The 57671-nt window shown below is 67.9% G+C and carries 53 protein-coding genes (2 of these 53 cut by a window edge); 42 read left to right on the top strand and 11 right to left on the bottom strand.

Features of this window, described 5'->3' with window-relative positions; translation table 11 throughout:
- A protein-coding gene (locus IEW87_RS12340; protein WP_188712483.1) for a YihY/virulence factor BrkB family protein crosses the window boundary here: on the top strand, positions 1-282 show its end. It extends 807 nt beyond the left edge of the window; the window shows 282 of its 1089 coding nt (coding positions 808-1089); its start codon lies beyond the left edge, outside the window; it ends in the stop codon at positions 280-282.
- A gap of 37 nt (positions 283-319) precedes the next feature.
- Positions 320-919: a CYTH domain-containing protein gene (locus IEW87_RS12335; RefSeq protein ID WP_188712482.1), complete on the top strand. Its 600-nt coding sequence runs from the start codon at positions 320-322 to the stop codon at positions 917-919.
- Between the two features lie 64 nt (positions 920-983).
- On the opposite strand, the gene lpdA is transcribed toward IEW87_RS12335, so the two are convergent.
- Complete coding sequence (gene lpdA, locus IEW87_RS12330; protein ID WP_188712481.1) at positions 984-2381, bottom strand: dihydrolipoyl dehydrogenase; 1398 nt, start codon at positions 2379-2381, stop codon at positions 984-986.
- 42 nt (positions 2382-2423) lie between these two features.
- On the bottom strand, positions 2424-3179 hold the full coding sequence (locus tag IEW87_RS12325; protein ID WP_188712480.1) for a copper resistance CopC family protein: 756 nt from the start codon (positions 3177-3179) through the stop codon (positions 2424-2426).
- Between the two features lie 142 nt (positions 3180-3321).
- Here IEW87_RS12325 and IEW87_RS12320 point away from each other — a divergent pair, with 142 nt between their 5' ends.
- The 3 genes from IEW87_RS12320 (at position 3322) to IEW87_RS12310 (ending at position 5149) form a co-directional block, all read left to right on the top strand.
- A complete protein-coding gene (locus IEW87_RS12320; protein ID WP_188712794.1) occupies positions 3322-3795 on the top strand; it encodes an FHA domain-containing protein in 474 nt (157 codons plus the stop codon).
- Positions 3795-4493 (top strand): transcriptional regulator FtsR, encoded by a 699-nt coding sequence (gene ftsR / locus IEW87_RS12315; protein WP_188712479.1) that lies wholly within the window; start codon positions 3795-3797, stop codon positions 4491-4493. The genes IEW87_RS12320 and ftsR overlap by 1 nt, the downstream gene beginning before the upstream one ends.
- A 113-nt stretch (positions 4494-4606) precedes the next feature.
- Positions 4607-5149, top strand: coding sequence for a MerR family transcriptional regulator (locus IEW87_RS12310; RefSeq protein ID WP_188712478.1), 543 nt, complete (start codon positions 4607-4609; stop codon positions 5147-5149).
- A 6-nt stretch (positions 5150-5155) separates the two neighbouring features.
- Here IEW87_RS12310 and IEW87_RS12305 read toward each other — a convergent pair whose 3' ends face one another.
- Positions 5156-5785, bottom strand: coding sequence for a TetR/AcrR family transcriptional regulator (locus tag IEW87_RS12305; RefSeq protein ID WP_188712477.1), 630 nt, complete (start codon positions 5783-5785; stop codon positions 5156-5158).
- Positions 5786-5877: 92 nt separating this feature from the next.
- Here IEW87_RS12305 and IEW87_RS12300 point away from each other — a divergent pair, with 92 nt between their 5' ends.
- Positions 5878-6861 carry an ABC transporter ATP-binding protein gene (locus IEW87_RS12300; protein WP_188712476.1) on the top strand — a complete coding sequence of 328 codons (984 nt, stop codon included), beginning with the start codon at positions 5878-5880 and terminating at the stop codon, positions 6859-6861.
- Positions 6854-7639 carry an ABC transporter permease gene (locus IEW87_RS12295; protein ID WP_188712475.1) on the top strand — a complete coding sequence of 262 codons (786 nt, stop codon included), beginning with the start codon at positions 6854-6856 and terminating at the stop codon, positions 7637-7639. Before IEW87_RS12300 ends, IEW87_RS12295 begins: the two co-directional genes overlap by 8 nt.
- 7 nt (positions 7640-7646) lie before the next feature.
- Here the strand turns inward: IEW87_RS12295 and IEW87_RS12290 are convergent, their stop codons facing one another.
- Positions 7647-8462, bottom strand: coding sequence for a ParA family protein (locus tag IEW87_RS12290; protein ID WP_188712474.1), 816 nt, complete (start codon positions 8460-8462; stop codon positions 7647-7649).
- Between the two features lie 82 nt (positions 8463-8544).
- Here IEW87_RS12290 and IEW87_RS12285 point away from each other — a divergent pair, with 82 nt between their 5' ends.
- From IEW87_RS12285 to def, 3 genes are read left to right on the top strand one after another with little or no spacing between them, the layout of a single operon-like run.
- Positions 8545-11952, top strand: coding sequence for a pyruvate carboxylase (locus tag IEW87_RS12285; protein ID WP_188712473.1), 3408 nt, complete (start codon positions 8545-8547; stop codon positions 11950-11952).
- Between the two features lie 44 nt (positions 11953-11996).
- Positions 11997-14045, top strand: coding sequence for a MinD/ParA family ATP-binding protein (locus tag IEW87_RS12280; RefSeq protein WP_229731138.1), 2049 nt, complete (start codon positions 11997-11999; stop codon positions 14043-14045).
- The gene (def, locus tag IEW87_RS12275) at positions 14042-14533 is read left to right on the top strand and encodes a peptide deformylase (protein ID WP_188712472.1); all 492 of its coding nucleotides are present in this window, start codon (positions 14042-14044) and stop codon (positions 14531-14533) included. The genes IEW87_RS12280 and def overlap by 4 nt, the downstream gene beginning before the upstream one ends.
- 18 nt (positions 14534-14551) lie before the next feature.
- Here def and IEW87_RS12270 read toward each other — a convergent pair whose 3' ends face one another.
- A complete protein-coding gene (locus IEW87_RS12270) occupies positions 14552-16381 on the bottom strand; it encodes an AMP-dependent synthetase/ligase (RefSeq protein WP_188712471.1) in 1830 nt (609 codons plus the stop codon).
- Between the two features lie 173 nt (positions 16382-16554).
- On the opposite strand from IEW87_RS12270, the gene IEW87_RS12265 reads away from it, so the two are divergent.
- Together IEW87_RS12265 and IEW87_RS12260 are read left to right on the top strand one after the other, a co-directional pair.
- Positions 16555-17265, top strand: a complete 711-nt coding sequence (locus IEW87_RS12265; protein WP_188712470.1) for a lysophospholipid acyltransferase family protein — start codon at positions 16555-16557, stop codon at positions 17263-17265.
- Between the two features lie 42 nt (positions 17266-17307).
- Entirely contained in the window at positions 17308-18645 is a 1338-nt protein-coding gene (locus IEW87_RS12260) for a class II 3-deoxy-7-phosphoheptulonate synthase (RefSeq protein ID WP_188712469.1), read from the top strand.
- A gap of 299 nt (positions 18646-18944) precedes the next feature.
- Here IEW87_RS12260 and pknB read toward each other — a convergent pair whose 3' ends face one another.
- Positions 18945-20930: a Stk1 family PASTA domain-containing Ser/Thr kinase gene (pknB, locus tag IEW87_RS12255; protein ID WP_188712468.1), complete on the bottom strand. Its 1986-nt coding sequence runs from the start codon at positions 20928-20930 to the stop codon at positions 18945-18947.
- A gap of 42 nt (positions 20931-20972) precedes the next feature.
- Positions 20973-21986: a LysM peptidoglycan-binding domain-containing protein gene (locus IEW87_RS12250; RefSeq protein WP_188712467.1), complete on the bottom strand. Its 1014-nt coding sequence runs from the start codon at positions 21984-21986 to the stop codon at positions 20973-20975.
- Between the two features lie 148 nt (positions 21987-22134).
- On the opposite strand from IEW87_RS12250, the gene IEW87_RS12245 reads away from it, so the two are divergent.
- Positions 22135-22482: an Rv2175c family DNA-binding protein gene (locus IEW87_RS12245; protein ID WP_229731137.1), complete on the top strand. Its 348-nt coding sequence runs from the start codon at positions 22135-22137 to the stop codon at positions 22480-22482.
- A gap of 8 nt (positions 22483-22490) precedes the next feature.
- On the opposite strand, the gene IEW87_RS12240 is transcribed toward IEW87_RS12245, so the two are convergent.
- Positions 22491-23594 (bottom strand): polyprenyl synthetase family protein, encoded by a 1104-nt coding sequence (locus tag IEW87_RS12240; RefSeq protein ID WP_229731136.1) that lies wholly within the window; start codon positions 23592-23594, stop codon positions 22491-22493.
- A 68-nt stretch (positions 23595-23662) separates the two neighbouring features.
- Here IEW87_RS12240 and IEW87_RS12235 point away from each other — a divergent pair, with 68 nt between their 5' ends.
- The 19 genes from IEW87_RS12235 to IEW87_RS12145 all read left to right on the top strand — a co-directional run bounded on the left by IEW87_RS12235 (position 23663) and on the right by IEW87_RS12145 (position 41760).
- Positions 23663-24043, top strand: a complete 381-nt coding sequence (locus IEW87_RS12235) for a DUF3040 domain-containing protein (RefSeq protein WP_188712466.1) — start codon at positions 23663-23665, stop codon at positions 24041-24043.
- 241 nt (positions 24044-24284) lie between these two features.
- Positions 24285-24716 carry a division/cell wall cluster transcriptional repressor MraZ gene (mraZ, locus tag IEW87_RS12230; protein WP_188712465.1) on the top strand — a complete coding sequence of 144 codons (432 nt, stop codon included), beginning with the start codon at positions 24285-24287 and terminating at the stop codon, positions 24714-24716.
- Between the two features lie 103 nt (positions 24717-24819).
- Entirely contained in the window at positions 24820-25761 is a 942-nt protein-coding gene (gene rsmH, locus IEW87_RS12225) for a 16S rRNA (cytosine(1402)-N(4))-methyltransferase RsmH (RefSeq protein ID WP_188712790.1), read from the top strand.
- The gene (ftsL, locus tag IEW87_RS12220) at positions 25761-26339 is read left to right on the top strand and encodes a cell division protein FtsL (RefSeq protein WP_188712464.1); all 579 of its coding nucleotides are present in this window, start codon (positions 25761-25763) and stop codon (positions 26337-26339) included. The genes rsmH and ftsL overlap by 1 nt, the downstream gene beginning before the upstream one ends.
- 25 nt (positions 26340-26364) lie before the next feature.
- A complete protein-coding gene (locus tag IEW87_RS12215; protein ID WP_188712463.1) occupies positions 26365-28158 on the top strand; it encodes a peptidoglycan D,D-transpeptidase FtsI family protein in 1794 nt (597 codons plus the stop codon).
- Between the two features lie 31 nt (positions 28159-28189).
- On the top strand, positions 28190-29599 hold the full coding sequence (locus IEW87_RS12210; RefSeq protein ID WP_188712462.1) for a UDP-N-acetylmuramoyl-tripeptide--D-alanyl-D-alanine ligase: 1410 nt from the start codon (positions 28190-28192) through the stop codon (positions 29597-29599).
- A complete protein-coding gene (mraY, locus tag IEW87_RS12205) occupies positions 29596-30708 on the top strand; it encodes a phospho-N-acetylmuramoyl-pentapeptide-transferase (RefSeq protein WP_188712461.1) in 1113 nt (370 codons plus the stop codon). Before IEW87_RS12210 ends, mraY begins: the two co-directional genes overlap by 4 nt.
- On the top strand, positions 30690-31697 hold the full coding sequence (locus IEW87_RS12200) for a Mur ligase family protein (RefSeq protein ID WP_188712460.1): 1008 nt from the start codon (positions 30690-30692) through the stop codon (positions 31695-31697). The genes mraY and IEW87_RS12200 overlap by 19 nt, the downstream gene beginning before the upstream one ends.
- A gap of 112 nt (positions 31698-31809) precedes the next feature.
- Positions 31810-33018: a putative lipid II flippase FtsW gene (gene ftsW, locus IEW87_RS12195; RefSeq protein WP_188712459.1), complete on the top strand. Its 1209-nt coding sequence runs from the start codon at positions 31810-31812 to the stop codon at positions 33016-33018.
- Between the two features lie 9 nt (positions 33019-33027).
- Positions 33028-34110 carry a UDP-N-acetylglucosamine--N-acetylmuramyl-(pentapeptide) pyrophosphoryl-undecaprenol N-acetylglucosamine transferase gene (locus IEW87_RS12190; RefSeq protein WP_188712458.1) on the top strand — a complete coding sequence of 361 codons (1083 nt, stop codon included), beginning with the start codon at positions 33028-33030 and terminating at the stop codon, positions 34108-34110.
- On the top strand, positions 34107-35492 hold the full coding sequence (gene murC, locus IEW87_RS12185; RefSeq protein ID WP_188712457.1) for a UDP-N-acetylmuramate--L-alanine ligase: 1386 nt from the start codon (positions 34107-34109) through the stop codon (positions 35490-35492). Before IEW87_RS12190 ends, murC begins: the two co-directional genes overlap by 4 nt.
- 1 nt (position 35493) lies before the next feature.
- The gene (locus IEW87_RS12180) at positions 35494-36477 is read left to right on the top strand and encodes a cell division protein FtsQ/DivIB (RefSeq protein WP_188712456.1); all 984 of its coding nucleotides are present in this window, start codon (positions 35494-35496) and stop codon (positions 36475-36477) included.
- Positions 36478-36636: 159 nt separating this feature from the next.
- The gene (ftsZ, locus tag IEW87_RS12175; protein ID WP_188712455.1) at positions 36637-37821 is read left to right on the top strand and encodes a cell division protein FtsZ; all 1185 of its coding nucleotides are present in this window, start codon (positions 36637-36639) and stop codon (positions 37819-37821) included.
- A complete protein-coding gene (locus tag IEW87_RS12170; RefSeq protein ID WP_188712454.1) occupies positions 37818-38495 on the top strand; it encodes a YggS family pyridoxal phosphate-dependent enzyme in 678 nt (225 codons plus the stop codon). Before ftsZ ends, IEW87_RS12170 begins: the two co-directional genes overlap by 4 nt.
- A 36-nt stretch (positions 38496-38531) precedes the next feature.
- Complete coding sequence (locus tag IEW87_RS12165) at positions 38532-38996, top strand: cell division protein SepF (protein WP_188712453.1); 465 nt, start codon at positions 38532-38534, stop codon at positions 38994-38996.
- A gap of 81 nt (positions 38997-39077) precedes the next feature.
- On the top strand, positions 39078-39383 hold the full coding sequence (locus IEW87_RS12160) for a YggT family protein (protein ID WP_188712452.1): 306 nt from the start codon (positions 39078-39080) through the stop codon (positions 39381-39383).
- Between the two features lie 38 nt (positions 39384-39421).
- Positions 39422-40042 (top strand): DivIVA domain-containing protein, encoded by a 621-nt coding sequence (locus IEW87_RS12155; RefSeq protein WP_188712451.1) that lies wholly within the window; start codon positions 39422-39424, stop codon positions 40040-40042.
- A gap of 10 nt (positions 40043-40052) precedes the next feature.
- Positions 40053-40838 (top strand): signal peptidase II, encoded by a 786-nt coding sequence (lspA, locus tag IEW87_RS12150; RefSeq protein WP_188712450.1) that lies wholly within the window; start codon positions 40053-40055, stop codon positions 40836-40838.
- Entirely contained in the window at positions 40831-41760 is a 930-nt protein-coding gene (locus IEW87_RS12145) for an RluA family pseudouridine synthase (RefSeq protein WP_229731135.1), read from the top strand. The genes lspA and IEW87_RS12145 overlap by 8 nt, the downstream gene beginning before the upstream one ends.
- Here the strand turns inward: IEW87_RS12145 and IEW87_RS12140 are convergent.
- Together IEW87_RS12140 and IEW87_RS12135 are read right to left on the bottom strand one after the other, a co-directional pair.
- Entirely contained in the window at positions 41730-42221 is a 492-nt protein-coding gene (locus IEW87_RS12140; protein WP_188712449.1) for an SRPBCC family protein, read from the bottom strand. The genes IEW87_RS12145 and IEW87_RS12140 overlap by 31 nt on opposite strands.
- A gap of 223 nt (positions 42222-42444) precedes the next feature.
- On the bottom strand, positions 42445-43953 hold the full coding sequence (locus IEW87_RS12135) for an HNH endonuclease signature motif containing protein (RefSeq protein ID WP_188712448.1): 1509 nt from the start codon (positions 43951-43953) through the stop codon (positions 42445-42447).
- 173 nt (positions 43954-44126) lie between these two features.
- On the opposite strand from IEW87_RS12135, the gene dnaE reads away from it, so the two are divergent.
- The 5 genes from dnaE (at position 44127) to IEW87_RS12110 (ending at position 52330) form a co-directional block, all read left to right on the top strand.
- Positions 44127-47639, top strand: coding sequence for a DNA polymerase III subunit alpha (gene dnaE / locus IEW87_RS12130; protein ID WP_188712447.1), 3513 nt, complete (start codon positions 44127-44129; stop codon positions 47637-47639).
- Between the two features lie 88 nt (positions 47640-47727).
- Positions 47728-49452, top strand: coding sequence for a hypothetical protein (locus IEW87_RS15075; protein WP_229731134.1), 1725 nt, complete (start codon positions 47728-47730; stop codon positions 49450-49452).
- 33 nt (positions 49453-49485) lie between these two features.
- Entirely contained in the window at positions 49486-50790 is a 1305-nt protein-coding gene (gene hisD, locus IEW87_RS12120) for a histidinol dehydrogenase (RefSeq protein WP_373285132.1), read from the top strand.
- A 41-nt stretch (positions 50791-50831) separates the two neighbouring features.
- A complete protein-coding gene (nrdR, locus tag IEW87_RS12115) occupies positions 50832-51302 on the top strand; it encodes a transcriptional regulator NrdR (protein ID WP_188712445.1) in 471 nt (156 codons plus the stop codon).
- Positions 51299-52330, top strand: a complete 1032-nt coding sequence (locus IEW87_RS12110) for a quinone-dependent dihydroorotate dehydrogenase (RefSeq protein WP_188712444.1) — start codon at positions 51299-51301, stop codon at positions 52328-52330. The genes nrdR and IEW87_RS12110 overlap by 4 nt, the downstream gene beginning before the upstream one ends.
- Before the next feature lie 12 nt (positions 52331-52342).
- On the opposite strand, the gene IEW87_RS12105 is transcribed toward IEW87_RS12110, so the two are convergent.
- Positions 52343-52909, bottom strand: coding sequence for a DUF3043 domain-containing protein (locus IEW87_RS12105; RefSeq protein ID WP_188712443.1), 567 nt, complete (start codon positions 52907-52909; stop codon positions 52343-52345).
- A 45-nt stretch (positions 52910-52954) separates the two neighbouring features.
- Between IEW87_RS12105 and IEW87_RS12100 the strand changes: the two genes are divergently transcribed.
- The 5 genes from IEW87_RS12100 to ctaF all read left to right on the top strand — a co-directional run.
- Positions 52955-54382: a dipeptidase gene (locus tag IEW87_RS12100; RefSeq protein WP_188712442.1), complete on the top strand. Its 1428-nt coding sequence runs from the start codon at positions 52955-52957 to the stop codon at positions 54380-54382.
- A 69-nt stretch (positions 54383-54451) separates the two neighbouring features.
- Positions 54452-54817, top strand: coding sequence for an iron-sulfur cluster insertion protein ErpA (erpA, locus tag IEW87_RS12095; RefSeq protein ID WP_188712441.1), 366 nt, complete (start codon positions 54452-54454; stop codon positions 54815-54817).
- A gap of 161 nt (positions 54818-54978) precedes the next feature.
- A complete protein-coding gene (ctaC, locus tag IEW87_RS12090; protein ID WP_188712440.1) occupies positions 54979-55884 on the top strand; it encodes an aa3-type cytochrome oxidase subunit II in 906 nt (301 codons plus the stop codon).
- 50 nt (positions 55885-55934) lie between these two features.
- Positions 55935-57602 carry an aa3-type cytochrome oxidase subunit I gene (gene ctaD / locus IEW87_RS12085; RefSeq protein ID WP_229731133.1) on the top strand — a complete coding sequence of 556 codons (1668 nt, stop codon included), beginning with the start codon at positions 55935-55937 and terminating at the stop codon, positions 57600-57602.
- Positions 57603-57671 carry the 5' end (the start) of an aa3-type cytochrome oxidase subunit IV gene (ctaF, locus tag IEW87_RS12080; protein WP_188712438.1) on the top strand. It continues 357 nt past the right edge of the window, so only the first 69 of its 426 coding nucleotides appear in the window; it begins with the start codon at positions 57603-57605; its stop codon lies beyond the right edge, outside the window.

The following is a 57671-nucleotide window of genomic DNA, read 5'->3' as shown; positions in this document are numbered from 1 at the left end:
GCGTCACTCATCGCTCTGCTGCTGTGGTTCAACTTCTCGGCACAGGTGGTGCTCATCGCCTGTGCGTACATCGTCGTCTCTGTCGAGGAAGAGAACGATCGCGTCGGCGAGAGGTTCGGGGCCGAGACCTTCAAACAGCGCATGGTGCGCACCGCTGAGCGTGACATTCGCGTCGCCAGCGATGCGCTGCGCGCCGCACGCGAGGACGAGCGTCGCGAACGTGAGAAGGTCGCGCGTCGCCGGGACAAGCGCGCGCAGAACGAGCGAGCCGCCGGCCGTTGACCGCACTCATGCCCGGGTGGGGGCGTACCCTCAGGGTATGAGTCCCGAACGCTCCGTGGAGATCGAGAAGAAGTTCGACGTGCACGAGGGGACCCCCGTGCCCGACTGGACGCAGCTCAGTGCCGTCGCGCGCGTCTCGGCGGGGGAGGACCGGCATCTCGATGCGGCCTATCTCGACACCGCCGATCTGGCGCTTGCGCACGCGGGAGTTGCCGTGCGGCGCCGCACGGGCGGGCCGGACGAAGGGTGGCACATCAAGGGCCCGCTCATTCACGGCGGCCGCGTCGAGCTCGTCTGGCCCCTCGCCGAAGACGTGCCAGACGGCCTGCGCGAAGAGATCGCGGAGTGGACGACGGATCCGCTCGAACCGCTCGCGCGCATCGTCAACGACCGCACGGTGTACGAACTGCTCGACGCGGACGGACGTACGGTCGCTGAGTTCGTCGATGATCGCGTGCGGGCGAGCGACCTGCGCGAGGGAATCGACCGAGAATGGTGCGAATGGGAGATCGAGCTCGGCCCGGCCGTGCCCGACGACATCGAGGGCTTCTTCGCCGAGGTCGAACGCGTTGCGCTCGCCAGCGGGGCGCGTCCCGCGTCGTCGGCCTCGAAGCTCGCTCGCGCGCTCGGTCAGTAGCGTCCACGGAAACGACAGGGCCCGGACCGAAAGGTCCGGGCCCTGTCGTTTCGAGGCGAGTGGATCACATGTTGATCATGTGGCCGGCAAGGCCGTGGAAGCCCTCCTGCAGCGCCTCGGAGAGCGTCGGGTGCGTGTGGACGTTGCGCGCGGCCTCGACCGCGGTGAGGTCCCACTTCTGCGCGAGCGTGAGCTCGGGCAGCAGCTCCGACACGTCGGGTCCGATCATGTGACCGCCGAGCAGCTCGAGGTGCTCCGTGTCGGCGATGAGCTTGACGAAACCGACGGCGTCGCCGAGACCGTTCGCCTTGCCGTTGGCGCTGAACGGGAACTTCACGACCTTGATGTCGTGACCGGCCTCCTTGGCCTGCTCCTCGGTGAGACCGAAGCTCGCGACCTGCGGCGAGCAGAACGTCGCGCGCGGCATCATGCGGTAGTCACCGAGCGTCTGCGTCTCGGCACCGCCCATGGTCTCGGCCGCGACGACGGCCTGGGCCTCCGCCACGTGCGCGAGCTGCAGCTTCGCGGTCACGTCGCCGATCGCGTAGACGCCGTCGACGTTCGTGCGCATGTGATCGTCGATGTCGATGGCACCGCGTTCGGTGAGCTTCACACCGGTGTTCTCGAGGCCGTAGCCCTCGGTGCGCGGGGCGAACCCGACCGACATGAGCACCTTGTCCACGTCGATCTCGCCCTCGGTGCCGTCGTTCTTCTTGTAGGTGACGTGCACGCTGGATCCGTTGTCCTCGGCGCCCGTGACGGACGTCGAGGTGAGGATGTCGATGCCGTACTTCTTGTACTGCTTCGCGATCTCCTTCGACACGTCCGGATCCTCGTTCGGCAGGGCGCGATCGAGGAACTCGATGATCGTGACCTTCACGCCGTAGTTCGACAGGATGTACGCGAACTCCATGCCGATCGCGCCGGCGCCGACGATGACGATCGAGTTCGGCAGCTCGCGTGAGAGGATCTGCTCCTCGTACGACACGATGTTGTCGGTGAGGGAGATGCCGGGCAGCGAGCGCACGGTCGACCCCGTCGCGATGATGACGTTGTCGGCGGTCACCTGCTCGGTCGATCCGTCCGAGAGTGCGACGTCGATCGTCTTCGCGTCGACGAAGGTGCCGCGACCTTCGTATTCGGTGACCTTGTTCTTCTTCATGAGGAAGTGGATCCCCTTGACGTGCGTCTGCGCGACCTTGCGGCTGCGATCGTGCGCCGCGCCGAAGTCGAAGGACACATCGCCGGAGATGCCGAAGAAGTCAGCCTTGTGGGTGAACGTATGCGCGAGCTCCGCGTTCTTGAGGAGCGATTTCGAGGGGATGCACCCCACGTTGAGGCACACACCTCCCCAGTACTTCTCCTCGATGATCGCGGCGTTCAGGCCGAGCTGGGAGGCGCGTACGGCCGCGACGTAACCGCCGGGGCCAGCGCCGAGGATGACGACGTCGTGGTGAGCCATGTTCTCAGCCTAATCGCTTCGCGGGTGCCAGTGTCGCGGCCGTCACGACCGCCGCGACCGAGCGATCATGACGACGATGAATGCGATCAGTGCGAGGACGATCGCGCCGCCGACGATCGCCACGATGATTGGCGCGGCGGGCGTGCCCTGATCATCGGCATCCGCTGCGGCGTCGGCGCCTGTCGTCGTCTCGGTCGACGGTGTGTCGTTCGCGTTAGCCGTCGGTGCGGGGGAGTCCTCCGCGGTGGGTTCGGCGGGCGCTGGTGTCTCTTCCGCGGACGCGGCGCTCTCGGCGACGAAGGTGAACGCCCCGCTGCCCGGATGTCCGTCCCCGTAGACCGCCTGCCAGACGACCGTGAAGGTGCCGGCCGGCGCGCCGGCCACGTCGAGGCCCTGCGAGAGCGTGGGGCCCTCGACGACCGCGTCGCCCGTGGCGTAGTTGCGGCAGTCGACCGCACCCTCGGCGAGTCCGGCGAGCTCATCGGCGCCGAGATCGGCGACCGCGGCGCACGTCTCGTCGAACACGCGGATCTGGGTGTTCGACTCTGCGCCCTGCTGCTGGTCCGCCGGCAGCGGCTCGGTCAGGTCGTCAGAGAATGTGACGGACACGTTCTCGGGAAGAACCTCGACGATTCCGGGCTCTCCTGTCGCGCCCTCCGGGGACGAGCCGACGACAGAGGAGTGGCCGAACGCCGCGGTCGGCGTGAGGAACGACGTCAGGAGCACGGCTGCGCCGAGCGCGACCAGGGCACGCAGGCGCGAAGAGCCGCGCCGGGCGGGAACGGGGGAACTCATCATGTCCGTCACCATAGGAGGCGGACCGGAACGGTCGCCGAGAATATCGGTTCGGTCGAGAAATCTCCCCGGCGTGTGCGCGGTCGGATCCGATAGGCTTCTGGCAACGGAAGGAGCCCGCGTGTCAGATCAGCAGCACGAGCCGATGTCACCGGCGACGAGGCACATTCATAACGTGGGCGGACACGACGGCTCCGGCGACCATACGCAGACGTTCGGCCACGACTCAGATCTCTCCTTCATTCCGTTCCGCGGCGACCTGTCGCAGGCCGAGCTGGACGCGATCGCCGCCCTCCCTTCGGGTGCTGCGCTCCTCCTGGTGCGCTCCGGTCCCGCTGCGGGCGCGCGCTACCTGCTCGACCGCGACGCGACGACGGTGGGGCGTCACCCGAACGCCGACATCTTCCTCGACGACGTGACCGTGTCGCGCCGCCACGCCGAGATCACGCGCTCGCGCGCCTCCTTCGATCTCGTCGACCAGCGCTCGCTCAATGGCACCTACGTCGATGGCGAGCGTGTCGACAGGGCGCAGCTGCACAACGGTGACGAGGTGCGCGTCGGAAAGTTCCGACTGAACTTCTTCAGTTCGCCTCGCGATCTCCCGGCGGCGGGGTCCTGATGGCCGCGGCGGCCGCACGACGCGGGTCCGCTGCACAGAAGTCGGCCTCACTGCTCTCGATCGGGCAGGTGCTGTCGAAGCTGTCGGCGGAGTTTCCCGCGCTGACCTCGAGCAAGCTGCGGTTCCTCGAAGTGCAGGGAATCGTCACCCCCGAGCGCACGGCGTCGGGCTACCGCAAGTTCGCGTCGACCGACGTCGGGCGACTGCGCCTTGCGCTGACCCTGCAGCGCGACCACTACCTGCCGCTGAGCGTCATTCGCGAGTATCTCGATGACGTCGATGCCGGCCGCGAGCCCGAGCTGCCGCAGGCCCCGCAGTCGATTCACCCGACGGGTCGTGCCTATTCGCGCGCTGACCTGCTCGCCGCGGCCGAGGCCCCCGCTCAGCTGTTGAACGACGCTTTCAGCCTCGGGCTCATCGCGCCCGCGGAGACGTACGACAGTCAGCACGTGGCGCTGCTGCGCGCACTCGTTGCGCTCGAGCGCCACGGCATCGACCCGCGTCACATCCGATCCCTCAAGCAGGGTGCGGAACGCGAGGTCACGCTCATCGAGACGTCGCTGACGCACGTGCTGCGGCGCGGTGACGCGCGATCGCGGGCGCGTGCGCACGAGATCGCACCGCGTCTCGCGGACCGTCTCGAAGAGGTGCGCGGCATCTTCGTGCAACAGGCACTGACGAAAATGCTGCCCGACTGATCACGATTCATAACGTCTTGATCGACACGCCGCCACCCGGAAGGCGAATGTCGTTGAAGGCGCGGGGTCGCACCCGTACTGTAGGGGCAACCCATTGGACCGAGAGGACGAAGATGAGCGCGGGACATCCCCACGACAGTGGCTTCGCCGTCGACCTTCTCTTCACAGACGGTCTGCCGCAGCTGGATCCGGATGCGGGCTATCGCGGTGCGGTCGCCGCGAAGGCGGCCGGCATCACCTACCGTCAGCTTGACTACTGGGCGCGCACTGACCTCGTCGTGCCGACGATCCGCAACGCGCAGGGATCCGGGACGCAGCGCCTGTACGGCTTCCGCGACATCCTCGTGCTCAAGCTCGTCAAGCGACTCCTCGACACGGGGATCTCGCTTCAGCAGATCCGTGTGGCCGTCGAGCAGCTCCGCGCATCGGGGATCCGTGATCTCGCGAGCACGACCCTGATGAGTGACGGCGCGTCGGTGTACCTGTGCACGTCGAACGACGAGGTGATTGACCTCGTCAGCCGCGGGCAGGGCGTCTTCGGCATCGCCGTCGGCAAGGTGCTGCGTGAGGTCGAGACGACGCTCGTCGAGTTCGACCCGGCCGAGCCGGATCCTGTCGACGAGCTCGCTGCTCGCCGCGCCAAGAAGTCCGCCTGACGCGTCTCAGGCGCCGGACGCCCGGTCCGCGGAGGTCCGCGCGGGGTCGATGAGCCGCCGCATCCCCGCGTTGAAGAGCGTGGTGTCGAGCGGAACGTCTCCCGAGAGCAGGATCAGGCCCAGACCCTGGTCCAGCGCGGCCAGGAGCTTCCCGACGTCCGCGGCCGGAAGCGTTTCATCGTCGGGGCCCACGCGCTTTGCGATCTCGGTGTAGCGGTCGAGGACATCCGCGAGGCGCCGATGCAGCTGCGGCGCGAGCGTGTCGTCGCGGGCCGCGGCGCTGATGAACTCGAGTGTGGCGAGGGCGAACCCCTGCGTCGCCGCCGCGGAGTACCCCTCGCGCTCGGCGAGGTCACGGCCGGTCGATGTCGGTGCCTTCGTCTCATCGAACGGGTCGCGGATATCGCCGTCCGCGAGCTGCAGATTCTGATCCATGACCGCGAGGAACAGCGCCGGCTTGCCGTCGAAGTTCGAATAGATCGCGCCCTTTGTGAAACCCGCTTCGCGCGCGATCCGCTCGAGGCTCGCCGCGTGGTAGCCGTCCTCGGAGAACACGCGCCGCGCCGCGAAGACCAGCGCTTCGCGCGTCTGCTGCTGGCGGTCGCGACGGGAGAGGGGGTGGGGAAGCTGAGCCACCCCTCGATCATATGTGCGCCGCTCGGTTGACGTACCCAGGGTATTCGAATACTGTCGGTATTCACATACTGATGGTATTCGAAAGGAGAGGTATGAGCAGCGACGTCCTTCGCATCACGGGCCTCACACGCCGATACGGGCGCGTTGTCGCCAACGACGACGTCTCACTCCGCGTCGGCCGAGGGGAGGTGGTGGGATTGCTCGGGCACAACGGCGCCGGGAAGACCACTCTCGTTTCCCAGGTCGTCGGACTGTTGAAGCCGGGAGCGGGGGAGATCCGCGTGGGTGGTGCCGACGCGGTACGGAACCCGTCCGCCGCGCGCCGACACGTGGCGCTCCAGCCGCAGGCGCAGGCGCCGATCGACGGCCTCACGCCCCGAGTGGCCATCGAGATCGCCGCACGCCTCCGTGGACTGTCGGCGCGCGACGCGCGCGCCGCTGCGTCCGAGCTCGCCGACGAGCTCGACATCGGGCCTTGGCTCGATCGTCGCGCGTTGCCCGAAGGTGGCGGACTCTCCGGCGGGATCCGGCGGTTGACGGGGTTCGCCATGGCCGTCGCGGCCCCGACGCCGCTTCTCATTCTGGACGAGCCGACGAACGACATCGATGCCTCCCGGCGTCGGCTGCTCTGGGATGCCGTGAGGCGCCGCGGTGACATCGGATGCGGCGTGCTGCTCGTCACCCACAACGTCGCCGAGGCGGAGCGGATCGTCGATGAGCTCGCGATCCTCGATCGCGGGCGTCTTCTCGCTTCCGGATCCCCAGCGCGCCTGCGCGGGACGCAGGACAGCGATCTGCGACTCGAGCTGCAACTGCCGATCGCGGGGGCGGATCCGTCGGAAGGCGACGAGCGCCTGCCCGTGCGGCGCCGCGTGCGCACCGGACGGAGAACGCTCCTGACGGTCGCGGCCCACGACGCGGCGACCGCCGTGAGATGGGCGACCGCGCAACGCGACGCCGATCGTATTGAGGGGTTCTCGCTCGCTCCGGCGACGCTCGAAGACGCGTATCTGGCGCTCACCTCGCATACCGACGGCGATGCCGCTCGGGTGGCAGGGGAGGCCGCTCATGTCTGAGTCGGCTCTGGCCCCGACGACATCGATCGCGCCCGCGCGCGTGACGATCTGGACAAGCATCGTCGCGATGATGCGATGGTCACTGGCGTCCATCGGCGCGATGCTGCCGCTCATCGTCGTGATCCAAGCGGTGCTCGCGGCAGGGCTCGTCATCGGCTTCGGTTTCCTGATTCCGGACATCACCTCGGAGACCGCACTGTTTCTCTCGTCCGGCGTGCCCACCGTCCTGTTGCTCGTCATCGGCCTGGTGATCGTTCCCCAGGGCGTGTCCCGCGCGCGAATGAGCGGCGCACTCGACTATCAGCGGGCGCTGCCGGTCGCGCGGCCCGTGCTGCTCATCGTCGACCTCGCGGTCTGGGCGCTCATCGCGCTGCCTGGCGTCGCCGTCGGGCTGTTCGTCGCGTGGCTGCGGTACGACCTGACGTTCGCGTTCGACGTGATCCTGCTCGTCGTGGCCTCGTTGCTCGTCACGACCATGGCGACGGCTGTGGGATACGCGATCGCGGTGAGCCTCCCGCCGACGCTGGCACAGCTCGTCACCCAGGTCCTGGTCTTCTTCGTGATGCTGTTCTCGCCGATCACGTTCCCCGCACGTCAGCTGCCTGCCTGGTTCCAGTCGCTGCACGATGTGCTCCCGATCCAAGCGGCGGGCGACCTCATGCGCGCGGGAATCGCGTCCGACGACTACGCCTTCAGCGGGTGGGATCTCGTCACGCTCACGCTATGGACGGCCGTCGGCCTCCTGATCACCGTGCGCGCGCTCATGCGGCGGCGGTGAGACGCGTTCAGTGCGCCTGGGGTCCCTCGTCCGGAACCGGGATGTGCCCGGCCTCGACGATCCGGTCGAGCAGCTGGTCGAAGTCGGCGGCGAGCTCCTGTGCCGACTCGCCGGGCCAGACGTGCAACGGCTTCGCCGCGCCCTGCGCCTGCTGCAGCGAGGTCCGCTCGGGCAGCTGCGGCTCGAGTACGAGCGGCCCGAACATGTCGCGCAGTTCCTTGATGCGGAACTGGTGCTCGACGGACTGCGGGCGCACGCGGTTCACGATGATGCCGAGCGGCTGCAGGCGTGAGGAGAGCCCGCGACGGATCTCCTCGATCGCGCGGAGCGCGCGGTCGGCGGCGGCCACCGAGAACAGGCCGGGCTCGGTCACGACGCTGACGCGGTCGCTTGCCGCCCAGGCCGTTCGGGTGAGGGCATTCAGCGAGGGCGCACAGTCGATGAGCACGAGGTCGTACTCGTCCTCGATGATCGCGAGCGCCTCCTCCATCTTCCACACGTCGCGCACGGAGGGGTGCGGTCCGTCGTAGTTGATCGCCGACGGGCTGCCGAGCATGATGTCGATCTTGCCGGGGTGGACCTTCGTCCAGCCGCTCGACGCGATCGCCTGGCGAACCGTCTTCTCCTTCGGATTCTCCAAGACGTCCGCGACGTTCAGCCGTCCGGCCGTCTGCACATCGAGCCCTGTCGACACATCGGACTGCGGATCGAGGTCGACGACGAGGGTGCGGATGCCTCGCGCGAAAGCGGCAGAGGCGAGGCCCAGGGTCACCGTCGTCTTGCCGACGCCGCCCTTGAGGGAACTGACGCTGAGTACGTGCACACGCCTACGCTACCGTTATCTAAGCTGTGAGCTGGCCCACCCGGCCGATCTGTCGGTGGAAAATCTGCCCCAAGGGAGGCACATGTTCTCGAAGGTCCTCGTCGCCAATCGCGGAGAGATCGCGATCCGAGCGTTTCGCGCCGCGTACGAGCTGGGAGCCCGCACCGTCGCCGTCTTCCCCCTGGAAGACCGCAACTCCCTGCACCGTTTGAAGGCGGACGAGGCCTACCAGATCGGCACCGAGGGGCACCCCGTGCGTGCGTATCTCGATGTCGACGAGATCGTGCGTGTCGCGGTTCAGTCCGGCGCCGACGCGATCTACCCGGGCTACGGGTTCCTCTCGGAGAACCCGGATCTCGCAGCGAAGGCGGCGGAGAACGGGATCACGTTCATCGGACCGCCCGCGCACGTGCTCGAGATGGCGGGCAACAAGGTCACGGCGAAGGAGCACGCCATCGCTGCAGGCGTGCCCGTCCTGCGTTCGACCGAGGCCACCGACGACGTCGACGCCCTCGTCGCGCAGTCGGACGACATCGGATTCCCGCTGTTCGCGAAGGCCGTCGCGGGCGGCGGCGGGCGCGGCATGCGTCGGGTCGAGTCGAAGGACGAGCTCGCTCCGGCACTGGAGGAGGCGATGCGCGAGGCAGGCAGCGCCTTCGGCGACGCGCGGATGTTCCTGGAGCAGGCCGTGCTGCGGCCTCGCCACATCGAGGTGCAGGTGCTCGCCGATGGCTCCGGCAATACCGTCCACCTCTTCGAGCGCGACTGCTCGGTGCAGCGCCGTCACCAGAAGGTCGTGGAACTCGCCCCCGCGCCGAATCTCGACCCTGAGATCGCCGCCGACCTCCATCGGCACGCCGTCGCGTTCGCGGAATCGATCGGATACGTCAATGCCGGAACGGTCGAGTTCCTCCTCGAGACGGATGGACCGCGTGCCGGCGAGATCGTCTTCATCGAGATGAACCCGCGTATCCAGGTCGAGCACACGGTGACCGAAGAGATCACCGACGTCGACCTCGTGCAGGCGCAGATGCGCGTCGCGTCGGGGGAGACCCTCGTCGAGCTCGGACTCACGCAGGACGAGATCGCGATGCACGGCGCCGCGATGCAGACGCGCATCACCACGGAGGATCCCGCCAGCGGTTTCCGTCCCGATACCGGCAAGATCACGACCTACCGCTCTCCAGGCGGAGCGGGGATCCGTATCGACGGCGGTACGACCGCCGCTGGATCGCAGGTGTCTCCGCACTTCGACTCGATGCTCGCGAAGCTCACGGTGCGCGGGCGCGACTTCCCGTCCGCCGTGGCGCGGTCGCGTCGTGCACTCGCCGAATTCCGGATCCGCGGCGTCGCCACGAACATCCCGTTCCTGCGCGCTGTCCTCGACGACCCGGCGTTCGTCGCGGGCGACCTGTCGACGTCGTTCATCGACGAGCGGCCAGAGCTGCTCAAGGGGCGCACGTCGAAGGACCGCGGAACGAAGCTGCTGCGCTGGATGGTCGACACGGCGGTGAACAGGCCGCACGGCGAACGACCGAAGCTCGTGGATCCGCGCACGAAGCTACCGACGATCGACACCGCCGCGGCCGCGCCGGACGGCTCCCGGCAGCGGCTCCTCGCGCTCGGACCCGACGGGTTCGCCGCGGCCCTGCGGGAGCAGAAGCCGCTCGCGGTGACGGAGACGACCTTCCGCGACGCGCATCAGTCACTCCTCGCGACCCGCGTACGCACGCGGGACCTCCTCGGCGTCGCGCCGCACGTGGCGCGCCTCGAGTCGCAGCTGTTGAGCGTCGAGGCGTGGGGTGGCGCGACCTATGACGTCGCTCTCCGGTTCCTCGGCGAGGATCCGTGGGCCAGACTCGAGCAGCTCCGCGAGGCGCTGCCGAACATCGCGATCCAGATGCTGCTGCGCGGTCGCAACACGGTCGGCTACACGCCGTACCCGACCGAGGTCACCGATGCCTTCGTGCAGGAGGCCGCCGACACCGGCATCGACATCTTCCGCATCTTCGACGCGTTGAACGATGTCGACCAGATGCGTCCGGCGATCGACGCCGTCCGGGCGACGGGAACCGCTGTCGCCGAGACCGCCCTCTGCTATACGGGCAATCTGCTGGATCCGGCAGAGAAGCTGTACACGCTCGACTACTACCTGCGACTCGCGGAGCGCATGGTCGACGCTGGCGCGCATATCCTCGCGATCAAGGACATGGCCGGTCTGCTGCGGCCCGCCGCGGCGGCGAAGCTCGTCACGGCGCTGCGCCGTGAATTCCCGCTTCCCGTGCACGTCCACACGCACGACACGGCCGGCGGTCAGCTCGGCACGCTGCTCGCCGCCAGCGCGGCGGGCGCAGACGCCGTTGACGCCGCTGCCGCGACGATGGCCGGCACGACCAGTCAGCCCTCGCTTTCGGCCCTCGTCGCGTCGCTCGCGCACACGGCGCGCGATACGGGCCTCGAGGTGCAGAATGTTGCGGATCTCGAGCCGTACTGGGAGGCCGTGCGACAGGTGTACTCGCCGTTCGAATCGGGGCTCCAGGGGCCGACCGGACGCGTCTACACGCACGAGATCCCGGGCGGGCAACTGTCGAACCTGCGCCAGCAGGCGATTGCGCTCGGTCTCGCGGACGACTTCGAGCTCATCGAAGACATGTACGCGGCGGCCGACCGCATGCTCGGGCGGATCCCCAAGGTGACGCCATCGTCGAAGGTCGTGGGCGACCTCGCCCTGCACCTCGCCGCGGTCAAGGCGGATCCGCGTGACTTCGAGCAGAATCCCGAGAAGTATGACGTGCCGGACTCGGTCGTCGCATTCATGGCCGGCGAACTCGGCGAGCTCCCCGGCGGGTGGCCCGAGCCGTTCCGGTCGAAGGTGCTCGCCGGTCGCGATGTGAAGACCGGCGTCACGCCGATCACCGAGGACGACGAGGAGGCGCTCGCGGCTGATTCGCCGACGCGACGCGCTCGTCTCAACCACCTGTTGTTTCCGCAGCCGACTGCCGCGTATGAGGAGATCCAGCACGAGTTCGGCGACATCTCCGTGCTCGATACGGCCGACTACCTCTACGGTCTGGAGCCCGGGCGTGAGCACGTCGTCGAGCTCGAGAAGGGCGTGGACCTCTACCTGCGCCTCGAATCGATCGGCGACGCCGACGACAAGGGGATGCGGTCGGTGATGACGACGCTCAACGGCCAGCTACGTCCGGTCGAGGCGCGGGACCGCTCGATCGAAGTCGACGTGCACGAGGCCGAGAAGGCCGACCGTGCGAACTCGCGACATGCCGCGGCGCCGTTCTCGGGCGTCGTCACGCTCAAGGTCGCGCCGGGTGACGTCGTCGAAGCCGGTGAGGCCATCGCGTCGATCGAGGCGATGAAGATGGAGGCAGCCGTGGGCGCGCCCATCGCGGGTACGATCGAGCGCGTTGCGATCGGCGCGACGCAGCAGGTCGATGCCGGCGACCTTTTGGCCGTGATCACACCGGCCGAGTAACCTTGCGACGGCGGGAGTCCCGCCTCGGCACTCAGGAGTTTCCCTTGGCAGAAGACCGCAAGCCGTCTCCCGACGACAGTCAGGACCACGGCGTGCTCGACGATGTCGGCACCTCGACAACCTCGATCGACCTCGGCGCGACAGCGCAGGTGAGCGTGACACTCCCCGTCGGCTATCGCGACGACGACTCGGACGACGACGTGATCGCCGACGAGCTCACGGGCGAAGAAGCCGCGCGCGCCAGCGCGATCGGGGACGACGATCCTGAAGGCGACGAGCCCGCGGAGGACGTGTCGGAGGACGATTCCGACGAGCCCGCGCGCGCCGCGGACGACTCGGAGGACGACACCGAGGAGGCCGACACGGATATCAACGCTGACTCGGCGGACGACCAGGACGAGCCCGTCGACGACGAGGACGACGCACTCGCGGACGATGACGATGACGATGTCGACTCCGACTCCGACTCCGACGCTCTTGACGCTTCCGACGCCGACGACATGGACGACGAAGCGGACGACACCGCCGACGAAGCCGAAGCGGACGTCGATGATCCGGACTCGGAGATCACGGCGCTGATTGCCGGGTCCGCCACGGATGACGCCGACGCCGAGACGGATGCCACAGCACCCGATGACGTGGGCGACGTCGACGGCGCGGACGACACCGACGACGTGGACGGTGCAGAAGACGCAGCGGCTGCAGACCACTCCGGCATGGACGACACTGACGTTGCAGACGACGAGGCGGACCGCTCCAACGCCGCGTTCGCGGCCGACAGCGACGATGCCGGCGACGGCTCATCCTCCGACAACGGCGCGGCCGCCGCCGATGACGCCTCCGCGAGCGACAACGACAACGACAACGACCACGACAACGCCGCCGACGACGGCGACCAGGACGTCGAGCCGTTCGAGATCGCGGACGCCGCCGCTGACGAGCCGGACATTCCCGCGCCCCTCACGAAGGCTCCGGCAGGCGGTCTCCGCCCCGCCGCCGACACGGACGACAATGACCGCGAGGGCGCGCCCGATTCGGCTCCGCCCGAGACGACCCCGCGCAAGGAGACACCTGTGTCACAGCCCGACCGACCCGAGCGCGTCTCGTTCCTGCGACCTCCCGCGCGCCGCGTGGACGAGGTCGAGGACGCGGCGAACCGCGAATCGAGCGACGTGCTGACTGATGAGCGGCTCCTCGACACCGGTGCGATTCGCCGTCCGGAGCCCGAGGATCCGTGGCGTCGCATCATCTACTCGGCGACCGGCGGTCTGATCAATCTCGGCGACAGCAAGAAGACGCGCGCACGCAAAGCGCTCATGGCGCGCATCGCCGCACCGCTGCCGGGCGCCGCGCGGTTCGTCCCCGTCATGAGCCGCAAGGGCGGCGTGGGCAAGACCACCGTGACCGCACTGCTCGGCATGGCACTCGCCGACGCCAGGAACGACCGCGTCGTCGCGATCGACGCGAACCCCGACCGCGGCACACTCGCCGAGCGCATCGCACGGGTGTCGGGCAAGACCGTCCGTGACCTTGTGCGCGACCGGGACGAGATCTCCGGCTACGGAGACCTGTCGGCGCACGTCGTGCGCGACGAGACGCGTCTCGACGTCCTCGCGAGTGACGCGGATCCGCACGTCGCCGACGCGTTCAGCGACGCGGACTACCGCAACGTGTCCGAGTTGGCTCAGCACTTCTACTCGCTCGTGCTCACCGACACGGGAACGGGCATCGTCCACTCCGTGATGAACGCGACGCTCGACCTCGCGGATCAGATCGTCATCGTGTCCGGCACGAGTGTCGATGAAGCGCGCCTCGCGTCTGAGACCCTCACGTGGCTCGAGACGAACGGACGCGGCGAGCTCGCGCGGAACGCCGTCGTCGTGATCAACCAGGAAGCGTCCGGCACCGAGCTCGTCCGGCTCGACGAACTTGAGTCGCACTTCCGAAGTCGTGCCCGCGATGTTGTGCGGATCCCGTACGACGCGCGGATCGCGACCGGCAGCACGATCACGTTCCACGATCTCGCCCCCGCCACGCGCCAGGCGGCCCGGTCTCTCGCTTCGCTCGTCGTCGAGGGAATCCGCTCGGCATGACGGTACGAGAGATCCGCCTCTACGGCGACCCGGTGCTCCGCACGGCCTGCGCGCCGATCGAGACGATCGACGACGGCGTGCGAGCACTCATCGCTGACCTCATCGACACGGTGAAGGTTCCAGGGCGCGCGGGCGTCGCGGCGCCACAGATCGGTGTCGGACTGCGGGCGTTCAGCTACAACGTCGACGACCGCGTCGGCGCGATCATCAATCCGCGCGTCGTCGAGGTGCGCGGAGAGCCCGTCCCGACAGGGGAGGGGTGCCTGTCGGTGCCGAACCTCTGGCACGACGCGATGCGCCATCCGTACGCGCGCGTCGAAGGGCTCGACGTCGACGGGTCCGTCATCACGCTCGAGGGCGAGGGGCTGTTCGCACAGATGCTGCAGCACGAGACCGACCACCTCGACGGGATGGTCTACCTCCAGCGACTGCCGTCGGAGACCCGCCGCATCGCGATGCGCGAAGTGCGCGAGAGCGACTGGTTCTGACTCCGCGACCGCCCGGCATCAGCCGAGCGGGACGTTGGTCGTGACGTCTCTTGGCGCCGCGTAGATGTCGTCGATCTCCGCGGAGAAGTCCTTCATGATCACGCTGCGCTTAATCGACAGCTTCGGCGTTAGGTGGCCGGTCGCCTCCGTCCACTCGGTCGGGAGGATTCGGAACTCGCGAATGGACTCCGCTCGCGACACCCGGGCATTCGCCTCGTCGATCGCACGCTGAACCTCGGCCTTCACGGCCGGCGACACCGCCGCCTGTTCGAGCGTCATGTCCGACGACTCGCCGTGCGTCTTCAGCCACGCGGGCAGCATCTCGGGGTCGAGCGTCACGAGCGCGGAGATGAACGGCTTCTGGTCGCCCACGACGACCACCTGACCGACGATGGAGTTCGAGCGGATCGGATCCTCGAGCGTATTCGGCGCGACATTCTTTCCGCCTGCCGTGACGATGAGCTCCTTCTTCCGACCCGTGATCGACAGGTTGCCCTTCTCGTCGAGCTCTCCGATGTCGCCCGTGCGGTACCAGCTGCCATCGAAGGATTCCTCGGTCGCCTCCGGGTTGCGCCAGTACTCGCGGAAGACGTTCACGCCCTTCACCTGCACTTCGCCGTCGTCAGCGATGCGCACGCTCACGCCGGGCAGAACCGGACCGACGGAACCGACCTTGATGCTGTCGGGACGGTTCACCGTCGCGGGCGCCGTGGTCTCCGTGAGGCCGTAGCCCTCGAGGATCTTGATGCCGAGCCCACGGAAGAAATAGCCGAGTCGCGGTCCGAGCGGCGCCGAACCCGACACCGCGTACGTGACACGACCGCCCATCAGATCGCGCAGCTTGCCGTAGACGAGCTTGCTGAACAGCTTGTACTGCAGTGCCAGGACGGGACCGATGCGCTCGCCCTCCTGCTCGCGGCGGGCGTGCTCGATCGCGACCTTCACCGCGCGGCGGAAGATCGCTCCCTTGCCCTCGGCCTCGGTCTTCTGCTCGGCCGAGTTGTACACCTTCTCGAACACGCGCGGAACGGCGAGCAGCAGCGTGGGCTTGAACGAGCCGAGTGCCGCGACGAGGTTCTTCGTGTTGGGCTCGTGAGCCGTCTTGATGCCCGCGTGCACATAGAGCACCGACATGAAACGCGCGAAGACGTGCGCCGTGGTGATGAACAGCACGGTGGACGCCCCCGGCTGCTCGAGCACCTCGCTGAGCGCCAGCGCCGCGTTCTTCGAGGTGTCGACGAAATTGCTGTGCGTCAGAACGCAGCCCTTCGGGCGCCCCATCGATCCGGACGTGTAGATGATCGTCGCGACGTCGTCACCGCGCGCCAGCGAACGGCGGCGCTCGATCTCGGCGTCCTCCACCTCGGCGCCCTGCGAGACGAGCTCATCGAGCGCACCCTCGTCCATCCGCCAGTACGAGCCGATCAACGGCAGATCATCGCGCACGGCGCTGAAGCGCTCGTGGTGCTCGGCGTTCTCGACGATGAGAGCGATGGCACCCGAGTCCGACAGGATCCAGTGGATCTGGTCAGCCGAGCTGGTCTCGTAGACCGGCACCATGATGACGCCCGCGTAGTGCAGGGCGAAGTCGACAAGGGTCCACTCGTAGGTGGTCTTCGCGAGGAAGCCGACCTTGTCTCCCACGCGGACCCCGGCCGCGACGAACCCCTTCGCGAGTGCGACGACCTCCTGTTCGAACTCGCTGGTCGTCTTGTCACGCCAGCCGTCCCCGTCGGGAACGCTGAACAGCGGATGGTGCGGCGCCTGCCTCACACGATCGACGAGCAAGTCGCTGATGTTCTGCGACGGGTCGGCGGGGGCGAGGGGCTCGGCGGAGGTCTCGTTCACGGCAGCTCCTTTGGTACCGGTCGGGTGCGCGCACAGGGTCCGCGCGTTCGGTGCAAGTAGTGGGAGAGTCTAGAGGTGTCGCGAGCGCACCCGCCAGTGGGTTGTCCGCTATCCACAATCGCCGGTCGACACCACTAGAATCGGGCCGTTGACGTCGTCTGGAGTGTCGCCCGGTGTTCTATTGGATCCTCAAGTACCTGGTCGTGGGACCTGTCCTCAAGGGCATCTTCCGGCCGTGGATCGCGGGCGCGCAGAACGTTCCGAAGCAGGGCGCGGCGATCCTCGCGTCGAACCACCTCTCGGTGATGGATTCCGTCTTCCTTCCCCTCGTGCTCGAGCGCCCGATGTCGTTCCTCGCCAAATCCGAGTACTTCACCGGCAAAGGTCTCAAAGGCTGGGCGACGAAGTGGTTCATGAAGGGCACCGGCCAGATCGCCATCGATCGTTCGGGAGGATCCGCCTCGGAGGGCGCCCTCAACGCGGCGCTGCAGGTGATCGGGCGCGGCGACCTGCTCGGCATCTACCCCGAGGGCACACGCAGCCCCGACGGTCGGCTCTACAAGGGACGCACCGGTATCGCACGAATGGCGCTCGTCGCGAAGGTCCCGGTGATCCCCGTGGTCATGGTCGACACCGACACGATGCTGCCGATCGGATCCTCCAGGCCGCGCATCATGCGGATCGGCATGGTGCTCGGCGAGCCGCTCGACTTCTCGCGCTATGAGGGCTTCGAAGACGACCGTTTCGTGCTCCGCAGCGTGACGGACGAGATCATGGTCGCCCTGCAGCGCCTCGGCGGACAGGAGTACGTCGACGACTACGCCACGAAGCATCGTCGTCGCGCCGAGGAGAACGGCGCGCAGAAGGCCAGCGCGTTCTCCTGACTGCGGGAATCTGAGGCCTCTGCGAGCCGATAGGATCGTGGAATGCAGCATTCCCCCGACGCGCTCGATGCATGGCGCGAACTCCCCATCAAGCAGCAGCCGCAGTGGCCGGACCCGGCCGAAGTCGAGCTGGTGTCGGCCGAGCTGGCGACTCTTCCGCCGCTCGTGTTCGCGGGTGAGGTCGACCAGATGCGCTATCGCCTCGGCGAGGCGGCAGCGGGGAAGGCGTTCCTGCTGCAGGGCGGAGACTGCGCCGAGACGTTCGCGGGCGCGACCGCCGACCAGATCCGCAATCGCATCAAGACCGTGTTGCAGATGGCCGTCGTGCTCACGTACGGCGCGTCGATGCCGATCGTCAAGATGGGGCGCATGGCGGGCCAGTTCGCCAAGCCGCGCTCGAAGGACACCGAGACGCGCGGCGACGTCACGCTGCCCGCGTTCCGCGGCGAGATCGTCAACGGCTTCGAGTTCACCGAAGGCGCCCGCACGCCGGACCCGCAGCGCCTGCTGACGGCGTACCACACGGCGGCGAGCACGCTGAACCTCATCCGCGCGTTCACACAGGGCGGCTTCGCGGATCTGCGCGAGGTGCACTCGTGGAACAAGGGCTTCGCCGAGAACCCCGCCAACAAGCGCTACGAGCACATGGCGACCGAGATCGATCGCGCGATCAAGTTCATGGAGGCGGCTGGCGCCGACTTCGAGGAGATGAAGCGCGTCGACTTCTACACGGGCCACGAGGGTCTGCTCATGGACTACGAGCGCCCGCTCACGCGCATCGACTCCCGCACCGGCGACGCGTACGACACGTCCGCGCACTTCATCTGGGTGGGGGAGCGCACGCGCGAGCTCGACGGTGCTCACATCGACTTCGCGTCGAAGATCCGCAACCCCATCGGCGTGAAGCTCGGACCGACGACCACGCCGGAGACGGCGCTGCAGCTCATCGAGAAGCTCGACCCCGAACGCGAACCCGGGCGCCTCACGTTCATCACGCGCATGGGCGCGGGGCAGATTCGCGACGCGCTTCCGCCGTTGCTCGAGGCCGTGCGCGACTCCGGGGCGCAGCCGCTCTGGGTCACGGATCCGATGCACGGCAACGGCTTCGCGACCCCGACCGGCTTCAAAACGCGTCGCTTCGATGACGTCGTCGACGAGGTCCGCGGATTCTTCGAGGCGCACCGCCAGGTCGGCACGCACCCCGGCGGCATCCACGTCGAGCTCACCGGCGACGACGTCACCGAGTGCCTCGGCGGATCCGAGGAGATCGACGAGGCCGGACTCGCCACGCGCTACGAGTCCCTCTGCGACCCCCGACTCAACCACATGCAGTCACTCGAGCTCGCCTTCCTCGTCGCCGAAGAACTCGAAAAGAGGTAGCCGCGGACCCCGGGCACGGCACTCGCGGCGTTGCCCTCAGTCGACGGGCGTAAGCCCGCCTCCTTCGGGGCGCCTTGCGATTGCCGCCCCCGGGGTCCGCGGTGGGCAGGTGGAACTCGCGGCGTTGCCCTCAGTCGACGGGTGTAAGCCCGCTTCCTTCGGGGCGCCTTGCGATTGCCGCCCCCGGGGTCCGCGGTGGGCAGGTGGAACTCGCGGCGTTGCCCTCAGTCGACGGGCGTAAGCCCGCCTCCTTCGGGGCGCCTTGCGATTGCCGCGCCCCGGACGAACCTCGAACCGGGTCAGACTGGGCCGACGTTGTCGATGTAGATCGTCACCGTGGTGCGGGCCGGGACGCGGGATTCGCCGGCCTCCGGGTCGGAGCCCGTCACGGTCGTCCAGGCGTCCGGCCAGGTCGACCAGAGGCCGTTGAACGACACCTCGAAGCCGAGCGCCTCGAGAGCTTGGACCGCCTCGTCGCGCGTCATTCCATCGACGGACGGGATCTCTACCGGCTGTGGGCCGAGAGACTCGACGAGCGTCACGGTGTCGCCGGGCGCGAGCGTCTCCTGGTCGGTCGAGTAACGGATCACGAGACCCTCGTCGACGTCGTCGTTGTATTCCCGGGAGGTCTCCTCGGCGACCTCGAGACCGATCGACTCGAGCCGGTCGCGGGCCTCGTCGACCGAGAATCCGGACACATCCGGAACCTCACCGGCCGAGACGGTGAATGCGATCGCGTCGCCCTGGTGAGCGTGGCAGCCATCGAGACAGCCGTAGTCGTCGTCGGCGCCGTCAGGCGTGACACGTGCCCCGATGACGGTTCCTTCTGAGCGCGGATCAAAGCGCTCGGCGACGTCATCGGCCACGGTCAGGACGGCGTCCCGTGCGTGGTTCTGCGCGTCGGACAGCGTCAGCCCGCGCATCTCGTCGAGCGTGACCTGCGCCGGGCCCAGCGACGTCGTGACGACGACCGTGTCGCCCGGATACACACGCGTGCCCGCCTCCGGGTCGGTCGTGATGATCCGCCCCTCGGCGACGTCGAGGCTGTGCTCGGTCTCCTCCGACGCGTTCACCTCGACGGCGGCGAGCTGTTCGGAGATCTCCGCGAACGTCGTTTCGGGGCCGTACGACGGCACTGTGACCATCGAGCCAGGGCCACTGCCGAACCACCACCCGGTGCTGCCCGCTGCAATCGCGAGCACGATCGTGAGGATCGCGGCCCACCAGCCGCGCGCACGACGACGCCGCGTCTTCACGCGCAGACGCTCCGCGTTGCCCGCGGCGGCCTGTGCCGTGTCGATCGGCCCGGTGCCGTTCAGCACGCTCGTGACGCCGTCCGCGTCCGTCGGAGGAGGCAGGAGGGCCGTTTCGCTGGCCGTCGGCGCATCGTCGTCGGGAGCAGCCGAGGGGGCGTGACCCTGCGGGGGGATCGGGGTGATGCCGAGCTGGTCCTCGATCTCGCGGAGGCGCTCCAGCATCACCTGCGCGTCGGCCGGCCGCTCGTCGGGCTCACGCTCCGTCGACCAGAGCACGAGCTCATCGAGCTGCTCGGGGACGCCGGGATTCTTGATGCTCGGTCGCGGCACCTGGTCGGTCACGTGCTGGTACGCGATCTGCATGGGCTGCTCGCCCTGATACGGCTGCTCTCCCGTGAGGAGTTCGTACAGCATGATGCCGAGCGCATAGATGTCGGTGCGCGCATCCGCCGTGCCCTGCGTGACGAGCTCCGGCGCGAGGTAGGCGATCGTGCCGAGGAGCTGCTGCCCGGACGCGGTGTTCGCGCTGGTGGCTCGGGCCAGGCCGAAGTCGCTGATCTTGATCCGCCCGTCCTCGGCGATCAGCACGTTCTCGGGCTTCACATCCCGGTGAATGAAGCCCGCCCGGTGAGCCGAGGCGAGCCCCGCGAGCACGGCGTGCAGGACGGTGACCGCCTGATCGACCGAGAGCCGCTTCTTCTCGGTGATCGTGTCGCGCAGCGTGACGCCGGGCAGGTACTCCATCACGAGATACGCGATGTCGTCGTCATGCCCCTGGTCGAAGACGCTGACCACGTTCGGGTCGCTCAGTCGCGCGGCCGCGCGCGCCTCCTGGATGAAGCGGCTCTGGAATCTGTCGTCATCGCTGAGGTGATGGTGCATCACCTTGATCGCGACGCGGCGCTCGAGGCGCAGGTCGGTCGCGAGGTACACCGTCGCCATCCCACCGCGCGCAATGCGGCCGCGTACTCGGTATCTGCCGTCGACGAGGCGACCCACGAGGGGGTCGGCGACGGGACGAGATGACACGCCTAGATTCTAGTTTCCGGCTGCCCGGGAGAGCGGAAGGACTCACCCGTGCTGCGCAAGCCACCCCCACGCGGCGACGCGCCAGCGGTCGTAGCGGTCGGGGTACGCCGAGATCTGCACGGCCTGTGCGGCATCGCCGAAGTTCATCGACTCCCAGCCGCCGATGTCGAGAAGACCGCGCGTGGCGCCGTCGGGAGCGCCGTGGAAGAAGCGTGTCGTCGCGACGCCGCGATCCATCAGCTCCGTCCTGTCTCCCCATCCCGTGCTCGGACGCTGCTGGAAGAGACCGACCGAGTCGCGGTCGCCCCAATCGAGATTGCGCAGCCCCGACTCGACCATCGCGGTCGCAATCGCGATCGCGATGCCGTGCTCGGAAACGCCGAGACCGCGTCCCACGCTCGCGATGAGCGCCACGTTCTCGGCCTGCGGCGCGTTCAGCGAGGCCTGCAGGTCGTATTCGGGGGAGTCGTAGATCGACGGCGGGTCGGAGGACTCGCCACCGTCGGCCTCGGCGACCACGAGCTCCTCGCCCGGGTAGATGATGGCGCCTTCGTCGATGCCGTTCAGATCGAGCAGCTTCGCAAGCGACAGGTCGTGGTCGGCAGCGATGCCCCAGAGCGTGTCGCCCGCCTGCACGGTGTACGTGTCCGCGTCCTCGTCGGGCGCCGCAGGCGAGCCGCCCCCCGAATCACCGCCGCCCGAGTCTCCGCCCCCGGATCCGGGAGCCCCGAGCGTCAGCACGTCGCCCGGATGGATGATGCTCGACCAGCTCAGATCGTTCCACGTGAGCACGTCGACCGTGCGCAGGCCGTGACGGATCGCGATGCCCGTGATCGTGTCCCCCGACTGAACGGTGTACGTCGCGGTGGCGCCGCCGGCGTGCCCCACGTCGGGCGCGTCCGTCCCGGCGCGCTCCGGCGGCGACGACGGCAGCGAACGGAAGGGCGGGATCGATTCGGACTCGGCGGCGACAGCGGGCGCGCCGCCGAGGACGAGCGCAACGGCCCCCGTCACGGCAACGGATCCGGCAGTGAGCACGCGACGTTCACGGGCCATGAGTTGCTTCCTCTCGGTCGGCCGACGACACACGTCGGCAGATTGTTACCGTGTCACGCGCTGGTAACAGTGTCAACCCGTGATAACGGAAGTTGTTGGTGAAACTGGTGTGACAAAAGTCGACTCGGCGCCGTGGGAGTATTGAGTGGTGACCGATGAGACTCCCGCCGCCGAGACGATGTGGCTGACCCTTCCCGATGTCGCCGCACTCCTCGGTGAGACGCCCGGCCGTGTGAGTCGGATGATCGACGACCGCGCCTTCGTCGCGGTGCGTCGCGACGGCGTGCGCGTCGTCCCCTCGGCCTTCTTCCTCGGTGACCGCGCGATCCCGTCGCTTCGCGGAACGATCATCCTGATGCAGGACGCGGGGTTCGAGGACGAGGAGATCGTCGACTGGCTCTTCGTGTCGCACCCCGAGCTCGGCAACGCGCCGATCGCGTCACTTCGCGCGGGGCGCAAGGCCGAGGTGCGCCGCATCGCGCAGGCGCTCGCGTAGCGTCGGCGTCAGGAAGCGCGGCGCGTCGCGGCGGTGACGAGGGCGGAGAGCTCTTCCTCGACCGTGTTGGCGAAGGGGGCGCGTCGGAGCACGTCCATCGCCTCCGTCGCTGAGCGATCGATCAGGCGCTCGACGCGTGCGAGTGCGCCGGACGAACGCACGACATGCTGGAGCTCAGTGATCTCCTCGGTCGTCAGATCCGGGGATCCGAGGCGGTCGTCGAAGTCCGCGCGCGTCGTCGGATCCATTCCCTCGCGCGCATACGCGACAAGGAGCGTGCGTTTCCCCTCCCGCAGATCGTCGCCCGCCGGCTTGCCGGTCACGGACGGATCCCCGAAGACGCCGAGCGCGTCGTCGCGCAGCTGGAAAGCGAGACCGAGCGGACGCCCGAACGCCGCGAGTGCTTCGCGCACCGCGACATCTCCTCCGGCGTACGCCGCGCCGAGCAGGAGTGGCTGCTGCACGCTGTACCGCGCCGACTTGAGGATCGCGATGCGCATCGCCCGATCTGCATGGGACGCGTCGGGCGTCGTCGGCCACGCGGCCTCTTCCGCGACGTCGAGGAACTGGCCGAGGATGACGTCGCGGCGCATGCGCGCGTAGGTGTCGCGGGCGGCGCGACGCGCGCCGGGGTCATCGTTGCGGGCGAGCGCACCTTCAAGGAGGTCGTCGCTCCAGCCCAGCAGGAGGTCGCCGAGCAGGATCCCGCCGTTGCGACCGAACTCTTCCGGGTCGCCGGCCCAGCCGCGCGCGTGATGTTCGTCCTCGAGCGCTCGCCACGCCGAGCGTTCCCCACGGCGGGTATCGGAATTGTCGACGATGTCGTCATGGACGAGTGCCGCCGCCTGGAACGTCTCGACCGATGCCCCGAGGTCGATCAGGCCGGGGTGCGGTCCGGTGTATTCGGCGTGCACGGCGCGCCAGCCCCAGTACGCGAAGCGTGCCCTCAAGCGCTTGCCGCCGGTGATCGCAAGGCGGGCGCGCTTGATCAGCAGTTCGGCGATCGGATCCGTGCCGATGTCTCCGTCCAGGCGGATCTGATCGAGTCGCTCGTCGGCGAATGTCAGCATCCGCTCGGAGATGGCTGTGACGATGGCGTGAGGGGAGGGCACACGCCTAGCCTAAGTCGCCCGATGGACGTTAGAATGAAGTAGGACTTTTCACCCGAGGGGGTTAGACCATGCCACTCTCCGAGCAAGAGCAGCGACTTCTCGATGAGATGGAGCGCCAGCTCATGCACACCGACGCTGACGTCGTGCACGCTTCGACGTCGCGTTCGTTTAGCTACCGCAACCTTCTCATCGGCACGTTGCTGGTCCTCGTCGGGCTCGGCGGCGTGATCGCGGGCATCGCCCTGTGGAACGTCGCGATTATCGCGGCGGTCGTGGTCGGCGTGATCGGTTTCGCGGCCATGGTCGCTGGCGTCATCATCGCGTTCGCGCCCGGCAAGGGCACCGCCAACTCGGCCGAGTCCGACCCGACTCCGCAGTCACCGTCGTCCTCGAACGCGTCCTTCATGGACAAGATGAACGACCGTTGGGACCGCCGCCACCACAGCTGACGCCCTCCTTTTCTGACGAACGCCGCTCCTTCGGGGGCGGCGTTTTTTTGTGTATGTGGCCGCGACACGCCGTCCTGCGCCCGGGTCTCGCTTGCGGCCCTCCACCTTCCTCCACGCGCCGCGATCCCCGTGATCTCGCGGCATCTGTGTGTGCCCTGAAGTGGCAGGTGACGATTGATATCTGGTATGTGGGGCAAAGTGGAGTAAAGTGGGGCGCAATTCGCAGAGGGGGTGAGTGGCGATGTTGCTCGGGACGTATACACCGAAGCTCGACGACAAGGGCCGCGTCATCCTGCCTGCGAAGTTCCGCGAGGAGCTCGCGGGCGGCGTCGTCGTCACCCGTGGTCAGGAGCGTTGCCTCTATGTCTTCTCGACCGCCGAGTTCGAGCAGGTGCACGAGCGGATCCGACAGGCGCCGCTGAGTAACAAGCAGGCTCGTGACTTCATGCGCATGTTCCTCTCCGGTGCATCGGCGGAGACTCCCGACGGTCAGAACCGCGTGACGCTCCCGCAGCACCTGCGCCAGTACGCGGGCCTCGGGCGCGAGCTCGTGGTGACGGGTGTCGGTGCCCACGCCGAGATCTGGGACGCCGAGTCCTGGAACACCTACCTCGCGGGTAACGAGGACGCCTTCTCGGAGATGCAGGAGGAGGTGATCCCGGGACTGTTCTGACCCGGCGGCTGTGACTCCCAGCCGCGACCCTGTCGTCACTTCCCCGATGACAGGTCGCGCGGATGGGGATCAGAGCCTCCGGCAGCGCACCACCGGACGCACGATGAACCTCCGTGACATCCACACCCCGGTTCTCCTCGATCGCTGCCTCGACCTGCTCGCCCCCGGGCTCGAGCATGAGGGTGCCGTCTACGTCGACGGCACCCTCGGCATGGGCGGCCACGCCGAGGCCGTGCTCGAGCGCTTTTCCGGCGCCTCGCTCGTCGGTCTCGATCGCGACGCCCAGGCGCTCGGCATCGCTCGCGAACGCCTCGCAGCGCACGCGCCCCGCACGACGTTCGTGCACACGGTGTACGACGGGATCCTCGACGCCCTCGCCGGGACGCGCGCGGACGCGATCCTCTACGACCTCGGCGTCTCGTCGCTGCAGCTCGACGAGGCCGACCGCGGATTCGCGTACGCGAAGGACGCGCCCCTCGACATGCGCATGGACCAGTCGGCCGATCGCACCGCGCGCGACGTGATCGGCGAGTACGACGAGGCCAGCCTCCGACGCATCTTCGAGCGCTATGGCGAGGAGCGGTTGGCCGCTCGATACGCCCGCGCCATCGTCGCCGAGCGGCGCGAGGCATCGATCGAACGCACGGGGCAGCTCGTGGATGTCCTGCAGCGGGCGACCCCCGCCGCACTCAAGAACGCCGGACATCCCGCCAAGCGGGTGTTCCAGGCTCTGCGCATCGAGGTGAACGACGAGCTCCGCGCTCTCGAGGACGCCATCCCCGCGGCGCTGGAGGCCCTCGCGGTGAGCGGGCGGCTCGTCGTGCTCAGCTACCAGTCCCTTGAGGACAGGTTCGTCAAGCGCCTCTTCCACGAGGCGACGCAGTCGTCGGCACCGGCGGGGCTCCCCGTCGAGCTGCCGGAGCACCGGCCGCGGTTCCGACTCGTCGTGCGCGGCGCCGAGCGCGCGTCCGATGAGGAGATCGCACGCAATCCGCGCGCGAAGCCGGTTCGGCTGCGCGCGATCGAAAGGGTGGGGGAGGACTGATGAGTCTTGTCGATGTCGAGCTCGAACCGCTCCAGGAACTCCGACCGCACGCAGATCGAGCGCGGCGACTGCATGCCGTCGACCGCTCCGCCCCGCGCCGCCAACCGCGCCTCGCGTACGCCCTCACAGCCGTCGTCGGGGCTGGCGTGATCGTCGCCGCACAGCTCGGCCTGTCGATCCTGACGGCGCAGAGCACGTATGAGCTGGCGAGCGTGCAGCATGAGCACCAGCAGCTGACCCTCGACCGCCAGGAGCTCGCCGATGAGGTCACGGGGATGAGCTCGCCGCAGTACCTCGCGGCGAACGCCGCGGCGCTCGGCATGGTGATCGACTCGACGCCGAGTTATCTGCGTCTGAGCGATGCCTCCATCATCGGCGCGGGAGAGGCCGCGTCGTCCGTATCGACGGTGAACGTCGCGGGTGGCAACGCCGCCGCAAACGCACTCATCGCGAACGAGCCCCTCGTGACCGATCGGGACGCGACGATCGGCGATATGGCGCCAGCGGTGGACGTCCCAGACACCGTGACGCAGGCGCCGCCGCTCGAGGGCGGCCTCCCGACACCGAACACCCACTGACCACCACGACCCACCGAGGAGCCTCATGAACGCGAGCGTCAGCCGCAGCGCCAGGAGGCGTACGAGCACCGCGGCCGTCGTGGTCCTGATCGTGCTGGTGGCGTTCGCCGTCCGGCTGTTCGACATTCAGGTCGTCCGAGCCGACGAGCACATCGAGGACTCGCTGGCCGTCGGAAATCTCGTGGGCACCGCAGCCCTCCCCGGAGTGCGCGGGTCCATCGTCGATGCCGATGGCAATGTCCTCGCGAGCAGTTCGATCAGCTACGACGCTGCGATCGACCCGAGCCTCGTCGGCGACGTCGACCGCATCGACGACGAGGCCAATAAGTACGTCGAGACGTGGGGCCGCATCGCTGAGCGGATTGGAGACGTCATCGGGATGACGGGCGCTGAGGTCGAGCAGGTCGTCGACGATGCGGTCGAGAACGATCCCGATGTCGAGTACACGCGCCTCAAGCGCGGTCTGACGACGGAGCAGTACCGCGCGCTGCTCGAGGTCGATGCCCCGATGCTGATCCTGGAGCCGCAGAAGTCCCGCAGCTATCCGAACGGCGCGGTCGGCGGCAACCTCGTGGGCTTCACAAGCTCCGATGACACTCCGCTCGCCGGCTACGAGATGATGTCGAACGCATGCCTCGAGTCGTCTGACGGGCAGATCTCCTACCAGCGCTCCGGTGACGGCGGCGCGCGTCTGCCGGGCACGGTCACGGAGACGCCCGCCGTCGATGGCGGCACGCTGCAGCTCACGATCGACACCGACCTCAGCTGGTATCTGCTGCAGATGCTGAAGGAAGAGGTCGAGGCGCAGAAGGCGAAGGCCGGATCCATCATGGTCGTCGACGTGGAGACCGGCGAAGTGAAGTCGGCGGTCGACTATCCGACCCTCGACCCGAACGAGCCGGGCGCCGCCGAGAAGGACGACCGCGGCGCGAACGTGCTGACGATGTCGTACGAACCCGGATCCACCTTCAAGGCGATCACGGCCGCCACACTTCTCGATCAGGGGGCCGTGACACCGCTGACCGAAGTGCGCGCATCCGGCTACGAGCAGTTCCCGAACGGCGCGGCCGTCGGCGACAGCTTCAACCACGAGGAATACCGCTACACGGTTGCGGGCGCCCTCATCGATTCATCGAACGTGGCGTTGTCCAAGCTGGGCGCGCTGGTGTCGGATGAGACGCGGCACGACTACCTCCAGAAGTTCGGCATCGGCGAGAAGACGCCGATCAACTTCGCCGGGGAACCGAGCGGTGTGCTCCACCCCGCGGATCAGTGGGACAACCAGACGCACTATGCGACGACGTTCGGCCACGGGTTCACCGTCACGATGCCGCAGGTCGTCAGCGCGTTTCAGACCCTCGCGAATGGGGGCGTGCGCACGCCGATCCACATCGTCGATGGCTGCACCGACACCGACGGTGGCGCCACCAAGCCGGATCTGCCGGACGAGGCACGCGTCATCAGCGAGGACGCGGCCGCCCAGACGGTGCGCATGCTCGAAGACGTCGCGAACCAGGGCTATCTCGCCGACCAGATCGAGGTGCCGGGCTATCGTCTCGCGATCAAGACCGGAACCTCGCAGAAGGCGGACGGCAACGGCCGCTACAAGGCGGGCATCTACACCACGAGCATGGTGGGCGTCGCGCCGGCTGACGATCCGAAGTATGTGGTGATGGTCAGACTCGACGAGCCGCGTAGAGTAACGTCGTCCGCGGCGACGGCTCCGGCCTTCCAGAAGGCGATGACGCAGGTGCTCAAGACCTACCGAGTGCAGCCGTCCGAGGAGCAGTACGACCCGTTGCCCAAGTTTGTGGAATGACGCGCGCCGCGAGAAGGATTCAGAAAAACGCATGATCGCTCTCACACTCGCCGACATCGCCTCCGCAATCGGCGGCGAGGTGTTCACCGACGGCGATGACGCGACGCATACCGTCTCGGGCCCTGTCGACACGGATTCGCGCAACATCGTCGAGGGCGGCATCTTTGTCGCCCGGCCCGGCGAGCACGCTGACGGTCATGACTTCATCGACGACGCGGTGCGCAACGGTGCGCATCTGGCGATCGTCGAACGGCGCGTCGAGGCCGAGATCGCGCAGATCGTCGTGCCGGATGCCACGGCGGCGCTGGCGGATCTCGCGCGGGACGTCGTGGGCCGCGTCCGCGCGCACGGCCAGCTGCGCATCGTCGGCATCACGGGATCCAACGGCAAGACGACGACGAAGAACATGCTCCGCGCGATCCTCGAGCCGGAGGGCGAGACGGTCGCGCCGGTCGCATCGTTCAACAACGCCGTGGGCGCGCCGCTCACGATGCTGCGCGTCACCGACGAGACGAAGTTCCTCATCTGCGAGTTCGGCGCGGACGCGGCCGGGCAGATCGCCCTCCTCGCCGGGCTCGTGACACCCGACGTCGGCGTCGTCCTGATGGTCGGTCTCTCACACGCGGGCGGCTTCGGCGGCATCGATCAGACCGCGCTCGCGAAGCGCGAGCTCGTCGAACAGCTCCGGCCGGGTGGCGTCGCCGTCCTCAACGTCGACGACGCGCGGGTAGCCGCGATGGCTGACGCCGCCGGCGACCGCGGAATCGAAGTGCGGTGGTTCGGGGATTCGGACCGCGCCCATGTCCGCGCACTCGACGTGTCGGTGAGCGCGTCGGGAACCGATGTCGTGCTCGACGTCGATGGCGATCGGATCCCGATGCACCTGCAGGTGCTCGGCGCGCACCACGGGAAGAACGCGCAGGCCGCACTTGGCGCCGCGCTCGCTCTCGGTGTCGACGCGCGTGATGCGGTGCGCCGACTCGAGGCGGTCGAGATGGCCGAGCGGTGGCGCATGCAGGTGATGGGATCCGAGCGGGTCACGATCATCAACGACGCGTATAACGCGAGCCCCGACGCCATGCAGGCCGCCCTGCGCACCCTCGCGCAGATCACCGGACCGGACGAGCGCATGGTCGCCGTGCTCGGAGCGATGAGCGAGTTGGGGGAGCGGAACGTCGAGGAACACGGCCGGATCGGTCTGCTCGCGGTGCGCCTGCGCATCCCCCGAATCGTCGTCGTCGGTGCCGAGGCGCGCCCGCTGTTCCTGTCTGCCGTCGCCGAGGGCAGCTGGAATGACGAGGCCGTCTTCTTCGAGACCGCCGACGAGGCGTACGACTACCTCGCGGGCGAACTGCGCGACGGCGACCGGGTGCTCGTGAAGTCCTCGAACGCGGCCGGGCTCCGGCATCTCGGCGATCGTCTGGGAGACTTGTTCACGTGAGATCACTTCTGGCAGCCGCGGCGATCTCGCTCGCATTCACTCTTCTGCTCACCCCCGTCTTCTTCCGGCTGTTCCGGAAATGGGGGTGGGGTCAGGTCATCCGTACTGACAGCGTGGGCTACAACGCACCCAAGCACGAGATGAAGCGCGGCACGCTCACGATGGGCGGCGTCATCTTCATCCTCGGCACGACGGTGGGCTACGTCACCGGCACCTACGCCGGAGGAAATCCCCCCACACTGTCGGGCTGGCTCGTCATCTGGGCGATGCTCGGATTCGGCACGGTCGGCTTCATCGATGACTTCCTCAAGGTCAAGATGCAGCACTACGGCGGGCTCAGCGGCTGGCGGAAGATCGTCGGCCAGGTGCTCGTGATGGTGCCGTTCGGCATCGCGGCGCTGAACTTTCCGAATGCGTACGACCTGACGCCGGCCACGGCGAACATCTCGTTCATCCGAGACATCGACGTGCTCACCTTCACGGCGCTCGGTCCGGTCTTCGGGTGGCTGCTGTACCTCGCGTGGCTTTCGCTGCTCGGCACGGGTTTCAGCAACTCCGTCAATCTCTCCGACGGTCTCGACGGCCTTGCCGCCGGCGCGGGGATCCTCGTGGTCGGCGCGTACAGCCTCATCGCCTTCTGGCAGTTCAACCAGGCGTGCGTCGGCGCCGGAACCTCGCCGGACAATCTCGCGGCCTGCTACCAGGTGCGCGACCCGCTCGATCTCGCGATCGTGTCCGCCTCGTTCGTCGGATCCCTCGTCGGCTTCCTCTGGTGGAACGCCCCCAAGGCGAAGGTCTTCATGGGCGACACCGGATCGATGGCGATCGGCGGCGTCATCGCCGCGATGGCGATCCTCACCCGCACCGAGATCCTCGGCGTGATCATCGCGGGGCTGTTCGTGATGTCGAGCGGATCCGTCATTCTGCAGCGGCTGTACTTCAAGCTCACCCGCGGCAAACGACTGTTCCTCAACAGCCCACTCCATCACCACTTCGAATTCCGCGGCTGGTCCGAGACAACCATCGTCGTGCGGTTCTGGATCATCGCGGGCCTGTTCGCCATCACGGGCGTGGGAATGCTGTACGTCGAATGGCTCTCGCGGATATGAGTGAGCGGCTCGACACGCTCACCAGCTGGCACGCCGACTGGGCGGGCCTGCGCGTCGTGGTCGCGGGCCTCGATCAGACCGCGTTCTCGGTCGTCGACACCCTCGCCGAGCTCGGCTGCGACGTCCTCGTCGCGGCGCCGGGTCCCCCCGAGGAGCTCGCGCGACTCGTGGACGTCGTCGGTGCATCGCTCGAGACTGATGTGCGGGCGGCTTCCTCTTTCGCGCCGGACGTCGTGATCGCGCCGACCACCGCCGACGACACGCACCCGGTCGTCGCCGGGGCGCGCGAGAACGGCATCGCCGTCTGGGGGGACGTCGAGGTTGCGTGGCGCGTCCGCGACAAGATCGTGCGCGCCGATGGCGAGAGCGCCGACTGGCTGCTCGTCGCGGGATCCGACGGAACCGACGAGATCGCGCACCTCGCCGCCACGATGCTCGTGACCGCGGGCGTCCGCGCCGCGCCGTGCGGCGGATCCGTGCCGATCCTCGATGCCGTGCGCGACCCCGCGGGCTTCGACGCACTCGTCGTCGACCTGTCAGCTGCGCAGCTTGCGCTCATGGCCCCCATCACGGGCGTGGGCGCGCCCGTTCCGCACTCCGCGGCATGCGTGCACGCCGACGAGGAAACCGCGCTCGACGTCGTGTTCCGGCACGCGCGCGTCGCGTGCGTCTACGGCGCAGCGGACGAGCGCACGCTGCGGATGGTCGAGGACGCGGATGTGACCGACGGCGCCCGTGCGATCGGGGTCCGGCTCGGCACTCCCGGGCTCAGCGAACTCGGCGTCGTCGAGGGGATCCTCGCCGACCGGGCATTCGTCGCGGATCGCCGCACCTCGGCGGCCGAGCTCGCCACGGTCGACGTCCTTGCCGAACGCGGACTCGCCGAACCGCGCGCCGTCGAACGCGTCCTCGCGGCGGCTGCGCTCGCGCGCGCCGCGGGCGCCGAACCGGCGCATGTCGCGCAGGCACTCAGCGGCGCCGCGCACTGAGCGCCCCCCGAGTGTTCGCGCGACACGCGCCGCGCGTGCCGCGGTTCCATGCGCCTCCCGCCCAAACTGAGGGTGGCTGCCGCGTGCGCGGCACGGATCGAGAGGGTGGCTCATGACGCAGACCGAGCGAGCGTCGTCGACGGGATCGCGTCCCCTCGCGGCACGCATCGCGCTCGGCCGTTCGATTGGGCCGGTGCCCCTGGAGTTCCTCCTCGTCGCTTCCTCCGCGATGCTGCTGACGGCATTCGGCATCGTGATGGTGTTCTCAGCCACGACCGTTGAGTCGCTCACGCAGAGTGGGAGCCCGTTCAACGACGGCATCAGTCACCTCATCTACGCCGCCGTCGGCCTGCCGATGATGTTCGTGATGAGCCGCTTCAGCGTGCGCTGGCTGCAGCGCATCGCGTGGCCCGTGCTCGTTCTCGGCATCGCTCTGCAGCTGCTGGTGTTCACGCCGCTCGGCCACGAGTACGGCGGTAACCGCAACTGGCTCTTCATCGGCGGTATGACGATCCAGCCGAGCGAGTTCCTCAAGGTCGCTCTCGTGCTGTGGATCGCGTTCATCCTGCATCGCAAGAGCGCCGTGCTCACGCGCTTCTGGCAGTTCGCCATTCCGATCCTTCCCGGCGTCGCCTTCGCGATCGCGACGGTGCTCGGTGGCAGAGACCTCGGCACCGCGACGATCATGGCGATGCTCGCCCTCGGCACCCTGTTCTTCGCCGGGGTGCGGCTCCGGTTCCTCATGCCGATCGTGCTCCTCGGCGCCGCAGGGGTCGCGGCGCTGGCGATCTTCAGTGAGAACCGCATGAAGCGGATCCTGTCGGTGTTCGACCCGAACTGCGACCCGACGGCGGAGTGCTTCCAGCCGTACCACGCGCTGTGGGGACTCGCGGGCGGCGGGCTGCTGGGACGCGGCCTCGGCAACTCCCGTGAGAAGTACAACTGGCTGCCCGCGGCGGCCGATGACTACATCTTCGCCATCGTCGGTGAAGAGCTCGGGACGCTCGGCTGCCTCGTGGTCCTCGCACTGTTCGCCGTCCTCGCCGTCGGGATCTTCCGCATCGTGCGGCGGACCGACGACATCTTCGTGCGCGCCGCCGCCGGCGGCATCGGCGTGTGGATCGCGGGTCAGGCGCTCGTCAACATCGGCGTCGTCCTCCGCGTGCTCCCCGCCCTCGGGGTGCCGCTTCCATTCCTCTCGGCCGGCGGATCCTCGCTCATCGCGGTGCTCATCGCCTGCGGCGTGCTGCTCGCGCTCGCTCGCACGCTGCCGGACGGCAAAGCGCCTGTCGGGGCCGTTCCCTCACGCTCGGCGTCGTAAGATCGTTCGGTGACGACGTACCTTCTCGCCGGCGGAGGCACTGCCGGACACGTGAACCCGATGCTCGCCGTCGCGGATGGGCTCCGGGAGCGCCACCCCGATGACGAGGTCCTCATTCTCGGCACGGCCGAGGGCCTCGAGTCACGACTCGTCCCCGCCCGCGGGTATGAGCTGCTCATCGTTCCGAAGGTGCCGTTTCCCCGCCGCCCTGACGCGGACGCGATCCGCTTCCCGTCGCGGTTCTCGCGCGCGGTGAAGATGGTGCGCGGCTACCTGCGCGACCGCGGCGTCGACGTCGTCCTCGGAGTGGGGGGCTACGCCGCGGCGCCCGCCTACATCGCCGCGAAGCGCGAACGGATCCCCGCGGTCGTGCACGAGGCCAACGCGCGCCCCGGTCTCGCGAACGTGCTCGGCGCACGGTCCGCCGCCGCCGTCGGCGTCGCCTTTGCCGGGACGCCGCTCAAGCGCTCCGACGTCGTCGGGATGCCGCTTCGCACCGAGATCGTCGAGCTCGACCGCGACGCGACACGAGCGGAGGCCGCGCAGCACTTCGGTCTCGACCCCGACCGGCCGGTCCTCCTCGCCTTCGGCGGATCCCTCGGGGCCCGACGCATCAACGAGACGCTCGCCGGATCCTGGCGCGACATCGTCGACGCGGGGTGGCAGGTGCTGCACGCGACGGGGGAGAAGAACGACACCCCAACGTCCCCCGACGCGAGTTACGTGGCCGTGCCCTATCTGGATCGCATGGACCTCGCCTTCGCGCTCGCCGACCTCGTCGTTGCGCGGGCGGGCGCGTCCACGGTCTCGGAGATCTCGGCGCTGTCGATTCCCGCGATCTACATCCCGTACCCCGTGGGCAACGGCGAACAGCGGCTCAATGCCGCCTCGGCTGTGGACCGCGGGGCGGCGCGCCTCATCGACGACGCCGAGTTCACGCCCGAGCGCGTGCGCAGCGAGATCGTGTCCCTCCTCGCCGACGACGACGCCCTCGCGCGGATGCGCGCCGCCGCCGAGGTCGAGGGCACGCGCCACGGCACCGAGAACGTCATCGCGCACCTGGATCGTGCCCTGCAGAAGGAGCGCCCATGATCACGCCCGACCTCACCGTTCCGATCCCCGAGACGATCGGATCCGTCCATTTCGTCGGCATCGGCGGCTCCGGCATCTCGGGCATCGCTCGGATGTTCCTCGGCGCCGGCATCCCCGTGTCCGGATCCGACCGTGCGGAAAGCCCGGCGACGCGTGAGCTCGCGGCACTCGGCGCGACCGTCTCGATCGGTCACGACGCGGCGAACCTCGGCGAGGTCGACGCGCTCGTCTATACGGGGGCGATCTGGCCCGAGAACCCCGAGTACCTCGCCGCGGCAGAACGCGGGATCCCCCGGCTTCACCGCTCGCAGGCACTGAAGTACCTCATCTCCGGTCGCCGGCTCGTCTCTGTCGCCGGTGCGCACGGGAAGACCACCACCACCGGGATGATCGTGACCGGACTCGATGTCCTCGACGTCGATCCGAGCTTCGTCTCGGGTGGTGTCATCCAGCAGTACGGCGTCTCGAGCCGGGCGGGAACCGACAGCCTCTTCGTTGTCGAAGCCGACGAGTCCGACGGATCCTTCCTCATCTACGACACGTCGGTGGCCCTCATCACCAACGTGGACGCGGACCACCTCGATCACTACGGATCCCACGAGGCGTTCGACGACGCGTTCGTCGCCTTCGCCGACGCCGCGCGCGAGGCCGTTGTCATCTCGGCCGACGACCCGGGCGCGCGGCGCGTGCATGCTCGCCTGCGACACGAGCGCGTCATCACGTTCGGCGAGGCGCCCGACGCCGACGTGCGTGTCCAGCGCGCGCCCGACGGATCCGTGGTGCTCACGGCTGGCGGCGAGAGCGCGCGCCTCGAGATGCGGGTGCCCGGCCGCCACAATCTCCTCAATGCCGCGGCCGCCGTGGCGGTGCTCGTCGCGCTCGGCCAGGACGTCGTCGCAGCCGCCAGCGCGGTGGCGACGTTCGGCGGCACGGTCCGGCGCTTCGAGCTGCACGGCACGCGTCGCGGCGTCAGCGTCTACGACGACTATGCGCACCATCCCACCGAGGTCGCGGCGGCGCTGGAGGCCGCGCGCAGCGTCGTGGGTAACGGGCGGCTCATCGCGCTGCACCAGCCGCACACCTATTCGCGTACGCAGCTGATGGCCGCGGAGTTCGCCCGGGTGCTCGAGACGTACGCCGACCACTCCGTCGTGCTGGACGTCTATGGCGCGCGCGAAGACCCGATCCCCGGGGTCACGGGCGAACTCGTCGAGCGCGCTTTCGCGGATCCGAACAACGTCTCGTACGTGCCCGACTGGCAGACCGCCGCCGAGCGCGCCGCGCACGTCGCGCGCGACGGCGACTTCATCATCACGCTCGGCTGCGGAAACGTGAACCTCATCGTCCCGCAGGTGATGGGCGCGCTCGAGCAAGGCGAGTGACGTGAAGCGCCCCGGCCCCCTTCCTCCGCCGCGTCGGTCACAGCCTGATCAGAACGCCGAACCCGACCTGGACGGCGACGGGACAGGCGCCGAGCGCGGCCGCAACCGGCTTGCGTCGGTGCTGCCCTTCGGGCGCCGCGCCGCCGAAGCGGACGACGTCGAGGATCCGGCAGCGGAAGCCGGAGAGGACCACGTCGCGCCGGGATCGGGCGCCGTCGGGAGCGGACGCTTCGGGATCTGGCGTGCAGGCCGGCGTCGTCGCCGCGCGGAGCGTGCAGAGGTGCGCCGGTTCACGGTGCGGTCGCGTCGTCGGCGGGTCATCTGGCTCAGCTCGATCGGTGCGGTCGTGCTGCTGGCCGTCGGGACGATCGGCGCCGCCTACAGCCCGCTTTTCGCCGTGCAGCGCATCGACGTCGTGGGTGCGCAGGACGTCGATCCCGCCGCGATCCAAGAAGCCATCTCCGACCAGGTCGATCGCCCGATGCCGCTCATCGACCACGACGAGATCCATGCGGCGCTCACGTCTTTTCCCCGCATCGAGTCGTACGCGGTCGAAGTTCAGCCACCGCACGATCTCGTCGTGCGCATCGTCGAGCGCACGGCCGTCGCGGTCTTCGCGACCGACGCGGGATTCACGACAGTGGATGCGGCCGGCGTCGCGCTCGACACCACAGAGGAACACCCCGAAGGACTGCCGCTCGCGGAGGTGGAATCCGGACCGGACTCCGATGCGTTCCGCGCCGCGGGCCAGGTGCTGCGCTCGCTTCCCTCCGACATGGCGGAGCGTGTCACGGCGGTGCGCGCGACCTCGCGCGAAGACATCGCATTCGACCTCCCGGACGGCGGGGGCGTGACGATCGTGTGGGGAAGCGCCGGCGAGACGAGCGAGAAGGTCGCGACGCTGACCGCGGCGTTCGAGGCGACTCCTCCCGACCAGGCGTCGAGCTACGACGTCTCATCGACGGGCGTTCTCGTCGTCGAGTGATTTTTCGACACGCCCCGCGTGTTTGCGCGTCTGTCGGCTACCGGCCACGTAGCGTCAGAGACGAGCAAAGTATATGCCGGTGAATACTTTAACCTTGTGGTTGACGTTTAAGGTTCGAGGTTTTCCGGTTGCAGCCCAGGTTCCGTCGATGGAGGCAGCATGAGCCAGAACCAGAACTACCTCGCCGTGATCAAGGTCGTCGGCGTCGGTGGTGGCGGCGTCAACGCCGTCAACCGCATGATCGAGCTCGGGCTGCGCGGCGTCGAGTTCATCGCGATCAACACAGACGCGCAGGCGCTGCTGATGAGCGACGCTGACGTCAAGCTCGACGTCGGGCGCGATCTCACGCGCGGCCTCGGCGCCGGTGCCGACCCCGAGGTGGGTCGACGCGCGGCAGAGGACCATCAGGAAGAGATCGAGCAGGCTCTCGCCGGTGCGGACATGGTGTTCGTGACGGCGGGCGAAGGGGGCGGCACGGGCACGGGCGGCGCGCCCGTCGTTGCACGCATCGCCAAGTCGATCGGCGCGCTGACGATCGGCGTCGTGACGAAGCCGTTCTCATTCGAGGGGCGTCGGCGCCAGCAACAGGCCGAGCAGGGCGTCGCCGTGCTCAAGGATGAGGTCGACACGCTCATCGTCGTGCCGAACGACCGCCTGCTCGAGATCAGCGATCGCGGCATCTCGATGGTCGAGGCGTTCGCGACTGCTGACCAGGTGCTTCTCGCCGGTGTTCAGGGCATCACGGACCTGATCACGACCCCGGGTCTGATCAACCTCGACTTCGCAGACGTCAAGAGCGTCATGCAGGGCGCCGGAAGCGCCCTCATGGGTATCGGATCCGCGCGCGGCGCCGATCGGGCGATCAAGGCCGCTGAGCTCGCGGTCGAGTCGCCGCTGCTCGAGGCTTCGATCGAGGGCGCGCACGGCGTGCTGCTGTCGATCCAGGGCGGATCGAACCTCGGCATCTTCGAGATCAACGATGCGGCGCGTCTCGTGCAGGAGGCGGCCCACCCCGAGGCGAACATCATCTTCGGAACGGTCATCGACGACACGCTCGGCGACGAGGTGCGCGTCACCGTGGTCGCGGCCGGTTTCGACGGCGGTGAGCCGCAGGCTCGCGTCGACGTCCCCGCGTTCGGAGCGCGGGCCGAGGAGGCGTCGCGTCCGTCGCTTCCTGGCGACAACCGTCCCGTGGTCGCCGCAACCGAGAGTGCGCCGTCGGGGGAGGAATCGGAGGAGGACGAGAAGGACCGTTCGGTTCCGAGCGTCCCCGCCACGCCGGCGCTGAGCGAGTCGAGCGGATTCGACGACGAAGACATCGACATCCCCGAATTCCTGAAGTGACGACCCTCGCCGACCGACTCGCCGCCGTCGACGGATCCATCGCCGACGCCGCGCGGTCGGCTGGCCGATCGCCGGATGAGATCACGCGCATCGTGGTGACGAAGTTTCACCCCGCGTCGCTCGTCCGCGAGCTCGTGGAGCTCGGCGTGCAGGACGTCGCCGAGAATCGGCAACAGGAGTTCACGGCGAAGTCCGACGAGCTCGCCGAACTGACGCAGTTGCGTTGGCACTTCGTGGGGCAGCTGCAGTCGAAGAAGGCGAAGACGGTGCGGCGGTCGGCTGCGGCCGTGCACTCGGTCGATCGCGAGAAGGTCGTCGCGGCACTCGACGTGCCCGAGGCGGAGCCGCTCGATGTCCTCGTGCAGATCAACCTCACCGACGATCCGAACCGCGGCGGCGTCGCGCGCGACGATGCCACGCGCCTCGCGGAGACCATCGTCCAGACTGCCTCGCTGCGCCTTCGCGGCGTCATGGCCGTGGCTCCCCTCGGTGAGGAGCCCGGGCCAGCATTCGAGAGGCTCGCACGGTGCGCCGACGAGGTGCGTCGCATTGCCTCCTCAGCCACCTGGATGTCCGCCGGGATGTCTCAGGATTTCGCCGAAGCGATCCGTTTCGGCGCGACACACCTGCGGATCGGAACCGCAATCACGGGCCCGAGACCGAACCAGGTTTAGCCTGCACACAAGACGAGCATTCAATCGGAGGACGCCATGGCGAACCCGCTCAAGAAGACGATGGTCTACCTCGGCCTCGCCGACGAAGAGGAATATGTCGAGGAGGGGATGTCGGAGACCCCCGTTCGCTCCTCGCACCGTGAGGAGAATCATGACGACGACAAGCCGGCCCCTGTGACCCCGCTGCGCCGACCCACGGTCGTTCGTCAGCCGGCCGCCGACGCCGTCAACGAGATCGTCACGGTCCATCCGAAGCAGTATCGCGACGCGCAGACGATCGCGGAGCAGTTCCGCGACGGCCTGCCCGTGATCATCAACGTCTCGCAGATGTCCGACGCCGACGCGCGTCGCCTCATCGACTTCGCGAGCGGCCTCTCGATGGGGCTCTACGGTCGCATCGAGCGCGTCACGAGCAAGGTCTTCCTGCTCAGCCCCGAGAACGTCGCGATCTCCGGCGACGGCGGCATCGCGCCCGCCGACGACACTGCGTTCGGTAGCTGACCTGCTCAGCGCACACATCGCTCGTCGCGCCCGGTGCTCCGTTTCGGTAGCACCGGGCCTTCTCGCGTAGGCTGAACTCTCGTGGCTGTCATCGGGTTCGTCGCGTCGATCCTGCACCTGCTCGTATCCCTGTACGTGGTGGTGCTGTTCGCGCGTCTCATCCTGGAATTTATCCCGCTGTTCAACCGCGAGTGGCGGCCACGGGGGACGATGCTCGTCATCTGCGAGCTGGTCTACACGATCACGGATCCGCCGATCAACTTCTTTCGGCGCCACATCCGGCCGATCCGAATCGGCCCGATCGCGATAGACGTCGGGTTCGCGCTCACGCTGCTGATCTGCTTCGTCTTGTCGTGGATTCTGCAGGCAATCGCGATCATCTACTGAAGTATCATGAGGACCACCACCGAGAGAGGGGTCAGGATATGGCATTGACGCCGGAAGACGTCGTTACGAAACAGTTCCAGCACGTCCGTTTCAAGGAGGGCTTTGACCCGGACGAGGTGGACGATTTCCTGGACGAGATCGTCGTCGAGTGGCGCAAGACGATCGAGGAGAACGAGCAGCTGAAGGCGCGCATCGCGGAGCTCGAGGCCGGCGGCGCTGATGCCCCCGCCGCTGAGCAGACCGCTGCAGCGCCCGCTGAGGCCACCTCGGTTGAGCAGCCCGAGGCAGCAGCTGCCGAGGAGCTGCCCGCTGAGCCCGGTGTCACGTCGACGGCGTCGACGGCGGCTGGCATCATCGCGCGTGCCGAGCGCCTCCACGATGAGCATGTCTCGGAGGGTCAGGCGACGGCGAAGAGCCTCGTCGACGACGCCGAGGCGAAGGCGTCGAGCATCGTCGCGGCCGCCGAGGCGAAGCAGCGCGAGATCTCGCAGAAGCTCGACAGCGAGCGGAAGAGCCTCGAGGGCCGGATCACGGAGCTGCGCCAGTTTGAGCGCGATTACCGCCAGCAGCTGCGTGGCTACTTCGAGCAGAAGCTCGCCGACCTCGACGCTCCGGAGTCGGGATCGGGCAAGGCTCCCGCCTCGACGGTCGGTCTCTGAGCGCGTCCACGTGAAGGGACGACCTCCGCTGCGAGGCCTGGCGGCCGGCATCGTCATCGCGATTCTCGCGATCACGGTGCTGGCCGCCGACCAGTTGAGCAAGCAATACGCGCTGGCTCATCTCACGGAGGGCGAGCCGGTGCCCGTCATCGGCGACGCTCTGCAGTGGCTGCTCGTGTTCAACCCGGGCGCTGCCTTCTCGATGGGAGAGGGCGTCACGTGGGTCTTCACGATCGCGCTCGCCCTCGTTGCGGCCGCCATCGTGTTCCTCGCGATCACACGCGTGCGCTCCCGCCTCTGGACGGTCGTACTGGGCCTGCTGCTGGGTGGAGTGCTCGGTAACCTCACCGACCGGCTGCTGCGCGACCCCGGTTTCGCCGAGGGACACGTCGTCGACTTCATCCTCACGCCGTGGATGTGGTTCTGGACGACGCCGGCGATCTACAACGTGGCCGACATCTTCATCGTCGGCGGAATGATATCGGTGGCCCTGCTCGTCGTCACCGGACTCAACTTCGACGGTACCCGCGGTGAGCGGCCCGCGGAGGATGCTGCTGCCGGCGCAGGCGCAGATGCCGGCGCCGACGCAGATGCCGGCTCAGGCGCAGACGCCGACGATCGCAATGACGGCCGTCTCGAGGAGTCTGACGACGAATCTGAGACGAGGGGCGATGACGACCCGTCAGGCGCTGCGGCCGACGGAACGTCGTCGCCGGAGGGAACGGAAGCGGCCCTCGACGCGACGAAGAGCCTGAGCGACGAGGCGGGGGAGCGGGAGACGCGTTCCGGTGCCTGAGTCGCGCCGCCTGCCGGTTCCCGATGGCCTCGACGGAGCCCGTGTCGACGCCGCACTCGCCAAGATGCTCGGCTTCTCGCGCACGTTCGCGGCCGAGGTCGCGGCAGCCGGTGGCGTGCGCATCGACGGCGCCGCCGCAGGGAAGTCTGACCGCGTGATGGCCGGATCCGTGATCGACGTCGAATGGGCGCCGAAGGCCGAACCGACGGTGGTCGCCGCCGAGGTGCCCGGCTTCGGGATCGTCTACGAGGACGCGCACTTCGTCGTCGTCGACAAGCCTGTGGGCGTCGCGGCGCATCCGTCGCCGGGCTGGGACGGCCCGACCGTGCCCGGCGCACTGCTCGCGAGCGGAATCGAGCTGTCCACGAGTGGCGCGGCGGAGCGCCAGGGCATCGTCCACCGGTTGGACGTCGGCACGAGCGGCCTCATGGTCGTGGCGAAGAGCGAGCACGCCTACACGGTGCTCAAGCGGGCGTTCAAAGAGCGCACCGTCGACAAGATCTACCATGCGGTTGCGCAGGGGCACCCGGATCCGTTCTCGGGCACGATCGACGCGCCCATCGGCCGCCATCCGAGCCACTCCTGGAAGTTCGCCGTCACGTCCGACGGCAAGGACTCCGTGACGCACTACGAGACGATCGAGGCGTTTCCCCGCGCGACGCTCATCGAGGTGCACCTCGAGACGGGCCGCACCCACCAGATCCGCGTGCACATGGCCGCCCACCGGCACCCGCTCGTCGGGGACCCGCTGTACGGGGCCGACCCGACGCTCGCCGAGCGTCTCGGCCTCACGCGCCAGTGGCTGCACGCGCACCGGCTCGCGTTCGATCACCCGGCCACGGGGGAGCGCGTCGAGTTCACGTCGCCGTATCCGGACGACCTGCAGCACGCCTACGAGTTGCTGGAAGACGGTCTCTTCTGAGGCACTGAAGGTGCTGACGGCTCGCTCGAGCGCACGAGATGTGCGTTGCGCTGACGGATCAGACGCCGCATGTACGGCAGCAGGATCATCGCCTCGGTCGACCGGGGCAGGATGGGCGACGCGAGGTGGACGATGTCCACCATCTCGGTGTGGCCCTGGCGCCACGTGAACTCGTGTTCATGGCGGAAGCTCTGGAACGGACCGGTCGTCTGTTCGTCGACGAAACGCCGGTAGGGATCGAGCTCGGTAATGCGGCTGGTCATCTCGAACCAGAGGCCGAAGTGGCGTGCCCGCCACGTCACCGTCTCATCAAGCCCGTTCAGCCCGGAGACGACGCCAGCGACGGCGCGTTCCGACGAGCGCCGCATCGACGCGAGGTGCACATCGATGCTCAGCGAGTTCGTCCACACGGCTTCGAGGGGTGCATCGATGACGGTGCGTTCGATGAAGGTCCGTGTCATGAGCCGTGCCCGTTGATGACGACGCCGGTGACAGAGACGGGCCGATGCATGACAGCAGTCTAGATCTCTGGCTGTTGGGCAGCGTCCCGGCGCAGTGCGCGGCCCGGGCTGCGAGAGCGACGCGCAGAGGCCGAGAGACGCAGACCCCGAGCGACGCGCGCCGAGAGACCATGGGGCGCGCGATGACGGCGCCGGCATTCGTGATGACGTGCCTGGACGTGTGCTAACCGGTGGGAATCGGCAGTTGCAGTGGGGGAGTCTCGTGGCGGGAGCGTTGTCGGACCCGTTCTCGCTCGGTGCGCTGGTTTCGCACGGCGCGGAAGATCCCGCGTGGGTCGATCCAGCCTGGCGCCTTCACGTACGGCGTGCCGCCGCGCATCTGAATCTGCCACCCGGACCTTTCGAGCCTGTGATGGTGGGCCCAGCACAACAGCACGCCATTGTCGGTGTGGGTGGGGCCGCTCTGCGCATATTCGGTGACGTGGTGGACCTCGCACCAGGCGGCGGGGATAGAGCAGCCCGGAATGATGCACCCGCCGTCTCGTATGCCGATGGCGCGTCGCTGATGGGCGTTGAAGAGGCGGTCAGGCGCACCGAGACGGACGATGCGTCCGTTTCGATCGAAGACGACTTTCTGCACGGCTCCCGTGCACGCGATGCGATGCGCGAGCGAGGAGGGAACCGGCGCCTGCGTGCGGTCGATGATGGCGGTGCCGCCGTCGAGGTCCCCGACCGCCGTGCTGATCTGCAGAGTCGGGGCGGCGCCACCGAGCGACGGAGTGTCCGTCGCGGCCGCCGCCGCCTGGATGATCGAGACGAGCACATCGTGACGCTTTTGCGGCGCCGTGCGCGGGTCGTGGACCTGTTCGTCGTCGGTCCACGCGGCGCTGGCGGGGGCGTCCTCAGGTGACGTGCGAAAGCGAGTGGTGGACCCGTTGTGGGCGTCGAAGAGCAGCTGAAGGCCGGCGGCGGCCTCGGGGACGAGATTGCCGGCGACAGGGACCAATCCGTCACGCGTCCGACCGAGGTTGAGGCCGCGGAAGCGCTCGGCGTACTCCGCGTCTGGTTCGATGCCGTCGCGCGCGAGAAAGGTGGACCAGGTGTCGACGATGACGCGGAACTCGTCGAACGTTTCCGGCAGCACGCCATCGGCGGGAACTTCGGCCGCGTCGTCCGCGGGCGCTCCGTCGATGCCGGTTGTGACGGCGCGGATGATCTCCTGTTCGGCGATCGTCGTCTCCTCGGGGGAGGTGTGGCCACGATGCCGGAGGCGGGTGAACTCATCGGTCAGGTAACAGGCCGCGTCCATGCTGAGCTTTCCCGCGCGGAAGGCGTCTGACACTTCAGGGAAGCGGGCGGGCTGAATGTGCCCGGTCAGTGTGGTGTGCGTTCGGGTGTGACGGTCGAGGCGCACGCGTTGCCGCAGCGTCTTCACGGACGCCCGCGTCGTCCTCTCGAGCAGCTCGACGGCGTTGCCGCAGCCGTATCTCGAAGACAGTCGATCGTCATCGGTGGGCCCCACCAGCTCTTGACCCGATCGAACATCGACCTCGCCGGCGATCCGCGTTCGTAACGCGTCGACGTGGCGGCCGAGCGCTTCGGCGCCCCGAGCGAGTGCGACCAGATCCTCGTCCGTCACCATCGCGACGCGGTCGGCCACCTCACGCAGCATGGCCGCGGCGGTGGCGACGCGCGTCCGCTCCACGTGCGACGGGTGGACGAGGGTGAACATGATTCATATGGTAGAACAAAGGTACGAATACAACAAGAGAAGTCGGGAATTAAGTCGAACAAAGATTCGGATCATGAGCGGCGCGAGCCGATTCCTGCACAAGTCTCGCGGCGGATCGATAGATGCTCAGACACGCCGCCTCCCGCGTCGGGGGTCGAATCTAGACTGGCCTCATGGCATCCGACTCCTTCGTGCATCTTCATGTCCACAGTGAGTACTCGATGTTGGATGGGGCGGCGAAACTCGTCGACATGACGAAGGCCGCAGCCGAGATGAAGATGCCTGCGATCGCCGTGACCGACCACGGCAACAACTACGCGTCGTTCGAGTTCTACAACGCCGCGAAGGCACAGGGCGTGAAGCCGATCATCGGCCTTGAGGCCTACGTGACGCCGGGCACGCACCGGTCCGACCGCACGCGCGTGGCGTGGGGCACGTCGGAGCAGAAGCGTGATGACGTCTCGGGGTCTGGTGCCTATACGCACATGACGATGTGGGCCGAGAACACGGCGGGGATGCACAATCTGTTCCGACTCAGCTCGCGCGCGAGCATGGAGGGCTACTACTTCAAGCCCCGCATGGACCGCGAGCTGCTGCAGACGTACTCGAAGGGTCTCATCGCGACGACAGGGTGCCCCTCGGGCGAGATCCAGACGCGGCTCCGTCTCGGGCAGTACGACGCCGCGCGGGAGGCCGCCGCGGAGTTCCAGGACATCTTCGGCAAGGACAACTACTTCTGCGAGCTCATGGATCACGGGCTCGACATCGAGCGACGCGTCCGTGAAGATCTGCTGAAGATCTCGAAGGATCTGCAGATTCCGCTCGTGGCCACGAACGACTCTCATTACACGCACCAGCACGACGCGCATGCGCACGAGGCGCTGCTCTGCGTGCAGTCCGGGTCGACGATGGACGATCCGAACCGCTTCAAGTTCAACGGCGACGGGTACTACATCAAGACGGCGGCCGAGATGCGCGACCTGTTCCGCGATCTGCCAGAGGCGTGTGACAACACGCTGCTGATCGCCGAGCGGTGCGAGGTCGAGTTCGACACCGACGTGAACTACATGCCGCGATTCCCCGTACCGGAGGGCGAGACCGAGGAGAGCTGGTTCGTCAAGGAAGTCGAGAAGGGGCTGCACTACCGGTACCCGAACGGCATCTCCGACGAGGTGCGCGAGCGAGCCGAGTACGAAATGGGCATCATCGCGCAGATGAAGTTCCCGGGCTACTTCCTCGTCGTCGCCGACTTCATCAACTGGTCCAAGGACAACGGGATCCGCGTGGGCCCGGGACGAGGATCGGGTGCGGGGTCGATGGTCGCGTACGCGATGCGCATCACCGACCTCGACCCCATCGAGCACGGCCTCATCTTCGAGCGCTTCCTCAACCCGGATCGCGTCTCAATGCCCGACTTCGACGTCGACTTCGATGATCGGCGCCGTGCCGAGGTGATCGACTACGTCACCGAGAAGTACGGCGACGAGCGCGTCGCGATGATCGTCACGTACGGCACCATCAAGTCGAAGCAGGCGCTGAAGGATGCGTCCCGCGTGCTCGGCTTCCCCTTCAGCATGGGAGAGCGCCTCACGAAGGCGATGCCGCCGCCCGTCATGGCGAAGGACATGCCGCTCGACGGCATGTTCGATCGCGACCACCCGCGCTATAAGGAAGCCAGCGAGTTCCGCTCGCTGCTCGAGACGGATCCCGAGGCGCGCACGGTCTACGACCGCGCGGTCGGGCTCGAGGGACTCAAGCGGCAGTGGGGCGTCCACGCGGCGGGCGTCATCATGTCGTCCGATCCGCTCATCGACATCATCCCGCTCATGAAGCGTGACCAGGACGGCCAGATCGTCACGCAGTTCGATTACCCGGCGTGTGAGTCGCTCGGCCTGATCAAGATGGACTTCTTGGGCCTGAGGAACCTCACGATCATCTCGGATGCTCTCGACAACATTCGGACCAACCGCGGTGAGGAGCTCGATCTCGAGACGCTCGAGCTCGGTGACCGCAAGGCGTACGAACTCCTCGCGCGTGGTGACACGCTCGGAGTCTTCCAGCTCGACGGTGGACCGATGCGCTCGCTGTTGCGCCTCATGAAGCCTGACAATTTCGAGGACATCTCGGCCGTCATCGCGCTCTACCGTCCCGGCCCGATGGGTGCGAACTCGCATACGAACTACGCGCTGCGAAAGAACGGCGAACAGAAGATCACGCCGATCCACCCGGAGCTCGAGGAGCCGCTCGCCGACATCCTCGACACCACCTACGGCCTGATCATCTACCAGGAGCAGGTGATGGCGATCGCGCAGCGGGTGGCGGGGTTCAGTCTCGGACAGGCCGACATCCTGCGCCGTGCGATGGGCAAGAAGAAGAAGTCCGAACTCGACAAGCAGTACGTCGGCTTCGCGGGAGGTATGACGGAGAACGGATTCTCTCAGGGCGCGATCACGGCGCTGTGGGAGATCCTTCTGCCTTTCTCGGACTACGCGTTCAACAAGGCGCACTCGGCGGCGTACGGCATGGTGTCGTATTGGACGGCCTATCTCAAGGCGCACTACCCGGCCGAGTACATGGCGGCCCTGCTCACGAGCGTCGGCGACTCGCGCGACAAGCTCGCGATGTACCTCAACGAATGCCGGCGCATGGGGATCCGCGTGCTGCCGCCCGATGTCAGCGAGTCGATCGAGTTCTTCGCGGCCGTCGGCGACGACATCCGCTTCGGGCTCGGCGCGATCCGCAACGTCGGCCAGAGTGTCGTCGAGGGGATCGTCGAGGCGCGACAGGAGGGTCCGTACACGGGTTTCCACGAATTCCTGAAGCGTGTTCCCGCGCACGTGACCAACAAACGCACGGTCGAGTCGCTCGCCAAGGCGGGCGCCTTCGACACGATGGGATCCACGCGGCGTGCACTCGTAGAGATCCACGAGCAGGCCGTCGAGCAGGCGGTCGGGGACAAGCGCAAGGCCGCCAACGGCGAGGTCGGCTTCGATTTCGACAGTCTGTGGGACCAGCCCGACGAGGTCCAGAAGGTCCCGGACCGCCCGGAATGGACGAAGAAGGACAAGCTGGCGTTTGAACGCGACATGCTGGGGCTCTACGTGTCCGATCACCCGCTCGCGGGACTCGAGGTTCCGCTCGCGAAGCACCGTTCGATGACCATCCGGGATCTCGTGAGTTCGGAAGAGCTCGACGACGGAGACCAGGTCACCATCGCCGGACTCGTGACCACCGCGCAGCACCGCGTCGCGAAGTCGAGTGGCAATCCCTACGGCATGATCACGATCGAAGACTTCGACGGCGAGGTCACCGTGATGTTCATGGGCAAGACCTACACGGAGTTTCAGCCGATCCTGACGCAGGACGCGATTCTGGTCGTGCGAGGGCGCGTTTCGCGCCGAGACGACGGGCTCAATCTGCACGCTCAGTCAGCATTCGCACCGGACCTCGGATCCGCCGACGACACGGGCCTGATCACGCTGCTGATGCCGGAGCAGCGCGCGACCGAGCGCGTCGTCAGCGATCTTGCGGACGTCCTGAAGCGGCATCGCGGCGACACCGAACTGCGCTTGAAGATGCATCGCGGTCGCACGGCCAAGGTCTTCGAGGTGCCGATGCCGGTGAACGTGTCCGCAGAACTGTTCGGCGACCTCAAGGCGCTCCTCGGGCCGCAGTGCCTCGGGTGATGCGGCCTTCAGGGGTGCCGAATGCGCCTACCGCCACATCGCCGTACGATCGTGTGGTGCGAGACATGATGAGGGAGAGGAACCCACAGTGAGCGATCAGAACGCGCGCGGCGCCGCAGGGTACGCGCAGGCTCCGTACGGAGGCGCCGACACGACGGCCGCGCCGCACCGCTTCATCGACCAGGCGTCGTCCGTCTCCGGCGGCGACGAGCGCGGCATCGAACCGCAGGCCGGTCTCGGGCCGTACACGCTGCGCGAGTGGATTGTGATCTTCCTCGGGCTGTCGCTCACCGTGCTGTCCTTCTTCTCAGCGTTTACGCTCGACGTGATCAGCGGTTACACGCCCGTCTGGGCCGTCGGCATCACGTGGCTCGGAGCAGCGTTCCTCCCGCTCGCGGCGGTCCTCCTCATCGGACTTCGACGATTCGTGCCCCGTCTGCAGAACCTCGGGGCGTTGAGCATCGACCAGTTCGCATCGGTCGCATTCGCCGTCGCGGCATTCACCTGGCTGAACCTCGCTCTGATCGTGCTCCAGATCTCCGCGGCGATCGACGACCTGTACCAGCAGTTGGGCGCGGCGTCCGATGCCGTGGACGGGGTGTACGACCTTGCGCAGTCGCCGCTGCGCGTCGGAGTCATCGTGTGGATCGCTCTTGTCGTTGCGCTCGCCGGCGTGTTCTTCACGGTCTTCGCGCGGTTCGTCCCGCCCTTCTCTGCCGATTTCGTCGGCCGCGAGCAGAAGCCGGCACACCCCACGGCGCGTCCGGCGCGCCCGTTGGCGAAGCGTGCGCGGCCGGTCGCGTCGACGACTGCGCCGGCGTGGCCGGCCGCCGCGCACGACGCATCCCAGCCCGCGTACGGCCCGTCGGGGATGGTGCCGTCTTCCGCGCCGGCCCCTGACAGCTCGGCTCCACCCGTGCCACGACCCGACGGCACGGCGTTCGGACAGCCCGCGCCGTACGGCCAGTACGCTCCGTCGTCGTACGGGCAGGAGACGGCGCCCCCGTACGCGCAGGATGCGCCGGCCCCGTACGCGCAGAACGCTCCGGCTCCGTACGCTCAGGATGCGCCAGCCTCGTACGCGCAGGACGCTGCGGCTCCGTACACGCAGGACGCTCGGGGTCCGTACGCGCAGGACGCTCCGGCGTCCGACGGATCGAACGTGCCGCCGACGTCCGGTGCGCCGGCGCCGACCGACCAGCCTCCCGCCGCGGAGATCGCCGACGCGACGCCTCCGGTGGACACGACGGCCGGCGATGCCACCCCGACCTCCCCCTCCGGATCCGCGCAGGTGGCCGAGACGCCTGAGGTCGCGGCCTCCGCCGCCGAGTTCGTGGCTCCGGCTGCTGCCCCGGTCGACGCGGACACGCCGTCCCCGGACGCCACGGAAGCTGCAGGCTCCTCCGAAGCGGTTCCGACGCCTGACGCCGGAACGGTCGCGGACGACACGCCCGCCCCCGATACTGACCCGGAGCCTGACGAGATCCCGGTCGTCCTCGACGCGGGGGCATCCGACGAGGCTTCAGCCGTCACCGACGTCGCGGAACCCGACCCGGCGCCCGTGGCCGCGTCGCCGAGCGTGACCGATCCCGGCGCGCAGGCCGCACCGCAGGCCGCGGCGACGTCGCAGCCCTTCTGGGCGCTGGCGCCGGTCGAGCGCGATGTGCACGACTTCGACGGCAATCCGATCTACCGGGTCGGGCCGACGGCGTGGGCTCTGGTCCTCGAGGACCGCGGCAGCTACTTCGTGATGCGACATGACGACGGACGAATCGGTTACCTCCACGACACGTCCGGCATCACCCGCGGCTGACGCGCCTGGCGCGTTCGCCGTCACGAAAGGAACATCATGCGCACGATCGACCTCCGAGGTCGGGCGCTGAGCCCGTCAGAGCTGCTCTCTGCCGTGCCACGCGCCAGCGCCGCACGTGCGGCGGCGCTCGACACCGCGCGGGAGCTCGTCGCGGCCGTGCGACGCGACGGGGAAGACGCCCTGCGCGATCAGGCGACCCGGTTCGATCGTGTCGAGGGACACGCGCTCCGTGTGCCGCAGGCGCACATCGATGAGGCCCTGTCGGGACTCGACGGCGACGTGCGGGCCGCCCTCGACGAGGCGATCGCTCGTGTGCGCGCCGGATCCGCGGCACAGGTCCCGGAGCCGCGCGACACCGAGATCGAGCCGGGTGCGCACGTGCGGCAGCGGTGGCAGCCGGTCGCGCGCGCCGGCGTGTACGTGCCCGGCGGCAAGGCGGTGTACCCGTCGAGCGTCATCATGAATGTGGTCCCGGCTCAGGTCGCGGGAGTGCGTAGCATCGCCCTCGCCTCGCCGCCGCAGCGCGATGCAGCGGGGCGCGTGCACCCGACCATCCTCGCCGTCGCCGGCCTCCTCGGCATCAACGAGGTGTATGCGATCGGTGGCGCCGGCGCGATCGGCGCCCTTGCCTACGGTGTTGAATCGCTCGGCCTCGCCCCTGTGGACGTCGTCACCGGCCCCGGCAACAACTTCGTCGCATCCGCCAAGAGGGTCGTCGCCGGCGACGTCGGCACCGACGCGGAGGCAGGTGCCACCGAGATTCTCATCGCGGCCGATGAGACGGCCGACGCCGCTCTCGTGGCCGCCGACCTCGTCAGTCAGGCCGAGCACGACGAGCAGGCCGCCGCCGTGCTCGTGACGACGTCTCCGGAGCTCGCCTCCGCCGTCGAGAGTGCGCTGAGCGAGATCGCGGTCGCGACGCGGCACGCGGAACGTGTCGCGGCCGCGCTCGCGGGTCCCCAATCGGCGATCGTGCTCGTCGACGACGTTGCGGCAATGGAATCGTTCAGCAACGCGTACGGTCCCGAGCACCTCGAGCTCCACGTCGCAGATGCGCGCGTCGCGGCCGATCGCTACACGAACGCTGGCGCGATCTTCGTGGGGCCCGCCACGCCGGTGAGTCTGGGTGACTACATGGCGGGCAGCAATCACGTGCTGCCGACCGGGGGACAGTCCCGGTACGCCTCGGGACTCGGCGCGTATACCTTCCTCCGCCCGCAGCAGGTCATCGAGTACGACGCGGCCGCGCTCGCGGCGGTCGCGGATCGCATCGTCGCGCTCGCGGAGGCGGAGGCGCTGCCTGCGCACGGCGACGCGGTCAGGGCCCGACAGCGCTGAGCAGAGAGGACACGCAGTCGGCCATGTAAAGTCGTGTCGTCATGCATTGCCCATTCTGCCGCCACCCCGACTCCCGCGTGATCGATTCGCGCACGAGCGACGACGGTCTGTCGATCAGACGTCGTCGCCAGTGTCCCGAGTGCGGTGGTCGCTTCTCCACGGTCGAGACTGCGAGCCTCAGCGTCGTCAAGCGCTCCGGTGCGGTCGAGCCGTTCTCTCGTGACAAGGTCGTCAGCGGAGTCCGGAAGGCATGCCAGGGACGACCCGTGACCGACGATGACCTCGCGCTGCTCGCGCAGAAGGTCGAAGAGGCGCTGCGCCAGTCGGGACAGAGCACCCTCGAGGCCAACGACATCGGTCTCGCGATTCTCGAGCCGCTCCGCGAGCTCGACGAGATCGCGTATCTCCGATTCGCGAGCGTGTACCGCGCATTCGAATCGCTCGGGGATTTCGAAGAGGCCGTTGCCGAGCTGCGTGCCGGACGCGGCGAGCCCAACGCGACCGAGGGATGAGCCGCATGCTCTACGACCTGCTGTTCCGTGGCGTGCTCAAGCGCCTGGACACGGAAACCGCGCACCACCTCGGCATGGCCGCCATCCGCGTGATGGGGGCCGCTCCGCTCCGCCCGATCGTGCGACGGTTCACGCAGCCGGATCCCTCGCTCCGTGTCGACGCCTTAGGCGTCACGTTCCCCACCCCGTTCGGCATCGCGGCGGGCTTCGACAAGAACGCCGTGGGCGTCCGCGGGCTGGAGGCGCTCGGGTTCGGACACGTCGAGATCGGCACGGTCACCGCGATCCCACAACCGGGTAATCCGTCACCGAGATTGTTCCGCCTCGTCGCCGATCGCGGCCTCCTCAACCGCATGGGCTTCAACAATCGCGGCGCGGCCGCCGCGGCACGACGCCTCGCGCGCCTGCGGCGCGGGGGAGCGGTCGTCGGTGCGAACATCGGCAAGAGCCGTGTCGTCGATGTCGATTCCGCGCTCGATGACTACGTGCGCAGCGCGCGCATGCTCGCGCCGGTCGCCGACTACGTCGCCGTCAACGTCTCGTCGCCGAACACTCCCGGTCTGCGCGGACTGCAGGCCGTCGAAACGCTGCGCCCATTGCTCGAAGCCGTGCGCGCGGCGTGCGGTGCCACGCCGTTGCTCGTGAAGATCGCGCCCGACCTGCCCGACGACGAGGTCATCGCGATCTCGCGGCTCGCGGCCGACCTGCGTCTCGACGGCCTCATCGCGACGAACACGACGATCTCCCGCGACCGGCTCACGACGGATTCCCGGGAGGTGGAGGCGATGGGTTCCGGCGGTGTCTCGGGGCCGCCCGTCGCCGAGCGCTCACTCGAAGTCCTGTCGATTGTTCGCGAGACCGTGCCGGATCCGTCTTTCTGCGTGATCTCGGTCGGCGGCGTCGAAACAGCCGATCAGGTGCGCGAGCGTCTCGAATACGGCGCGACGCTCGTCCAGGGATACACGGGATTCATCTATCGGGGCCCGTTCTGGGCGCGACGCATCAATCGCGCGCTCGTGCGCCGCTGACGGCGCGTCGGCTCAGAGGCTCGGGTACTCGCCGCGGCGCACCTGCGGCTTTGGGATGCGCATGAAACGCATCTGAATCGAGCGCATCGCGGCGTACCAGCCGAGGCCCTTTTCTCGGCGGTCGCCCCACTTGTCGGCCGCCTTCTTCTTCACGCGGCGCGCGAGGAACACCATCTCGACGATCGCGAGAATGATGAATCCCCACAGGCCGATGAACGACCAGAACTGCATGAACGGCAGCGGGATGAGCGAGAGCAGGATGACGAGCACCATGGCCGGCATCACGAACTCGGCGAGGTGCCAGCCGGCGTCGGTCCAGTCGCGCGCGAAGCGGCGCTGGGGTCCCTTGTCGCGGGGGCCGAGAAAGCGCTCCTCGCCGTTCTGCATTCCGACGCGGGCGCGCTCCTGCCGTTCGCGCATCTCCGAGCGAGCGGCCTTCTTCGCTTCCTTCGTCGTCGCGACGAGGGGGCGCACGCGCTTCGCCTGCTGCTCGGCGCGCGTCGGCGTCGGGCGTCCCTTGCCCACGGGCTTCTGCTCGGGGGTCGCCGCGTCGTCAGCGGGGTGTGCATTCTTGGCCATGGGTACCTCGGGTCGCGGGCGGCGGATCCCCATAAGATTACCCGCATGACTTCCACGCCGTCTGATGCTCAGCTTCCCGACGACGAGGCGCGGCTGCTCGAGGCCGTCGCCGGCGGCTTCCCCGCGGCCGTCGACGACCTCGGCTCCCTCGTGCGGATCCCCGGAATCGCCTGGCCCGCGTTCGATCAGTCGCAGCTCCAGCGCTCGGCAGAGCGGGTCGCCGAGCTCGCGCGCGAGACCGGCCTGTTCGAGACCGTCGACATTCGCCGCGCCCCGGTCGCGGACGGCGACGGGTCGGAGCTGGGGCAGCCGGCCGTCCTCGCCGTGCGACCCGCGCGCGCTGGCCGTCCCACGGTCATGCTGTACGCGCACCACGACGTGCAGCCTCCGGGCGACGACGAGCTCTGGGAAACGCCGCCGTTCGAGCCGACGGTGCGCGATGGGCGCATCTATGCACGCGGCGCGGCAGACGACAAGGCGGGCGTGATGGCGCACATCGCCTCGCTGCGTGCGCTCGCGGACACCGTCCCCGCCGACGAACTCGACATCGGCATCGTGCTCTTCGTCGAAGGGGAGGAGGAGTACGGATCGCGTTCCTTCGGACCGTTCCTCGCGGAGAACGCCGACGCGATGCGTTCGGATGTCATCGTGGTCGCCGACTCCGGCAACCTCGACTCACGCACGCCCGCGCTCACGGTGTCCTTACGTGGCAACGCCAAGTTTCACCTCACGGTGTCGACCCTTGACCACGCCTCGCACTCCGGAATGTTCGGCGGCGCGGTCCCCGACGCGATGATGGCCGCCGTGACGCTGCTCGCCACGCTGTGGGACGCGGAGGGGGCGGTCGCCGTCGACGGCCTCGAGACCCGCGAGGCGGAGACGCCGTCGTATTCCGAGGAACAACTGCGAGCCGAGACCGGGCTCCGTGACGGCGTGCGGCCGATTGGCGACGGCTCTCTTCTCAGCCGGATCTGGAACAAGCCGACCGTTACCGTCACCGGCATCGACTTCACCTCCGTCGAGGCGGCGAGCAATACGCTCGCGCCCGAGGTCACCGTCGTGCTCAGCTGCCGCGTTGCGCCTGGACAGTCCTCCGCCGACGCATACGCCGCGCTCGAGCGCCACCTGCGCGCGCACGCCCCGTGCGGCGCGCAGCTCGCCTTCAGCGAGATCGACCTCGGTGACAGCGTGCTGATCGACACGGACGGCTGGGCGCTCGAGCAGGCGCGCGGCGCCCTCGCGGACGGATACGGCGTGGATCCGGTGGACTACGGCGTCGGCGGGTCCATCCCGTTCATCTCCGATCTCGTCGACGCGTTCGAGGGCGCACAGATCCTCGTCACCGGCGTCGAGGACCCGCACTCGCGCGCGCACAGCCCCAACGAGTCGCTGCACATCGAGACGTTCCGCAACGCGATCCGCTCGGAGGCGCTGTTGCTCGCGCGGCTGAATCGTCGCGGCTCCGCCTCCTAACCGGGTTCGACCGGTAGAATCGCCAGTGCACACCGCGTCAGCGGTCCGCTACATACGAGGAGATCAGTGATGACTGACACGACACTGTCGGCACCGGAGACCGATCACGCTCACGGCGTGAATCTCACGGACGCCGCCGCCGCGAAGGTCAAGAGCCTGCTTGAGCAGGAAGGGCGCGACGACCTGCGTCTCCGCGTGGCCGTTCAGCCGGGAGGCTGCTCGGGCCTCATCTACCAGCTGTACTTCGACGAGCGTTACCTCGACGGCGACGAGACTGTCGACTTCGATGGCATCGAGGTCATCGTCGACAACATGTCGGTGCCGTATCTCGACGGCGCGTCGATCGATTTCAAGGACACGATCTCGGAGCAGGGCTTCACGATCGACAATCCGAATGCCGGCGGAAGCTGCGCCTGCGGCGACAGCTTTCACTGATCACAGCGGAGAAATGGCCCGTGCGCATTGTGCACGGGCCATTCCCATGTTCATCGCGCTCACCGTCCGCGATGTCCGGCTCGCTGGGAGAGTGGCATGAACCGCATGTGCGGTTGCCATAGGATGGACGGTAGTCAGATCCATGTGTGAAAGGTGACTTCGTGTCGTCGAAACGCCGTATCCGTTGGGCCGCGGTCCCCGTGATCGCCGCGGTTGCGCTTGCACTCTCTGCGTGCACGCCCACTGAGCTTCACGGTTATATGCCGGGCTTTGATGAGTCTGGTCAGGCGGCGACGAACCAGACCGAGGGCATCGCCTCGCTGTGGGTCGGTTCCTGGATCGTCCTGCTGGGTGTCGGCGTGATCACCTGGGGCCTCATGCTCTGGGCGATGGTCGTCTACCGCCGCCGCAAGGGTCAGACCGGCCTCCCCGTGCAGCTGCGCTACAACATGCCGATCGAGATCTTCTTCACGGCAGTGCCGCTGGTTCTCGTGTTCGGCCTGTTCGCCTTCACGGTGCGTGAGCAGACCGCCCTCGAGACTCCGTGGGCCGAGGACGAGGTCGAGGTCGAGGTCACGGCGATCGCGAAGCAGTGGGCCTGGGACTTCCAGTACAACGAGGCCACGGGATCCGGCGAGACCGTCTACACGATGGGCGAGCAGGCCAACCCGGACGAGGGCGGAAACGTCGACGAGGACACGCTCCCGACGCTCGTGCTGCCGGTCGACAAGAAGGTCACGGTCGACCTCCAGTCGCGCGATGTCATCCACTCGTTCTGGATCATTGACTTCCTGTACAAGAAGGACATGTATCAGGGGCGCGACAACTCCTGGTCGTTCATCCCGACCAAGGAAGGCCGCTACGCCGGCAAGTGTGCCGAGCTGTGCGGCGAATACCACTCCGCGATGCTGTTCAACGTCGATGTCGTGAGCGAGTCGGAGTACGAGGCCTACGTTCAGGGTCTCGCCGACGAGGGCCTCACGGGTGACGTGAACGACGCGTACGACCGTCTGCAGAACCTCACCGGCACTGATGGCACGGGTTCTGAGACCCAGGAAGGACAGTGACGATGGCTGCGGGCACCCCCACCACGCTTCCTCCCCGTCAGGCCGCTCTGATGAGCGGTTCGAGGACGGGCGAGAAGGGCAACGTCGTCGTCAAGTGGATGACGTCCACTGACCACAAGACGATCGGGTACATGTACCTGATCTTCTCGGTGATCTTCTTCCTGCTGGGCGGTGTGATGGCGCTCATCATCCGCGCCGAGCTCTTCGCTCCCGGCATGCAGATCATCCCGACGAAGGAGCAGTACAACCAGCTGTTCACGATGCACGGCACCGTGATGCTGCTGATGTTCGCGACGCCGCTCTTCGCCGGATTCGCCAACGCGATCCTCCCGCTTCAGCTCGGCGCGCCCGACGTGGCGTTCCCGCGGTTGAACGCGTTCGCCCTGTGGCTGTTCACCTTCGGTTCGCTCATCGCGATCGCCGGCTTCCTCACGCCGCAGGGCGCCGCGTCGTTCGGCTGGTTCGCGTATCAGCCGCTCGCGAATGCGTCGTTCTCGCCGGGCGTCGGCGGAAACCTCTGGATGGTCGGCCTCGGAATCAGCGGTTTCGGAACGATCTTCGGCGCGGTGAACTTCATCACCACGATCATCACGATGCGGGCCCCTGGCCTGACCATGTGGCGGATGCCGATCTTCTCGTGGAACACGCTCATCACGAGCCTGCTGATCCTGATCGCGTTCCCCGTGCTGGCCGCTGCGATGCTCGCCGCCGCGAGCGACCGCATCTTCGGCTCGCATGTGTACGACCCCGCGAACGGCGGTGTTCTGCTCTGGCAGCACCTGTTCTGGTTCTTCGGCCACCCCGAGGTGTACATCATCGCGCTGCCGTTCTTCGGCATCGTCTCCGAGATCTTCCCGGCCTTCAGTCGCAAACCGATCTTCGGGTACAAGACGCTCGTGTACGCGACGATCGCGATCGCGGCCCTGTCCGTCTCCGTCTGGGCGCACCACATGTACGTCACCGGCGCGGTGCTGTTGCCATTCTTCGCCCTCATGACAATGCTGATCGCCGTGCCCACGGGCGTGAAGATCTTCAACTGGATCGGCACCATGTGGCGCGGATCGCTCACGTTCGAGACGCCGATGGTGTTCTCGCTCGGCTTCCTCGTGTCGTTCGTGTTCGGTGGTCTTACCGGCGTGATCCTGTCGGCACCGCCGCTCGACTTCCACATCAGTGACACGTACTTCGTCGTCGCCCACTTCCACTATGTGGTGTTCGGAACCGTCGTGTTCGCGATGTTCGCCGGATTCTACTTCTGGTGGCCGAAGTGGACGGGCAAGATGCTCAACGAGCGTCTCGGCTACGTGCACTTCTGGATGCTATTCATCGGCTTCCACATGACGTTCCTCGTCCAGCACTGGCTCGGTGTCGACGGCATGCCGCGTCGCTATGCTGACTGGATGCCGCAGGACGGCTGGGCCTGGGAGAACGAGCTCTCCACCGTGGGGGCGATGCTTCTCGGCGCGTCGATGATTCCGTTCTTCCTCAACGTGTGGATCACCGCGCGCAAGGGCAAGAAGGTCACGGTCAACGACCCGTGGGGTTACGGCGGCTCGCTCGAGTGGGCAACAAGTTGCCCGCCTCCGCGCCACAACTTCACGTCGATTCCGCGAATCCGTTCGGAGCGTCCAGCGTTCGACCTGAACCACCCGGAGGCGATGGACGATTACGACGCCAATCGCGTTCCCGAGCCCGTGCTCGATGGAGGGGTCAAGTAGATGAGAACCAACATCGTCATCTGGTGGATGCTGGCGGCCTTCTTCTTCGTCCTGTTCGCCGCGTACACC

Source organism: Microbacterium faecale (genome assembly GCF_014640975.1).
GTDB lineage: Bacteria > Actinomycetota > Actinomycetes > Actinomycetales > Microbacteriaceae > Microbacterium > Microbacterium faecale.
The sequence above is the reverse complement of the archived record's forward strand: the minus strand, read 5'-3'. Positions and strand labels throughout refer to the sequence as shown.

What these genes read in the sequence shown, in the direction of transcription:
- IEW87_RS12335 (WP_188712482.1), top strand. Translation starts at nt 320, where the DNA reads ATGAGTCCCGAACGCTCCGTGGAGATCGAGAAGAAGTTCGACGTGCAC.
- lpdA (WP_188712481.1), bottom strand. Translation starts at nt 2,381, where the DNA reads ATGGCTCACCACGACGTCGTCATCCTCGGCGCTGGCCCCGGCGGTTAC.
- IEW87_RS12325 (WP_188712480.1), bottom strand. Translation starts at nt 3,179, where the DNA reads ATGATGAGTTCCCCCGTTCCCGCCCGGCGCGGCTCTTCGCGCCTGCGT.
- IEW87_RS12320 (WP_188712794.1), top strand. Translation starts at nt 3,322, where the DNA reads ATGTCACCGGCGACGAGGCACATTCATAACGTGGGCGGACACGACGGC.
- ftsR (WP_188712479.1), top strand. Translation starts at nt 3,795, where the DNA reads ATGGCCGCGGCGGCCGCACGACGCGGGTCCGCTGCACAGAAGTCGGCC.
- IEW87_RS12310 (WP_188712478.1), top strand. Translation starts at nt 4,607, where the DNA reads ATGAGCGCGGGACATCCCCACGACAGTGGCTTCGCCGTCGACCTTCTC.
- IEW87_RS12300 (WP_188712476.1), top strand. Translation starts at nt 5,878, where the DNA reads ATGAGCAGCGACGTCCTTCGCATCACGGGCCTCACACGCCGATACGGG.
- IEW87_RS12295 (WP_188712475.1), top strand. Translation starts at nt 6,854, where the DNA reads ATGTCTGAGTCGGCTCTGGCCCCGACGACATCGATCGCGCCCGCGCGC.
- IEW87_RS12285 (WP_188712473.1), top strand. Translation starts at nt 8,545, where the DNA reads ATGTTCTCGAAGGTCCTCGTCGCCAATCGCGGAGAGATCGCGATCCGA.
- def (WP_188712472.1), top strand. Translation starts at nt 14,042, where the DNA reads ATGACGGTACGAGAGATCCGCCTCTACGGCGACCCGGTGCTCCGCACG.
- IEW87_RS12260 (WP_188712469.1), top strand. Translation starts at nt 17,308, where the DNA reads ATGCAGCATTCCCCCGACGCGCTCGATGCATGGCGCGAACTCCCCATC.
- IEW87_RS12250 (WP_188712467.1), bottom strand. Translation starts at nt 21,986, where the DNA reads ATGGCCCGTGAACGTCGCGTGCTCACTGCCGGATCCGTTGCCGTGACG.
- IEW87_RS12235 (WP_188712466.1), top strand. Translation starts at nt 23,663, where the DNA reads ATGCCACTCTCCGAGCAAGAGCAGCGACTTCTCGATGAGATGGAGCGC.
- mraZ (WP_188712465.1), top strand. Translation starts at nt 24,285, where the DNA reads ATGTTGCTCGGGACGTATACACCGAAGCTCGACGACAAGGGCCGCGTC.
- rsmH (WP_188712790.1), top strand. Translation starts at nt 24,820, where the DNA reads ATGAACCTCCGTGACATCCACACCCCGGTTCTCCTCGATCGCTGCCTC.
- ftsL (WP_188712464.1), top strand. Translation starts at nt 25,761, where the DNA reads ATGAGTCTTGTCGATGTCGAGCTCGAACCGCTCCAGGAACTCCGACCG.
- IEW87_RS12215 (WP_188712463.1), top strand. Translation starts at nt 26,365, where the DNA reads ATGAACGCGAGCGTCAGCCGCAGCGCCAGGAGGCGTACGAGCACCGCG.
- IEW87_RS12210 (WP_188712462.1), top strand. Translation starts at nt 28,190, where the DNA reads ATGATCGCTCTCACACTCGCCGACATCGCCTCCGCAATCGGCGGCGAG.
- IEW87_RS12200 (WP_188712460.1), top strand. Translation starts at nt 30,690, where the DNA reads ATGGCTCTCGCGGATATGAGTGAGCGGCTCGACACGCTCACCAGCTGG.
- ftsW (WP_188712459.1), top strand. Translation starts at nt 31,810, where the DNA reads ATGACGCAGACCGAGCGAGCGTCGTCGACGGGATCGCGTCCCCTCGCG.
- murC (WP_188712457.1), top strand. Translation starts at nt 34,107, where the DNA reads ATGATCACGCCCGACCTCACCGTTCCGATCCCCGAGACGATCGGATCC.
- ftsZ (WP_188712455.1), top strand. Translation starts at nt 36,637, where the DNA reads ATGAGCCAGAACCAGAACTACCTCGCCGTGATCAAGGTCGTCGGCGTC.
- IEW87_RS12165 (WP_188712453.1), top strand. Translation starts at nt 38,532, where the DNA reads ATGGCGAACCCGCTCAAGAAGACGATGGTCTACCTCGGCCTCGCCGAC.
- IEW87_RS12155 (WP_188712451.1), top strand. Translation starts at nt 39,422, where the DNA reads ATGGCATTGACGCCGGAAGACGTCGTTACGAAACAGTTCCAGCACGTC.
- IEW87_RS12140 (WP_188712449.1), bottom strand. Translation starts at nt 42,221, where the DNA reads ATGACACGGACCTTCATCGAACGCACCGTCATCGATGCACCCCTCGAA.
- IEW87_RS12135 (WP_188712448.1), bottom strand. Translation starts at nt 43,953, where the DNA reads ATGTTCACCCTCGTCCACCCGTCGCACGTGGAGCGGACGCGCGTCGCC.
- dnaE (WP_188712447.1), top strand. Translation starts at nt 44,127, where the DNA reads ATGGCATCCGACTCCTTCGTGCATCTTCATGTCCACAGTGAGTACTCG.
- nrdR (WP_188712445.1), top strand. Translation starts at nt 50,832, where the DNA reads ATGCATTGCCCATTCTGCCGCCACCCCGACTCCCGCGTGATCGATTCG.
- IEW87_RS12110 (WP_188712444.1), top strand. Translation starts at nt 51,299, where the DNA reads ATGAGCCGCATGCTCTACGACCTGCTGTTCCGTGGCGTGCTCAAGCGC.
- IEW87_RS12105 (WP_188712443.1), bottom strand. Translation starts at nt 52,909, where the DNA reads ATGGCCAAGAATGCACACCCCGCTGACGACGCGGCGACCCCCGAGCAG.
- IEW87_RS12100 (WP_188712442.1), top strand. Translation starts at nt 52,955, where the DNA reads ATGACTTCCACGCCGTCTGATGCTCAGCTTCCCGACGACGAGGCGCGG.
- erpA (WP_188712441.1), top strand. Translation starts at nt 54,452, where the DNA reads ATGACTGACACGACACTGTCGGCACCGGAGACCGATCACGCTCACGGC.
- ctaD (WP_229731133.1), top strand. Translation starts at nt 55,935, where the DNA reads ATGAGCGGTTCGAGGACGGGCGAGAAGGGCAACGTCGTCGTCAAGTGG.